This window comes from uncultured Zhongshania sp. (assembly GCF_963975605.1).
Taxonomy (GTDB): Bacteria; Pseudomonadota; Gammaproteobacteria; order Pseudomonadales; family Spongiibacteraceae; genus Spongiibacter; species Spongiibacter aquimaris.
Map to the genome: position 1 here is coordinate 1 of NZ_CAXBHN010000015.1, position 57,671 is coordinate 57,671.

Annotated in this window: 49 protein-coding genes (1 of these 49 running past the window's edge); 26 read left to right on the forward strand and 23 right to left on the reverse strand. The window is 49.0% G+C overall.

Features of this window, described 5'->3' with window-relative positions:
- The first annotated feature begins 150 nt into the window (after positions 1–150).
- Complete coding sequence (locus AAC007_RS12585; protein ID WP_295872054.1) at positions 151–1,956, forward strand: acyl-CoA dehydrogenase; 1,806 nt, start codon at positions 151–153, stop codon at positions 1,954–1,956.
- 40 nt (positions 1,957–1,996) lie between these two features.
- Here the strand turns inward: AAC007_RS12585 and AAC007_RS12590 are convergent, their stop codons facing one another.
- A complete protein-coding gene (locus AAC007_RS12590) occupies positions 1,997–2,368 on the reverse strand; it encodes a nuclear transport factor 2 family protein (RefSeq protein ID WP_295872055.1) in 372 nt (123 codons plus the stop codon).
- A gap of 219 nt (positions 2,369–2,587) precedes the next feature.
- On the opposite strand from AAC007_RS12590, the gene AAC007_RS12595 reads away from it, so the two are divergent.
- Positions 2,588–4,732, forward strand: a complete 2,145-nt coding sequence (locus AAC007_RS12595) for a carboxy terminal-processing peptidase (protein ID WP_295872057.1) — start codon at positions 2,588–2,590, stop codon at positions 4,730–4,732.
- A gap of 91 nt (positions 4,733–4,823) precedes the next feature.
- Here the strand turns inward: AAC007_RS12595 and gorA are convergent, their stop codons facing one another.
- Genes gorA through AAC007_RS12630 form a run of 7 tightly spaced genes read right to left on the reverse strand, consistent with a single transcriptional unit; the run spans position 4,824 to position 13,623 of the window.
- On the reverse strand, positions 4,824–6,176 hold the full coding sequence (gene gorA, locus AAC007_RS12600; RefSeq protein ID WP_295872059.1) for a glutathione-disulfide reductase: 1,353 nt from the start codon (positions 6,174–6,176) through the stop codon (positions 4,824–4,826).
- Positions 6,177–6,214: 38 nt separating this feature from the next.
- Positions 6,215–7,618, reverse strand: a complete 1,404-nt coding sequence (gene cysG, locus AAC007_RS12605) for a siroheme synthase CysG (RefSeq protein WP_295872062.1) — start codon at positions 7,616–7,618, stop codon at positions 6,215–6,217.
- 3 nt (positions 7,619–7,621) lie between these two features.
- Positions 7,622–8,926 carry a serine--tRNA ligase gene (serS, locus tag AAC007_RS12610; RefSeq protein ID WP_295872064.1) on the reverse strand — a complete coding sequence of 435 codons (1,305 nt, stop codon included), beginning with the start codon at positions 8,924–8,926 and terminating at the stop codon, positions 7,622–7,624.
- Positions 8,927–8,964: 38 nt separating this feature from the next.
- Complete coding sequence (crcB, locus tag AAC007_RS12615) at positions 8,965–9,336, reverse strand: fluoride efflux transporter CrcB (protein WP_219043733.1); 372 nt, start codon at positions 9,334–9,336, stop codon at positions 8,965–8,967.
- Between the two features lie 45 nt (positions 9,337–9,381).
- Complete coding sequence (locus tag AAC007_RS12620; protein WP_339677351.1) at positions 9,382–10,644, reverse strand: replication-associated recombination protein A; 1,263 nt, start codon at positions 10,642–10,644, stop codon at positions 9,382–9,384.
- A gap of 35 nt (positions 10,645–10,679) precedes the next feature.
- The gene (lolA, locus tag AAC007_RS12625; protein ID WP_295872070.1) at positions 10,680–11,291 is read right to left on the reverse strand and encodes an outer membrane lipoprotein chaperone LolA; all 612 of its coding nucleotides are present in this window, start codon (positions 11,289–11,291) and stop codon (positions 10,680–10,682) included.
- Between the two features lie 7 nt (positions 11,292–11,298).
- On the reverse strand, positions 11,299–13,623 hold the full coding sequence (locus AAC007_RS12630) for a DNA translocase FtsK 4TM domain-containing protein (protein ID WP_339677283.1): 2,325 nt from the start codon (positions 13,621–13,623) through the stop codon (positions 11,299–11,301).
- Between the two features lie 268 nt (positions 13,624–13,891).
- Here AAC007_RS12630 and trxB point away from each other — a divergent pair, with 268 nt between their 5' ends.
- The 4 genes from trxB to infA all read left to right on the forward strand — a co-directional run bounded on the left by trxB (position 13,892) and on the right by infA (position 16,661).
- A complete protein-coding gene (trxB, locus tag AAC007_RS12635; protein ID WP_295872074.1) occupies positions 13,892–14,842 on the forward strand; it encodes a thioredoxin-disulfide reductase in 951 nt (316 codons plus the stop codon).
- Between the two features lie 18 nt (positions 14,843–14,860).
- Positions 14,861–15,586, forward strand: a complete 726-nt coding sequence (gene aat / locus AAC007_RS12640; protein WP_295872077.1) for a leucyl/phenylalanyl-tRNA--protein transferase — start codon at positions 14,861–14,863, stop codon at positions 15,584–15,586.
- A 2-nt stretch (positions 15,587–15,588) separates the two neighbouring features.
- Positions 15,589–16,293, forward strand: coding sequence for an arginyltransferase (locus AAC007_RS12645; RefSeq protein WP_295872079.1), 705 nt, complete (start codon positions 15,589–15,591; stop codon positions 16,291–16,293).
- Between the two features lie 149 nt (positions 16,294–16,442).
- Positions 16,443–16,661 (forward strand): translation initiation factor IF-1, encoded by a 219-nt coding sequence (gene infA, locus AAC007_RS12650; RefSeq protein ID WP_022957154.1) that lies wholly within the window; start codon positions 16,443–16,445, stop codon positions 16,659–16,661.
- Between the two features lie 11 nt (positions 16,662–16,672).
- Here infA and clpA read toward each other — a convergent pair whose 3' ends face one another.
- Complete coding sequence (clpA, locus tag AAC007_RS12655; RefSeq protein ID WP_295872085.1) at positions 16,673–18,952, reverse strand: ATP-dependent Clp protease ATP-binding subunit ClpA; 2,280 nt, start codon at positions 18,950–18,952, stop codon at positions 16,673–16,675.
- A gap of 31 nt (positions 18,953–18,983) precedes the next feature.
- Positions 18,984–19,331 (reverse strand): ATP-dependent Clp protease adapter ClpS, encoded by a 348-nt coding sequence (gene clpS / locus AAC007_RS12660; protein WP_219044218.1) that lies wholly within the window; start codon positions 19,329–19,331, stop codon positions 18,984–18,986.
- Between the two features lie 193 nt (positions 19,332–19,524).
- Here clpS and AAC007_RS12665 point away from each other — a divergent pair, with 193 nt between their 5' ends.
- Positions 19,525–19,737, forward strand: a complete 213-nt coding sequence (locus AAC007_RS12665) for a cold shock domain-containing protein (RefSeq protein WP_219043740.1) — start codon at positions 19,525–19,527, stop codon at positions 19,735–19,737.
- 59 nt (positions 19,738–19,796) lie between these two features.
- Here the strand turns inward: AAC007_RS12665 and icd are convergent, their stop codons facing one another.
- Positions 19,797–21,053, reverse strand: a complete 1,257-nt coding sequence (gene icd / locus AAC007_RS12670; RefSeq protein WP_295872088.1) for an NADP-dependent isocitrate dehydrogenase — start codon at positions 21,051–21,053, stop codon at positions 19,797–19,799.
- 153 nt (positions 21,054–21,206) lie between these two features.
- Between icd and AAC007_RS12675 the strand changes: the two genes are divergently transcribed.
- The 8 genes from AAC007_RS12675 to fusA all read left to right on the forward strand — a co-directional run bounded on the left by AAC007_RS12675 (position 21,207) and on the right by fusA (position 29,915).
- A complete protein-coding gene (locus tag AAC007_RS12675; RefSeq protein WP_295873089.1) occupies positions 21,207–21,845 on the forward strand; it encodes an rRNA large subunit pseudouridine synthase E in 639 nt (212 codons plus the stop codon).
- Positions 21,846–21,891: 46 nt separating this feature from the next.
- A complete protein-coding gene (locus AAC007_RS12680) occupies positions 21,892–22,329 on the forward strand; it encodes an NUDIX hydrolase (protein WP_295872091.1) in 438 nt (145 codons plus the stop codon).
- 32 nt (positions 22,330–22,361) lie between these two features.
- Entirely contained in the window at positions 22,362–23,468 is a 1,107-nt protein-coding gene (mnmA, locus tag AAC007_RS12685) for a tRNA 2-thiouridine(34) synthase MnmA (protein ID WP_339677285.1), read from the forward strand.
- Positions 23,465–24,130, forward strand: coding sequence for a high frequency lysogenization protein HflD (gene hflD, locus AAC007_RS12690; protein ID WP_339677286.1), 666 nt, complete (start codon positions 23,465–23,467; stop codon positions 24,128–24,130). Before mnmA ends, hflD begins: the two co-directional genes overlap by 4 nt.
- A gap of 59 nt (positions 24,131–24,189) precedes the next feature.
- Positions 24,190–25,554, forward strand: coding sequence for an adenylosuccinate lyase (purB, locus tag AAC007_RS12695; protein WP_339677287.1), 1,365 nt, complete (start codon positions 24,190–24,192; stop codon positions 25,552–25,554).
- 4 nt (positions 25,555–25,558) lie between these two features.
- Positions 25,559–26,689 (forward strand): cupin domain-containing protein, encoded by a 1,131-nt coding sequence (locus tag AAC007_RS12700; RefSeq protein WP_339677288.1) that lies wholly within the window; start codon positions 25,559–25,561, stop codon positions 26,687–26,689.
- Positions 26,673–27,575: a GNAT family N-acetyltransferase gene (locus AAC007_RS12705; protein WP_339677290.1), complete on the forward strand. Its 903-nt coding sequence runs from the start codon at positions 26,673–26,675 to the stop codon at positions 27,573–27,575. Before AAC007_RS12700 ends, AAC007_RS12705 begins: the two co-directional genes overlap by 17 nt.
- 249 nt (positions 27,576–27,824) lie before the next feature.
- On the forward strand, positions 27,825–29,915 hold the full coding sequence (gene fusA, locus AAC007_RS12710; RefSeq protein ID WP_339677292.1) for an elongation factor G: 2,091 nt from the start codon (positions 27,825–27,827) through the stop codon (positions 29,913–29,915).
- An 83-nt stretch (positions 29,916–29,998) separates the two neighbouring features.
- On the opposite strand, the gene AAC007_RS12715 is transcribed toward fusA, so the two are convergent.
- Positions 29,999–30,316: a Rieske (2Fe-2S) protein gene (locus AAC007_RS12715; protein ID WP_339677294.1), complete on the reverse strand. Its 318-nt coding sequence runs from the start codon at positions 30,314–30,316 to the stop codon at positions 29,999–30,001.
- A gap of 247 nt (positions 30,317–30,563) precedes the next feature.
- Here AAC007_RS12715 and AAC007_RS12720 point away from each other — a divergent pair, with 247 nt between their 5' ends.
- The 3 genes from AAC007_RS12720 to AAC007_RS12730 all read left to right on the forward strand — a co-directional run bounded on the left by AAC007_RS12720 (position 30,564) and on the right by AAC007_RS12730 (position 36,055).
- Positions 30,564–32,582, forward strand: coding sequence for a beta-propeller domain-containing protein (locus AAC007_RS12720; RefSeq protein ID WP_339677295.1), 2,019 nt, complete (start codon positions 30,564–30,566; stop codon positions 32,580–32,582).
- A 357-nt stretch (positions 32,583–32,939) separates the two neighbouring features.
- Complete coding sequence (locus tag AAC007_RS12725) at positions 32,940–35,153, forward strand: TonB-dependent receptor (protein ID WP_339677296.1); 2,214 nt, start codon at positions 32,940–32,942, stop codon at positions 35,151–35,153.
- A 152-nt stretch (positions 35,154–35,305) separates the two neighbouring features.
- Complete coding sequence (locus AAC007_RS12730; RefSeq protein WP_339677297.1) at positions 35,306–36,055, forward strand: class I SAM-dependent methyltransferase; 750 nt, start codon at positions 35,306–35,308, stop codon at positions 36,053–36,055.
- A 254-nt stretch (positions 36,056–36,309) separates the two neighbouring features.
- Here the strand turns inward: AAC007_RS12730 and AAC007_RS12735 are convergent, their stop codons facing one another.
- Positions 36,310–36,912, reverse strand: a complete 603-nt coding sequence (locus tag AAC007_RS12735) for a TetR family transcriptional regulator (RefSeq protein ID WP_295872111.1) — start codon at positions 36,910–36,912, stop codon at positions 36,310–36,312.
- A 175-nt stretch (positions 36,913–37,087) separates the two neighbouring features.
- Between AAC007_RS12735 and AAC007_RS12740 the strand changes: the two genes are divergently transcribed.
- The 3 genes from AAC007_RS12740 to AAC007_RS12750 all read left to right on the forward strand — a co-directional run bounded on the left by AAC007_RS12740 (position 37,088) and on the right by AAC007_RS12750 (position 42,245).
- Positions 37,088–38,254: an alkane 1-monooxygenase gene (locus tag AAC007_RS12740; protein WP_339677299.1), complete on the forward strand. Its 1,167-nt coding sequence runs from the start codon at positions 37,088–37,090 to the stop codon at positions 38,252–38,254.
- A gap of 69 nt (positions 38,255–38,323) precedes the next feature.
- Positions 38,324–40,873: a TonB-dependent receptor gene (locus AAC007_RS12745; RefSeq protein ID WP_296435615.1), complete on the forward strand. Its 2,550-nt coding sequence runs from the start codon at positions 38,324–38,326 to the stop codon at positions 40,871–40,873.
- 463 nt (positions 40,874–41,336) lie between these two features.
- Positions 41,337–42,245: a DUF808 domain-containing protein gene (locus AAC007_RS12750; protein WP_339677301.1), complete on the forward strand. Its 909-nt coding sequence runs from the start codon at positions 41,337–41,339 to the stop codon at positions 42,243–42,245.
- Between the two features lie 26 nt (positions 42,246–42,271).
- Here AAC007_RS12750 and AAC007_RS12755 read toward each other — a convergent pair whose 3' ends face one another.
- The 3 genes from AAC007_RS12755 to trxC form a co-directional block, all read right to left on the reverse strand.
- Positions 42,272–42,577: a chaperone modulator CbpM gene (locus AAC007_RS12755; RefSeq protein WP_339677303.1), complete on the reverse strand. Its 306-nt coding sequence runs from the start codon at positions 42,575–42,577 to the stop codon at positions 42,272–42,274.
- Positions 42,574–43,530 carry a DnaJ C-terminal domain-containing protein gene (locus tag AAC007_RS12760; protein ID WP_339677304.1) on the reverse strand — a complete coding sequence of 319 codons (957 nt, stop codon included), beginning with the start codon at positions 43,528–43,530 and terminating at the stop codon, positions 42,574–42,576. The genes AAC007_RS12755 and AAC007_RS12760 overlap by 4 nt, the downstream gene beginning before the upstream one ends.
- Positions 43,531–43,603: 73 nt before the next feature.
- A complete protein-coding gene (trxC, locus tag AAC007_RS12765; protein WP_295872122.1) occupies positions 43,604–44,047 on the reverse strand; it encodes a thioredoxin TrxC in 444 nt (147 codons plus the stop codon).
- Between trxC and AAC007_RS12770 the strand changes: the two genes are divergently transcribed.
- Entirely contained in the window at positions 44,030–44,293 is a 264-nt protein-coding gene (locus AAC007_RS12770) for a hypothetical protein (RefSeq protein ID WP_339677306.1), read from the forward strand. The genes trxC and AAC007_RS12770 overlap by 18 nt on opposite strands.
- 50 nt (positions 44,294–44,343) lie before the next feature.
- Here AAC007_RS12770 and AAC007_RS12775 read toward each other — a convergent pair whose 3' ends face one another.
- On the reverse strand, positions 44,344–44,823 hold the full coding sequence (locus AAC007_RS12775) for a hypothetical protein (protein ID WP_339677308.1): 480 nt from the start codon (positions 44,821–44,823) through the stop codon (positions 44,344–44,346).
- Between the two features lie 433 nt (positions 44,824–45,256).
- On the opposite strand from AAC007_RS12775, the gene lpxD reads away from it, so the two are divergent.
- A complete protein-coding gene (lpxD, locus tag AAC007_RS12780) occupies positions 45,257–46,294 on the forward strand; it encodes a UDP-3-O-(3-hydroxymyristoyl)glucosamine N-acyltransferase (protein WP_339677309.1) in 1,038 nt (345 codons plus the stop codon).
- A 95-nt stretch (positions 46,295–46,389) separates the two neighbouring features.
- On the opposite strand, the gene ppsA is transcribed toward lpxD, so the two are convergent.
- Positions 46,390–48,762, reverse strand: coding sequence for a phosphoenolpyruvate synthase (gene ppsA / locus AAC007_RS12785; RefSeq protein WP_339677310.1), 2,373 nt, complete (start codon positions 48,760–48,762; stop codon positions 46,390–46,392).
- Between the two features lie 131 nt (positions 48,763–48,893).
- Between ppsA and AAC007_RS12790 the strand changes: the two genes are divergently transcribed.
- From AAC007_RS12790 to AAC007_RS12800, 3 genes are read left to right on the forward strand one after another with little or no spacing between them, the layout of a single operon-like run.
- Complete coding sequence (locus AAC007_RS12790; protein WP_295872132.1) at positions 48,894–49,712, forward strand: pyruvate, water dikinase regulatory protein; 819 nt, start codon at positions 48,894–48,896, stop codon at positions 49,710–49,712.
- Between the two features lie 8 nt (positions 49,713–49,720).
- Positions 49,721–50,917: a patatin-like phospholipase family protein gene (locus AAC007_RS12795; RefSeq protein ID WP_339677311.1), complete on the forward strand. Its 1,197-nt coding sequence runs from the start codon at positions 49,721–49,723 to the stop codon at positions 50,915–50,917.
- A gap of 56 nt (positions 50,918–50,973) precedes the next feature.
- Positions 50,974–52,779, forward strand: coding sequence for a DUF255 domain-containing protein (locus AAC007_RS12800; RefSeq protein WP_339677313.1), 1,806 nt, complete (start codon positions 50,974–50,976; stop codon positions 52,777–52,779).
- 5 nt (positions 52,780–52,784) lie between these two features.
- Here the strand turns inward: AAC007_RS12800 and AAC007_RS12805 are convergent, their stop codons facing one another.
- The 5 genes from AAC007_RS12805 to AAC007_RS12825 all read right to left on the reverse strand — a co-directional run.
- Entirely contained in the window at positions 52,785–53,231 is a 447-nt protein-coding gene (locus AAC007_RS12805; RefSeq protein WP_219043764.1) for a YiiD C-terminal domain-containing protein, read from the reverse strand.
- A gap of 3 nt (positions 53,232–53,234) precedes the next feature.
- Positions 53,235–54,206, reverse strand: a complete 972-nt coding sequence (gene meaB, locus AAC007_RS12810) for a methylmalonyl Co-A mutase-associated GTPase MeaB (protein WP_339677315.1) — start codon at positions 54,204–54,206, stop codon at positions 53,235–53,237.
- An 86-nt stretch (positions 54,207–54,292) separates the two neighbouring features.
- A complete protein-coding gene (gene scpA / locus AAC007_RS12815) occupies positions 54,293–56,452 on the reverse strand; it encodes a methylmalonyl-CoA mutase (protein WP_339677317.1) in 2,160 nt (719 codons plus the stop codon).
- 127 nt (positions 56,453–56,579) lie between these two features.
- Positions 56,580–56,993: a methylmalonyl-CoA epimerase gene (gene mce, locus AAC007_RS12820; protein WP_295872145.1), complete on the reverse strand. Its 414-nt coding sequence runs from the start codon at positions 56,991–56,993 to the stop codon at positions 56,580–56,582.
- A 57-nt stretch (positions 56,994–57,050) separates the two neighbouring features.
- Positions 57,051–57,671 carry the 3' end of a biotin/lipoyl-containing protein gene (locus tag AAC007_RS12825; protein ID WP_295872147.1) on the reverse strand. The gene runs 2,274 nt beyond the window's last position, so the window shows 621 of its 2,895 coding nt (coding positions 2,275–2,895); the start codon falls outside the window, past its right edge; the stop codon is at positions 57,051–57,053.

Sequence of the window (57,671 nt, forward strand, 5' to 3'; positions counted from 1 at the left end):
ATAACCTCTTTGTGAGGGTGAGTAACTTACCCCTTTCCTAAATGCACCACGGGTATATAAAATATTAAGGCCGAATGGCATAGCTAGCTGGCCTACGAATAAAAGCGCAGTAAGCGATTTCAAAACCCGATAATAATTTAGGCAAATGCTATGAGTACTACCCTGTTGAACAGTCGCGATCTTGAATTTTTGCTCTATGAGCTGCTTGATACTGAAGCCCTGCTAAATAGACCGCGATATCAAGATCATTCTCGAGAAGTGTTTAACGCGACGCTCGACACCGCAAAAACAATTTCTGAGCGTTACTTTGCCAATCACAACGCGAAGGGTGATGCCAATGAACCGCATTTTGACGGTAAAGACATACACATCATTCCCGAGACCAAAATCGCATGGGACGCATTAGCAGAAGCTGGCTTTTTGTCCGCCCACTACGACGCTGACGAAGATGGCTTGCAACTGCCAGAAATAGTCCTAAGGGCCTCAATGGCGTATTTTAACGCCGGCAATATAGCCAGTTCTGGCTACCCGTTTTTAAGCATTGGCGCAGCGAACCTGATCCACTCCTTTGGTAATGCTGAACAAAAAGCGCTTTTTTTACCCCCTATGCGCGAAGGCCGCTTTGCCGGCACGATGGCGTTAACTGAACCGAATCAGGGCTCGGCACTGGCAGATATTACCACCACGGCAAATCCCTGCGCCGACGGCAGTTATCTAATCAGCGGGCAAAAAATGTATATCTCCGGTGGTGATCAAAACATCACTGAAAATATCGTGCATATGGTTCTCGCGCGCATAGACGGCGCGCCAATGGGAACCAAGGGCATCTCTTTATTTATCTGCCCTAAATTCCTTGTCAACCCCGACGGTTCTCTGGGCGAGCGCAACGACGTTGCCCTCGCCGGTTTGCTACATAAAATGGGCTACCGCAACACCACCTCGACGGTACTGAATTTTGGTGAGAAAGGGGGAGCTAAAGCCTTTCTGGTTGGTGAGCCTCATAAAGGCCTGCAGTATATGTTTCAGATGATGAATGAGGCACGTATCGGTGTGGGCTTAGGCGCCGCTGTGCTGGGCTATCAGGGCTATATTTATTCCTTAAATTACGCAAGAGAGCGGCCACAGGGCCGCCTGCCTTCGAATAAAGACCCTAAATCAGCCCAAATCAATATTATTGAACACGCTGATGTTAGACGAATGCTGCTAGCGCAAAAATCCTATGCTGAAGGCGCGTTGGCCCTCTGCCTGTACGCGACTTCGTTATACGAAGATTCGCGTACCGCCGATACTGAAAATCAACGGCAGCAGGCTTTTTTACTGCTGGATTTGATTACTCCAATTGTAAAATCATGGCCATCTAAATACGGTTTAAAGGCCAATGAATTAGCAATTCAAGTTCTAGGTGGCGCCGGTTATATCCGCGAGTATCCTGTCGAACAGTATTACCGCGACAACCGGTTAAATCCTATACATGAGGGTACTGAGGCGATCCACGGCATTGATATATTGGGCCGCAAGGTATTATTGAATAACAGTGCAGGACTCATATTGTTCAACGAGGCCGTGTCGGCAACCTTATCAGACGCCAGTGCCTATCAAGACCTTAAAGAATTGATTCAGCCGGTAGCTGAGGGCTTACAGACTTTAAACACGGTCACCACAACATTGCTTGGCAATATGGCGGAACACACCGATCTCAGTCTGGCCAACGCGACAATCTATCTTGACCTATTTGGGCGAGTTCTGATGTCGTGGATATGGCTAAAGCAGGCGGTGTGTGCAGCGCGGGGGCTTGAGAATAGCAGCGTCCATGAGGCGGATAAAAACTTCTATATGGGCAAACTCCAAGCCACACGTTTTTATATTCAATGGGAGCTTCCAGAGATTGGCCCCCAAGCGGACTTGCTATGCCGGTTTGACGATGTGCCCTTTAAAATGCAGGCGGATTGGTTTTAACCGCTAAAAAACCGTGCTATTCGACATGGCGGGCAGGCGCCTACGCGGTTGTCATATTCGCCTCGCCCCAAAATGCCTTCATAGCGACAATCTTGTTGTCGTCATTGAAGGTAAATTGGTCGATTACATCGATACGCATTTCACCGTTACCGGGATTCAGTTCAACCACAAACGGAAACACCGCGTGATTAGCGACAAGTCGCACTGGCCCGTCCAAGCGAGCAGATATTCCGGAACTAAATGCGACTTCATAGAATCGTACAATAGCGGCCTTGCCGACAAGCGGGTCTGAACCAACTGGATCTTCAAGGACAGCATCGTCGGCGTATAAATCAGTGATAACCGCCATATCGTGGCTAGATAAGGCGCTGATATATTGTTCAACAGCGGCTAGTTTTGGATTTTTGCTCACGTAATGTGCTCCATATACAAACTTATTGGCGTATATAGCAGTGTAACGCGGGAAAACATCAAGGAATATGTCGATTTGATAAATTATATACGAAGAAAAGCAACAGGGAGTTAGAGCGTGTAACGCCGGACTTCGTTTGAAATGTCCGTCATACCTGCATTTGGCAGGCTGGCGGTGTACCATAGTAACGTCCACCTAGGCTTTGAGATGCGGTATTCAATGTTAACGATAAAATCCTCTCGCAACAGCAAATTCAGCAGCGCGTTAATTGTCTCCCTGCTCCTTTCAATAGTCAGTCTGGCGAGTATTGCCGAAGAGGCTCTCAAGCCCTTGACTGCTGAAAAGACGCACAAGACAGCGATTCACGATATGGTTGATCAGCTTAATAGCCGCCATTACGTAAAACTGACCTTAAACGATGATTTTTCTGGCAAATTACTCGATGCCTTTATTGATGATTTAGATCCAAACCGCCTATTTTTACTCAAAAGTGATATTGATGAATTTCAAAAATATCGCACCCGACTCGACGATGAGCTCAAAAAGTCAGACCTCAGCGCCGGTTTTTATATATTTAATCGCTACCGCGAGCGCATGATTGTGCGCCTTCAATATACTCAGGATTCGTTGGCCAAAAGTGTTCCCGCAATGGATTTCAATGTTAAAGAAGACATTGAACTTGATCGAACCGATGCGGAATGGCCCGCAGACCAAGCAGAAGCAAATGAAATTTGGCGCAAGCAAATTAAAAATCGTGTTTTAGGCTTACGCTTAGCCAAAAAAGATGACAAAGCGATAATCGAATTACTTACAAAGCGGTTTAAGAACCAAATAAAGCGCATGAAGCAGTTGGAGGCCGAAGACGCCTTCCAGATTTACGCCAATGCGTTTGCGTCACTTTACGACCCGCACACCGACTACTTCTCACCGCGTATTTCTGAAAATTTTCAGATTAATATGAGCCTCAAGCTAGAAGGGATTGGTGCGGTGTTACAAATGGAAGACGACTACACCAAAGTCGTGCGCCTGGTACCCGCAGGCCCCGCTGACAAACAGGGACAATTGCAGCCCGCCGATAGAATTATTGGTGTAGCGCAGGGTAAAAAAGGTGAGATGCAGGATGTTATCGGCTGGCGATTAGACGATGTCGTCGATCTTATTCGTGGAACGGCGGGTTCATTTGTACGCTTGGAAGTTATCCCCGCCATCGCTAAGAGCGATGAAACCCATCACGAGATTATTATCGAGCGCAACGAGGTAAAGCTTGAGGATCAAAGCGCTAAAGGTGAAATGATCGACATCACCGACAGTGACGGCGAAGTCCATCAAGTTGGCGTCATCCATGTGCCCACATTTTACCTGGATTTTGAAGCCTATCGAATGGGTGATACTGAATTCCGTAGCACAACCCGTGACGTGCATCGTATTTTAGGCGAACTACTTAGTCAGGGCGCCGAAGGCATTGTTATCGATCTCCGCGACAATGGTGGCGGCTCATTGGCAGAAGCAAATGGCATGGTTGGCTTGTTCATTGAATCTGGCCCTACTGTGCAAATTCGCCAAGCAAATGCCCGAGTTTTACGTGAAGGCAAACGTCGCAGTTCACCCTACTACACCGGCCCCCTGGCGGTACTTATTAACCGCATGAGCGCTTCGGCGTCGGAGATTTTTGCAGGTGCCATTCAGGATTACCAACGCGGTTTAGTGATTGGAACTCAGTCCTTTGGCAAGGGTACTGTGCAGTCGGTAAACGCGCTTGGCCACGGCCAATTGAAGTTAACAGAGTCTAAGTTCTACCGAATTTCAGGTGACAGCACCCAAAACCGAGGGGTTATTCCCGATATAGCCTTTCCTCCCCTCTACAACAAGGAAGACATCGGCGAAAGCGTGCTCGACAATGCGCTGCACTGGGACAGAATTCCGCAGACAAATCACAATTATTATTTTGATTTAAAAGCCGGTATCGACACCTTGCAGCGCAAACACGAGAAGCGCATCGCGAAAGATCCAGATTTCCTTTTCTTGCAAGAGCAGATTTCAATTGTCGAGGGTTTGCGTAACAAAACCCATTTATCTTTGAATATAGATTTGAGGAAAAAGGAGCGCGACACGCAAAAGGTTCAACAGTTGGCAATGGAAAATCGCCGCCGTGTTGCCAAGGGTGAGGAACCGCTTGAGTCTCTCGAAGAAGACTCTGCCGACGAGCTCGCGATGAGTGACGAAGAGGTGGAGGCAAAAGCAGAAACTGATAAAGACGACGAGGACAAGGACAAAGAGCCCGACCCACTAATGACTGAGGCGAGTCACATATTGGTCGATGCACTACCCTATTTTCTACCCGAGCGTTTAGCAAGACGCCCGTAATACGGCTTGCAATCACACCCTGCGGTCTAGGTGTTCAAACGAGGTATGCCGCCAGTAAGACTAGTTAAGTTCTTCTAGCGGCATACCTTATTTAGCGGGTCGCTTCCCTCATCGTCACGAACTCTTCCGCCACTGTTGGGTGTATACCAATAGTGGAATCGAAGTCGGCTTTAGTTGCCCCCGCTTTAATTGCCACTGCCAAGCCTTGAATGATCTCTCCGGCATCGTCTCCCATCATATGGGCCCCAACGACCTTGTCACTTACCTTATCAACAATAAGCTTTAAAAACGTCTTGCTGCTATTGCCGCTCAATGTATGTTTGAGGTGGGTAAAACGCGAAGTAAACACCGCTATCTCGCTATAGCGCTCTCGGGCTTCTTCTTCACTAAAACCGACCGTGGCAAGATTGGGCTGTGAGAAAATAGCGGTGGGGATAAAACGGTAATCGAGAACCGTGTTATCCCCTTTAAACAATCGCTTCGCCAAATTCATACCTTCAGCGAGCGCTACTGGGGTTAATTCCATGCCACCAGTGACATCACCGACGGCGTAAATTGAGGGCTCCGCTGTTTGAAAACCCGTATCCACGTCAATATAACCCTGCTCGTTGAGACTGACCTTGGTATTTTCCAGACCGAGGCCTTCAAGCAAGGGTTTACGTCCCGTCGCATACAAAACCTGATCGGTAAGCAGCGTCGCACCACTTTCTAAACTTAGAAGATATTGACCGCCCTGCTCAGAAATTGCAGTGACATTGTCGTTAAAACGTAGCGCAATGCCTTTTTGCTTCATCTCCATGGCTAACTGCTCGCGTATCTCGGTATCAAAGCCACGTAGAAATAAGTCGCGACGATAGATTTGTTCAACTTCAACACCAAGACCGTGGAGAATACCGGCAAACTCGGTAGCGATATAACCGCCGCCGACAATAACAGCGTGTTTGGGCAATTTGTCTAAATAGAATAATTCATTAGAACTGATTGCGAATTCGCGACCGGGGATATTAGGAATAAATGGCCAACCGCCTACCGCGATCAAAATGTTTTTAGCGGTATATCTAACGCCGTCAACTTCGATTGTATTGGCGTCGACAAAACGGGCGTGGCCATTAATGAGCTCGACCCCGGCATTGCGCAATAAATTGCCATAAATACCGTTAAGACGTTCAATTTCCTTGGTTTTGTTATCCCGTAGACGCGGCCAATCTAAGTCGCTCACAACGCTGTCCCAGCCAAAGCCTCGAGCGTCGGCAAAGTCCTCGCCGTAGTGGGCTGCATAACTAAACAGTTTTTTGGGTACGCAGCCGACGTTTACACAGGTGCCACCCAAATAGCGCGACTCTGCGATGGCGACTTTTGCACCAAATCCCGCTGACATCCTTGCTGCCCTAACCCCTCCGGAACCCGCGCCGATAACGAATAGGTCGTAGATTGTGTCGCTCACGCCTTCTCCTTGCTAATTAGGATTTAAAATATGTACCGCTAAACTGAGGGCGAGGCTAGGTCGTACTTTTCATACCAAGCGAGTTTTTCACGCAGTTTGACCACCTCACCCACAATAATGAGCGTCGGAGCCCGCACCGGCTCTTTTTTTAATGCATCGACCATCGTCGCCAACGTAGCGACCACTACCTTTTGATCTGGTGTCGTTCCCTGTTGCACAACCGCAATTGGGGTGTCTTCCGGCCGTCCAAACTCAATGAGCTTTTCGCAGATGCTCGGTAAGCCAACTAAGCCCATATAAAAGACGACTGTTTGCGACGGCCTTACCAATTCTTCCCAGGGCAAATTAATGCTGTGATCTTTGAGATGGCCGGTGACAAACCGCACCGATTGCGCGTAGTCACGGTGTGTAAGTGGAATACCCGCATAACTTGCGCAACCCGCAGCCGCGGTTATGCCTGGGACAACTTGAAACGGAATTTTGTGCTCAGCGAGCTCTTCAATTTCTTCACCGCCGCGGCCAAATATGAAAGGGTCACCGCCTTTTAAGCGAGCGACTTTTTTGCCCTCTTTCGCGTATTTCACTAATAAGCTATTAATATCATTTTGTGGCACAGCGTGGTCTGCTCGTGCCTTGCCCACATAGACCCGTTCGGCGTCTTTGCGGCACATATCGACAATGGCCGGCGCAACCAAACGATCATATAAAACCACGTCTGCGCGCTGCAGTAAGCGCAGCGCTTTAAATGTCATCAGGTCTGGATCGCCCGGCCCTGCCCCAATTAAATAGACTTCGCCACCCGGGTCGATGGTGCCTTTTTTGATGGCTTCGTCCAGCATACTTGCCGCAGCCTTATCGTTTCCGGCAAATACCATTTCGGCAATCGGTCCCTGCAGGGTTTGCTCCCAAAAATGTCGACGGTCTTCGATATCCTCGAAACGGGCTTTTACTGCGTCGCGGAACTGACCTACCAATTGGGTTAGTCGCCCATAAGACGCGGGAATACTTGCCTCTAATCGCGAGCGCATCATACGGGCAAGTACGGGACTTTTGCCGCCGCTGCTCACTGCGATCATTAAGGGCGAGCGGTCAATGATGGCGGGCAGAATGACGCTGCATAGATCGGGGCTATCAACGACATTTACCGGAATATGGCGTTGATGACAGTCGGCGGAAACCTGGCTATTTAGCGCGTGATCATCGGTAGCGGCAACGACTAAAAAAACATCATCTAATAGATGATCAGCGTAGTCGCCGCGAATACATTCACCACCGGTATTCAGACAGAGGGTGGACAGCTCAGGCAATATATCGTGGGCAACAAGACGTAACTTTGCACCCGCCTTACACAATAGACGGGCTTTTCGCAAAGCAACCTGACCACCACCAATTAACAAACAGGGCTTATTTCGAACATCTGTAAACAGTGGCAGAAATTCCATTACTCAGAGCTCACCGGCTCGCAGCTGCTCTATTCCGCCCATATAAGCTCGCAGCGCCTCAGGTACTGTGACCGAGCCGTCGGCTTGTTGGTAGTTTTCGAGTATGGCCACTAAGGTTCTGCCTACCGCGAGACCAGATCCATTCAACGTGTGTAGTAACTCAGTTTTACCGGTCTCAGGATTGCGCCAGCGCGCTAACATTCTCCGCGCTTGAAAATCGCCGACATTACTGCATGATGAAATCTCTCGATAAGCACTTTGCCCGGGCAGCCACACTTCTAAATCGTATGTTTTCCGCGCTGAGAAACCGAGGTCACCGCCACAGAGAATCACTTTACGATAGGGCAAATTAAGCTTCTGTAGAATTGCTTCGGCGTGACCGGTCAGTTCCTCGAGCGCCGCATCGGACTCATCGGGACGAACAAGTTGCACCAGTTCTACTTTTTCGAATTGATGCTGACGAATCATGCCCCGTGTATCTCGGCCGTAGCTACCGGCTTCGCTTCTAAAGCAAGGCGTATGGCAGGTAAAACGCAATCCTTTTCCTAGTTCCGCAGCTTCGACAATGGTGTCTCGATACAAATTGGTAACGGGAACTTCGGCCGTCGGAATCAAGTAATATTCTGAGTCGCCATTTAGTTTAAACAAGTCGGCTTCAAACTTGGGAAGCTGGCCTGTGCCGCGCAGAGAGTCGGCATTGACCATATAGGGAACATACACTTCTTGATAGCCGTGCTCGCGGGTGTGGGTATCTAGCATCAGCTGTATTAAAGCGCGATGCATGCGAGCCAAGCCGCCGCGCATTACCGCGAACCGGCTGCCAGTTATTTTTGTGGCCGATTCAAAATCCAGACCGCCAAGATTCTCGCCTACATCGACATGATCTTTAATCTCAAAGTCGAAATTTCTAGGCTCGCCCCAACGAAGAACTTCAATATTACTTGATTCGTCTTTGCCTTCTGGCACATCGTCTGCGGGTAGATTTGGCACCGTCATCAGCAACTGGTCGAGGGCATCATTCGCCTCTTTCGCCTCCAGTTTAAGCGCTTCCAGTTCAGCTTCGATTTTCGCTAAGGTGTCGTTCACCTGCGCCTTGGCATCGTCGATATTCAAGCCGGATTTTATTAATTCGCCAATTTGTTTTGAGGCCTTTTTACGCTCAGCCAACAGGTTCTGACTATTGATATCTGCCTGTTTGCGAACGGCATCTAGTGCCTCGAATTGCTCAATATTTAAAACAAAATATTTTTTGTTCAGCGCGCCGGCAACTGCCTGTGGGTCGAGCCGGACCTGCTTAATATCTAACATTAAAATAAATCTCCAACATACTGTATTTAAATATATTTCTACCTGGTCAAGCTCATGCCTAACCAGCAACCTACAACGCAGCTTGTCAGCGTTGCGAGCATATAAAACAATGCCATCGCGATCTTCCCAGCCTCCAGCATCGCGACGGATTCTAAAGAAAAGGTCGAGAATGTGGTGAAGGCTCCCAGAAACCCCACCATAAGAACGTAGCGCCAATCGGCGTGCAAACTCGACTTTTCAGTGATCAGAATATAGAGTGCACCGATTGTAAAAGAGCCGACAATATTGACCGCAAATGTGCCTAATGGCCAGTGCACTTGGGCCAAATAAATATTTACCGCGCGGCCCACACCGTAGCGACTTAAGGCGCCGCAGGCACCCCCTAGGGCAATTAAGAAATAGATCTGCACGAATGTTGTCTCCGAATTGTCGCGCGCTATTCTACCGCATTCGGCTCAACGATAGCGTGTATGAGGTGATGCTGCATCCAGTTGACGCAAATACCTCAGCTTTTCGGCGATTTTTTTCTCTAAACCGCGCTCCACTGGCTGGTAGTAAACTTTGTCCTTAATGGCTTCTGGCAAGTAGTTCTCGCCAGCGGCGTAGGCGTCGTCTTCATCGTGGGCGTAGCGGTAGCCATCGCCAAAGCCCTGCGTCTTCATCATTCCAGTCGGCGCATTGCGCAGGTGCATTGGCACGTCATGGCTTGGCATAGCCGCAATATCGCGACGAATTGCATTATACGCCGTATAAACTGCGTTACTTTTTGGCGCCGCGGCCAAATAACAAACCGCCTGCGCCATGGCTAACTCGCCCTCGGGACTCCCTAAGCGCTCTTGGACATCCCAGGCATCAAGGCAAATCCGCAGCGCACGTGGATCCGCATTACCAATATCTTCACTTGCCATGCGGACTAAACGGCGGGCGATATAAAGTGGCTCACAGCCGCCATCAAGCATGCGCGCAAACCAGTACAGAGCACCATCTGCCGAACTGCCTCGCACAGATTTATGCAGGGCTGATATCTGCTCGTAAAAAAGGTCGCCGCCTTTATCAAAACGGCGGGGCTGACCATAAAGTACCTGGCCGACAATATCTTCGCTAATCACCCTGCCGACTTCGTTGCTGATAACCATATCGCCGGCTAATTCAAGGAGATTTAACGCGCGTCTTGCATCGCCGTCGGCGTGGGCCGCAATGCGGCTGATTTGACTTGCGTCGATCTCCCAGCCTTCGCGTTCAGCAGCATGTTTAATAATGTCGCAAAGGGCGTCGTCAGTGAGAGCTCGCAGTTGGTAAACGCGGGCCCGCGACAAAAGCGCATTATTGATTTCAAATGAGGGGTTTTCAGTGGTGGCGCCTACAAAGATGACGGTGCCATCCTCTACATACGGCAAGAATGCATCTTGCTGAGATTTATTAAAGCGATGCACTTCGTCAATAAACAGAATGGTTTGGCGTTGAAAAAATTGCTGCTTTTTCGCCTCTTCAACAGCCGCCCGAATATCTTTTACACCAGCTAGTACCGCTGAAATACTTATAAAATGGGCATCGCAGAGTTGCGCTATCAATTGTGCAAGGGTGGTTTTACCTACGCCTGGCGGTCCCCAGAAAATCATTGAGTGAAGCTGACCGGAATCTAAGGCCCTGCGCAGTGGCTTGTCTTCTGCTAATAGGTGCTCTTGTCCAAGATAGTATTCCAGTGATTGCGGACGCATCCGCGCTGCCAGTGGTATTGCCGGTAAACCTTCGCTCAAGACTTTCGCGCCTTTTCTTCGTTAAATTCGAATAGTGTAGAGTCAAATTTAACGTTGTACTTGGGCTCTATAAAATCAATTTGCGTGGTTTGCTCCAGGGTATCTGTCAGGCGCATACCAATGAGCTTACCCATATTAAACATCAGACGCATTTCAGTAAAAGCGCCCTGCTGCTTGGGAATTAAGATGAATTCCCGCGTATTGCCACCTTTAATCACGCTAACGTTATAGTCTGCCGCTAGCTGGTCGATGGAGGCGCCGATAATCATGGCCGGCGTCTGCGACAACTCTGAGTCAAAAGGGTCGGTATTTAATTGATCGAGATCAGCGTCATATCGCCAAACGGTTTTGCCATTACTGACGAGCAGATAACGAAAGGGTTCAAGGCTTTCCCAGTGAATATTATTCGGCCGTTTTAATGCAATCGTACCTTTACTTTCCTGCAGCAGCTCGCCGCTTGCATCTTTTACCTGCTGAACGAATTTGGCGCTCAGGCTTTGCGCTCCGGAAAGGTGTAAATGAAGCTGGGCTACATCGCCACCGGCATTAGCAGAAACTTGAATGAATGAAAGGCACAACAAAAGTAACAATCGACGCATAGTAATCATTTTTACTCTAATCACGTGGTGGTGGCGCCAGCACTTCTCGGCTTCCATTGCTGGCCATTTCAGTTACGACACCAGCCGCTTCCATTGTTTCAATTAATCTTGCGGCACGATTATAGCCTATGCGTAATTTCCGCTGAACAGCGGAAATAGAAGCGCGTCGGCTTTGGGTCACATACTGCACCGCCTCGTCATATAAGGCGTCACTTTCGCCATCATCGCCGCCACCCTCTGGTGGCATTCCTGGCATTGCGTCGGTTGTGCTGCCCTCTTCCAAGAGGCCATCAATATATTGGGGCTCGCCACGGCGCTTCCAGTCAGCGACAACGCGATGCACTTCTTCGTCGGACACAAATGCGCCGTGAACCCGCACTGGAATCCCGGCACCTGGCGGCAAATACAGCATGTCGCCGTGACCCAAAAGCTGCTCCGCGCCGCCTTGATCCAAAATGGTTCGCGAGTCAATTTTAGATGAAACCTGAAAACCAATACGCGTCGGCACGTTGGCTTTGATCAGACCCGTAATAACGTCAACCGAGGGGCGCTGGGTGGCGAGCAATAGATGAATCCCCGCCGCCCGCGCTTTCTGTGCGATTCGGGCTATTAATTCTTCTACCTTCTTACCGACGATCATCATCATGTCGGCGAATTCGTCAATAACCACGACGATTGAAGGCAAAACTTCTAAATCTGGCGCCTGAGCTTCTTCTAGCCCCGCTTGATAATGCTCTTCTGGCTTCCAGAGCGGATCTTTAATCGGTTCGCCTGCGAGAATGGCGTCTTTGACCTTGCGGTTAAACCCAGCCAAATTACGAACACCCATTTTCGACATTAATTTATATCGACGCTCCATCTCAGCCACGCACCAGCGCAAGCCGTTGGCGGCATCTTTCATGTCGGTGATAACGGGGGTCAATAAATGCGGAATACCGTCGTATACCGAGAGTTCCAGCATTTTCGGGTCGACCAGCATCAGTCGGACTTCTTCTGGTGTTGATTTGTAAAGGAGGCTTATCAGCATGGCGTTTACCCCAACTGATTTACCCGAACCGGTGGTACCGGCGACCAAAAGATGCGGCATTTTGCCCAGATCAGCACAGACCGGCTCACCAGATATATCGTGACCCAGCGCAAGCGTTAACGGTGATTTGCTGGCATCAAAAACCTCTGATGACAGAACATCGTGGAAGTTAACAATTTCTCGATCTTCATTGGGAATCTCTATCCCCACATAAGGTTTACCAGGAATAACCTCGACAACACGAACGCTAACAACAGCCAAGGAGCGCGCCAGATCTTTCACCAGATTAGAGATTTTACTGACCTTAACACCGGCATCGGGCTCGAGTTCAAAGCGGGTAATAACGGGGCCTGGGAACACGGCTACAACCTTTGCAGACACCCCAAAGTCGAGCAACTTTATCTCAAGTAGACGTGACATCGCGTCGAGCGTTTCTGGAGAAAACCCCCGTTCCGGATTATGAATCGCTTTATCGAGCAAGCTTAACGACGGTAAGGTTCCTGTTACCGGCCCATCGAACAAAGAGGTTTGACGCTCTTTTTCTGGTCGAGATGATTTCGCCACGGGTTTCGGCGGCGGCGCGATTTGCGGCGGAACACGGGTTTTTTGAATCTCGGTCTTGGTGGTGAACGCCTCGTGACGCTCCTTGGCTGCGGTTGCAGCCTTTTTACGCTCTGCTCGCGCTTGCCGATAGCGGTAAATTGCGTCGCTAGCTTTATCAAACAGTCGCAGGGTTAACGCACCCACGGCATCCATCAGTTTTATCCACGATAAATCGGTGAATACCGTTAAGCCAAATAGCAAAATCGCAATTAGCAGTAAGCGACTGCCAAATTCATTGAATGACGCCAAGGTCGCATGGCCAACGGCGTCGCCCAAAACACCACCTGCCCCAAAGGGCAAACCGCTATTGCCAAAATCGCCGTTCGCAGACAAGCCGGTGCTAGATATCATGACCAGTATTAGGCCAATGATACGCAGCGAGAAAATGAGCGAATCAAATGCCGGCGGTCGGTAGCGCGACTTAAACAAACGCCACGCCCTAAACCCCAGCATGCTCGGAAACAAATAAGCCATATAGCCAAACAGCGCAAAAAACACATCTGCTAGCCACGCACCCACCGGCCCGCCGGCATTCATGACGCCATCGCCATTCCCGGTTCTAGACCAGCCGGGGTCATTGCCGCTATAGGTTAAAAGGGATACGAAGATATAAATGCATACGGCGACAAAGCCGATTAACAGGCCCTCTCGCAGCCGTAAATGCAGAATTTGACGGTTATCCGCCGCTGATTTTGTTGTCGGTTTAGGCAAAAGAAATTATTTTCCTTGTTACTTCTCGCTTAAACGGTCACCCCATACAAGCTATGATGCCGTCGCGAGAAAACATAATGGTTTACTAAGGCTGGCAACAAGCCTATTGAATATCGTAATTTGGGCCCAATATTATCACTATGTCAGGGCATTTGTCGCCGCGAAGACATTTTGATGCGGATAACGAATTCCCCTATGATATGCGCCTTATATCAGTCAATTTGGATTGAACTGAGTTCACTCCCCCTGAATGGAATACAGTAAATTTATGAGCGACAGCCAACACCACCGCCTAATTATTCTCGGTTCAGGCCCCGCCGGTTACACCGCCGCAGTGTACGCTGCCCGCGCCAACCTTAAGCCTGTTGTTATTACTGGTATTCAACAAGGTGGTCAGCTAACCACGACAACAGATGTTGATAACTGGCCTGGCGATCAAAACGGTGTGCAAGGGCCAGAGTTAATGCAGCGGATGCAAGAGCATGCCGAACGCTTTGATACCGACGTTATTTTCGATCACATCGAGTCGGTCGACCTCAAAAAGAAACCATTTACACTTACCGGCAGCAAAACCTACACCTGCGATGGCTTAATTATCGCAACAGGTGCGTCGGCACAGTACCTTGGCCTCGCCTCTGAAGAAGCGTTTATGGGTAAAGGTGTTTCTGCTTGTGCGACCTGCGACGGTTTCTTTTATCGCGGCAAAAAAGTTGCCGTTATTGGCGGCGGCAATACCGCTGTTGAAGAGGCGTTATATTTATCGAATATCGCGTCAGAAGTTACCCTGGTTCACCGTCGCGATAGTCTTCGTTCAGAAAAAATTCTGCAAGATAAGCTGCTTGAGCGCGCAGCCAATGGCAACGTGAATATTTTGTGGAATAACACCTTAGATGAGGTCTTGGGCGACGACAGCGGTGTGACAGGCATACGCATAAAAAGCACCAAAGATGGCAGCACACAGCAACTTGATCTTGCCGGTGTGTTTATAGCTATCGGTCACAAACCCAATACCGATATATTTGAAGGCCAACTAGACATGAAAGATGGCTATCTTAAAATTCACAGCGGCACGGAAGGTAATGCCACCCGCACCAGCGTAGAAGGTGTTTTTGCGGCTGGCGATGTTGCCGACCACATCTATCGTCAAGCGGTCACCTCAGCTGGTTTCGGTTGTATGGCGGCGCTCGACGCTGAACGTTATCTCGACGATCTAGCGTAATTAACTGCAGCTTATCAAATGCCGACTATTCCTTGGCTCGACATCGATAAGCTCGATTTCCCTGATATCGATAGCGCCTTAGATGACCCCAACGGCTTGCTAGCCGTTGGTGGTGATCTCAGTACAGATCGTATATTAGCGGCCTACCATCAGGGTATTTTTCCATGGTACGAAGAATCGCAGCCGATTCTTTGGTGGTCCCCAGAACCGCGGACAGTGCTAAATCCGCAAGACGTTTATATTAATCGCAGTTTGCGCAAAGCCTTGCGACGCGAAGATTATTCCGTCAGCTTTGATCGCGCATTTAATGACGTGCTCGATGGCTGTGCAGAACTTAGCCCAAAGCGGCCAGGCACGTGGATCACCGACGACATGCGCACTGCCTATCGAGCCCTTCACCAACAGGGCTGGGCGCACTCGGTAGAGGTTTGGCGGGAAGAACGGTTAATAGGCGGTCTATACGGCATGGGTATTGGCCAGGTGTTTTTTGGCGAATCCATGTTTAGTCGCGAGGCCAATGCCTCTAAAATAGCGCTGGTACATCTCTGCGGCCAAATTCAAGAATGGGGATATCCTCTCATTGATTGTCAGGTAGGAAATGACTACCTTGATAATATGGGCGCACAGGAAATCGCTCGGGAAAAGTTTAGGCAGCACCTTAGCGTATATACCAACCTCCCCGGGCACCCCGTGGCAAACTGGACTATGAATTGGCGTTACGGGCAAAAAACGCTAGCGGAATAGGCATGACCGACTCGAAGGAAATAAAACTTTACGCTACCCACCCTCACCCCTGTAGTTATTTTGGTGACCGCGAAGCGCAGACTATATTCATTGATCCAGATATGTCGCCCTCGCCCCTGCTCTACAGCGAATTGTCACGGCGTGGGTTTAGACGTAGCGGAAATCATATTTATCGACCTGACTGCAAACGCTGTAAAGAGTGTATTGCCAGTCGAGTCCCAGTAATGACATTTAAGGCAAGCCGAAGCCAACGCAGAACAATAAATCGTAACGCAGATTTATCTACAGAGGTTTTACCAGCGCCATCAGCGCAAGCATACCCACTATACGAGCGCTATATAAATGGCCGCCACCGCGATGGTGATATGTTTCCACCCTCACGCGAACAGTTCGACAGCTTTTTAGGCGAAAGTAGCGCAACAACAGCATACGTCCATTTTTATGCTGAGGGGGCCTTAGTCGCCGTTGCGGTAACCGATATACTCGATGATGGCTTATCCGCCATTTATACCTTTTATGACCCCGATCTAAACAAGCGGAGTCTGGGTGTTTACGGTATTCTTTGGCAAATTTCCCACGCGAAATCTTTAAATTTGCCCTATGTTTATCTCGGATATTGGATTCGTGACTGCCAAAAAATGGCTTATAAAACCGACTACCGCCCTATAGAACTGCTAATTAACAGTCGCTGGGTTCGACTCAACTAAGCGCCAAGCGAAACTCTGCTTTATCAATACCCTATGTAAATTGCCAAGCTCGGCAAATTCAGGCAAAATGCGCGCAGTTTTGACAGCCCCCAGTGGCCTCAGTGCTACTCAATCATTAATTCTTAAAGACTTTCGAGGATAGTTGCCGAATGGCGAAAGAAGACCAGATAGAAATGGAAGGCGAAGTCATCGACACATTGCCCAATACAACTTTTCGTGTGCGCTTAGAAAATGGCCACGTTGTGACAGCCCATATCTCAGGCAAAATGCGCAAGCATTACATCCGGATTTTAACGGGTGATAAGGTCAAGGTTGAACTAACTCCCTATGACCTTACCAAAGGCCGCATTACCTTCCGCGGCCGTTAAGGGCGATTAGCTTAATCGCAGGTCTGGCTCTCCTCCTCATCCACCGTTTCTGCGGTTAGAGCTAGACCATCACCTTTGACGGTGATACTCACCACCCCACCACATTTCTCCAGGCTGCCAAACAGAACCATTTCAGCGAGTGGTTTCTTGATGTGCTGCTGAATGATGCGTGCCATTGGCCGCGCCCCCATGGTTTTGTCATAACCATTCTCAACTAACCAGCGGCGTGCAGCATCGTCCACATTTAAGACCACTTTTTTGTCGTCTAACTGCGCCTGCAATTCAACCAAGAACTTGTCGACAACGGTTAAAATAACGTCAGACTGCAGCGGCGCAAAGGAAATAACACTGTCCAAGCGATTGCGGAATTCTGGTGTGAATAAGCGGTTGATCGCCTCGGTAGAGTCGGTTTGATTATCCTGCTCTGTAAAGCCTATTGAACGGCGGCTCATACTTTCAGCGCCAGCATTGGTCGTCATGACAAATATCACATTACGGAAATCTGCCTTGCGGCCATTGTTGTCGGTCAACGAACCATGATCCATGACCTGCAGGAGCAGATTAAACAAATCAGGGTGGGCCTTTTCAATTTCGTCTAACAACACCACAGAGTGGGGATGCTTGGTGACGGAATCGGTTAGCAAGCCGCCTTGATCAAAACCAACATAACCCGGGGGCGCACCGATGAGACGAGATACGGTATGGCGCTCCATATACTCCGACATATCGAAACGAATCAGCTCTAAGCCAAGCAGTTTGGCAAGCTGTCGGCAAATCTCAGTCTTACCAACACCAGTTGGGCCGGCTAGCAAGAAGCTCCCTATTGGCTTCTCTGCTGACTTCAAACCTGCGCGCGCAAGTTTAATGGATGCACTGAGTTCCGATACCGCCTGATCCTGACCGAAGACCACCATTTTGAGATTGTCTTCGAGCTTGGCCAATGACGCTTTATCGTCTGACGACACGCTTTTAGGTGGTATACGCGCAATCTTAGCGACAATCGCCTCTACTTCTGCGATATCAATTTTTTCCACTCTGTTTTCTGGTTTTTGCAGCCGCTGGTAGGCACCCGCTTCGTCGATCACATCAATTGCCTTATCAGGCAAAAAGCGATCATTGATATAGCGTGCCGACAACTCTGCCGCTGAGCGCAATGCGCCATCGGTATACTTGAGGTCGTGATGACTTTCAAAGCGCGAGCGCAGACCTTTCAATATTAAGAAGGTATCTTCCACTGACGGCTCGTTTACATCGACTTTTTGGAAGCGACGGCTCAACGCGCGGTCCTTATCAAAAATACCGCGATACTCTTGGAAGGTAGTCGAACCGATACACCGCATCTGTCCAGAGCTGAGCAGCGGTTTCAAAAGATTGGACGCATCCATCACACCACCGGACGCCGCGCCGGCACCAATGATAGTGTGAATCTCATCTATGAACAAAATGGCGCCTTCACGCTTCTTAAGATCGGCGAGTAAGCCTTTTAAGCGTTTTTCAAAATCACCGCGGTATTTTGTACCGGCAAGCAATGCGCCCATATCTAATGAGTAAACCACACTGCCGATAAGGACATCGGGTACTTCGCCATCGACTATACGCTTTGCCAAGCCCTCCGCGATCGCGGTTTTACCAACGCCGGACTCACCAACGAGTAGAGGGTTGTTTTTGCGTCGGCGGGTAAGGATCTGCGCAACGCGCTCGACTTCTTCAGCACGCCCAATCAGCGGGTCAATCCGCCCCGCCTTGGCCTCTTCATTTAAGTTAGTGGCAAAATTCTCAAGTGGGCGCTGCTCAGGATCGCCATTTTCACCTTCTTGATCTTGCTGTTGATCGTGCTCAAGCCCCTCGGCGCCAGATACTTTTGAGATGCCGTGGGTAATATAATTCACCACGTCTAGACGATTAACATTTTGGGACTTTAAAAAGTAAACAGCTTGGCTTTCCTGCTCACTAAAAATGGCAACCAGCACATTTGCGCCGGTGACCTCTTGCTTACCGGAGGACTGCACATGGAATACCGCTCGCTGAAGCACGCGCTGAAAGCCCAGTGTGGGCTGCGTATCGCGCTCTGCGTCGTCTTCGGGAATGCGCGGCGTGGTGGCCTCAACAAACTCTTTTAGCTCGCCCTTGAGCTGAGTTAAATCAGCACCGCAGGCTAGCAGCACCTTAACGGCAGCCTCATTGTCTGCTAAAGCCAGTAGCAGGTGCTCAACCGTCATAAACTCATGTCGACGACTACGAGCCGATTTAAATGCCTGGCTCAATGTTGTTTCGAGATCTTTGCTCAACATAGACTACGTCCGCCCTTTGACATTACAAACTTCAATCATCGCTTTCTTCTATCTCAGCAAGTAGCGGATGGCCATTATCTCTTGCGTACTGGTTTACCTGTGCCGCTTTGGTTTCCGCGATATCTTTGGTAAACACGCCGCACACCCCTTTACCTTTGGTGTGTACTGCAAGCATTACTTGGGTGGCGCGCTGCCGATCCAAATAAAAGAAGTCCTCTAAAATTTCGACAACAAACTCCATCGGAGTGTAATCATCGTTCAACAAGATCACCGCATACATGCGTGGCTTCTTCAATTCAGGCTTTGCCTCTTGAATTGCTAAGCCATTACCGTGATCTTCGTCGGCTTTATTACCTGAGTTTTGTATATCAATGTTCATTTTCACTGGCTTTACCTGAGCTTATCACCACTATAACCCCACGCAATAGGGAAATTAACCAACTTAACGACTTACATCTTCTTCACTTGACGAAGAGGCCGGACTGTTTTAAAAATGGGGGCTAAGTCGCAAAATACAAGGTGGTTTGCGTAAATATGACAATAACTATAACGACAATTAAGGATAAAAAGCTATGCAGCAGGGTGTTGTAAAGTGGTTCAATAACGCCAAGGGCTACGGTTTCATTGTTTCAGAAAATAGTGAAGATGAGGTTTTTGCGCACTATTCGGCTATTACGATGGAAGGCTACAAAACCTTAAAAGCGGGACAAAGCGTGAAGTTTAGCGCGGAGCCAGGCCCCAAAGGACTTCATGCGACCAACATTCAGGCATCAGACGAAGAGTAAAAGAAGAAAATTTCCAATTTAGAGATTTTGCCACCGGCAGCGCCGGTGGCAAAATGGCTTTACGCCATGTGCTTAACGATAGCATCACCGAATTCAGAACATTTCAGCAAGGTTGCACCTTCCATCAAACGCTCAAAATCGTAGGTTACCGTCTTAGCTTGGATTGCGCCGTTCATACCGTCGATAATCAGGTCAGCAGCTTCATTCCAACCCATGTGACGCAGCATCATTTCAGCAGACAGGATCAAGGAACCTGGGTTTACCTTGTCCAGGCCTGTGTACTTAGGTGCAGTACCGTGGGTAGCTTCAAACAACGCAATGTTATCGCTCAAGTTTGCACCCGGTGCGATACCAATACCACCAACCTGGGCTGCAAGTGCATCAGACAAGTAGTCACCATTCAAATTAAGCGTAGCAATGACGCTGTATTCGTCTGGACGTAGTAAAACCTGTTGCAGCATGGCGTCAGCAATAACATCTTTAACGACGATTTCTTTGCCAGTATTAGGGTTGTTAAACTTAACCCATGGGCCGCCATCAATCAGCTCTGCACCAAACTCGCTGACCGCTAGCTCGTATGCCCAATTCTTGAACGCACCTTCGGTGAACTTCATGATATTGCCTTTGTGCACAATGGTCAGTGACGGCAAATCTTGATCGATGGTGTATTGCAATGCCTTACGTACTAGGCGCTCGGTACCTTCTTTAGATACCGGCTTGATACCGATACCACATTCTTGCGGGAAGCGGATTTTAGTAACGCCCATCTCTTCCTGTAAGAATTCGATGACTTTATCAGCTTCTGGTGTGCCCGCTTTCCACTCGATACCCGCATAAATGTCTTCTGAGTTTTCGCGGAAAATAACCATATTGGTTTTGCCCGGTTCTTTAACCGGAGAAGGTACGCCTTCAAACCAACGCACTGGACGCTGACATACATAAAGATCTAGTTCTTGGCGCAACGCGACGTTCAATGAACGGAAGCCGCCGCCGACGGGCGTAGTCAAAGGACCTTTTATGCCTACGACATAGTCTTTAATTGCATCTAGAGTTTCTGCCGGGAACCAGTCACCGTCGTACAACTCTGCTGCTTTTTCGCCAGTGTAGATTTCCATCCAGCTGATTTTCTTGGCGCCTGAGTAGGCTTTTTCAACGGCTGCATCAACTACGTTGATCATCACCGGAGTAATGTCGGCCCCGATGCCATCACCTTCGATAAAAGGAATAATTGGCCGATCGGGTACATTGAGGGAAAGATCCGCATTAACGGTGATTTTCTCGCCCGCAGTAGGTACCTTGATATGTTGGTATCCCATTTTTGACTCCATGGTTTATGAGTTAGTATCTGTGCTAGTGCTCGCTCAAATAATGAAAACAGCTACATATTGCTACAATGCAGCTTCTGCAAAAAGCGCGGCATTATAACACTTTATACCCAGATTTCTTCTATGAATGAGCCTATTTTTATCGTGAGTGATATTTTTCTTTTTAACAAGCCCTACCAAGTGATGAGTCAATTCACCGACTCAGATGGGCGAGCCAACCTGTCTGATTACATCAGGATACCGGCCATATATCCAGCGGGAAGGCTCGATTATGACTCAGAAGGCTTGATGATTTTAACAGGCGACGGTGAACTTCAGCACCAGATAAGCCATCCGCGTCACAAGCTCCCAAAAACCTACTGGGTGCAGGTCGATGGCGACATTAACGAAGAGGCATTAAAACAACTGCGAGCCGGCGTGGGCCTCAATGACGGCCCAACCCTGCCGGCAATTGCAGACAAAATTGTTGAGCCAGCGTCACTCTGGCCCCGCACTCCTCCGGTGCGATTTCGCGCCAACATCCCCACCAGTTGGATAAGCCTTACCATTAGCGAGGGTCGCAATAGACAGGTTCGGCGCATGACGGCTGCCGTGGGCTTCCCGACTCTGCGCCTGATCCGGGCTAGCATTGGCAATTGGAACATAGAAGGCTTGGCGCCAGGCGAGCACACCTCGGCCACCCTGGGACCGGAATTTATTCGCTACAAGCCACAAAACACCCACAAGCCAAAACCTAACTACCGCAAATCCACTAAACCATCACGGCGCAAGCGTAGTCCTTAAACCTCTGCTCCTGTTACAATCCGCACTTTAAAGGCCGGGTTCATTTATGGAATGGCATCCACATGTCACTGTTGCAACATTGGTTGAGAATGACGGTAAGTTTTTATTTGTCGAAGAAATTAAGCATGGCCGCAAAGTCTTAAACCAGCCAGCCGGCCATCTTGAAGAAAACGAGAGCTTAATAGAGGCTGCACTCAGAGAAACACTAGAAGAGACACAGTGGCGAGTAGAGATCTTAGGCGTGGTTGGCGTAGGCCTCTACAAAGCACCCGCCAATGGCGTGACCTACCATCGAACCAGTTTTTTCGCTCGTCCCATCGCGTTTTGCCCTGAGCAAAAACTCGACATCGATATTGAGCAGGCCATTTGGTTAACGCCCGATGAGCTAAGAGAGCGCCGCGGGCAACTTCGCAGCCCCTTAGTTCTGGAGTGTTTAGAAAGGTATTTACAGGGTCAGCGCCACCCACTATCAATGATTTACTAGCGCAGCGAACTCACCGCGTAACGGATACATGAATGATTCAGAAAGACCCCAGTGACACTAAAGTTATCGTCGGTATGTCCGGCGGTGTCGACTCCTCGGTATCTGCCCTACTCTTGATTCAACAAGGCTTTCAGGTTGAAGGCTTGTTCATGAAAAACTGGGACGAAGATGACGGCACGGAATACTGTACTGCCAAAGACGACCTAGCAGACGCCAGCGCAGTTTGCGATAAACTGGGCATACACCTTCACACCGCAAATTTCGCCGCCGAATACTGGGACAATGTGTTCGAGCACTTTCTTGAAGAATACAAAGCCGGCCGGACACCCAACCCAGATATCCTGTGCAATCGCGAAATTAAGTTTAAAGCTTTTCTTGAGTACGCCATTGTCTTGGGGGCAGATTACATCGCGACCGGCCACTATACGCGGCGACGCGACATTGACGGGACAAGCCAGCTGTTAAAAGGCCTAGATCCGAATAAGGATCAAAGCTATTTTCTGCACGCCGTAGGCAGCGAACAATTGGCCAAAACCTTATTTCCGGTGGGTGAAATTGAAAAACCCGAAGTGCGGTCCCTAGCAGAAAAACACGAACTGATCACCCACGACAAAAAGGACAGCACCGGCATCTGCTTTATCGGCGAGCGACGCTTTAAAGATTTCCTCCAGCAGTATTTGCCAGCCAAACCGGGCAGAATTAAAACCCTTGATGGTATCGATATGGGCCAGCATAGCGGCTTGATGTACCACACCATCGGTCAGCGCCAAGGCCTTGGCATTGGCGGCGTAAAAGGCGGCGGCGAAGAGCCCTGGTACGTTATCGATAAAGACCTTGAGCGCAATGTGTTATTAGTAGCACAGGGTAGTCAACACCCCGCCTTGTTCAAGCAGGCGTTACAGGTAAGCGACATTCACTGGATTAGCGGGCAAGCGCCAATATTCCCGCATAATTGCACAGCCAAGACCCGCTACCGCCAAGCCGATCAGCAGTGCGAAATACGTCCTACTGACACCGGCTTTGACGTGCATTTCAGCGAAGCACAGCGCGCCATCACACCCGGCCAATCAGTCGTATTCTACGACGGCGACGTGTGTCTTGGCGGCGGTATTATCGAAGCGGGATATCAGTATCAATGAGTGACGACAAACAAATCACGCCGACAGACAAAGACATCCAGGCTAGGCAGCAAATCTTGGCTCTCGCCGCAATTGTGCAGGCAGCGGTTCTGGTCGATCAAATAGCGCGTACCGGCCAAGCCGAGCCGCAAGCGGTAGAGGCAACCATAGAAAGCCTATTTGCCTTTTCTGCCAATACCACCGAAGAAGCCTATGGCAGCATAGAGAATTTGGAAATTGGCGTGCGGGGACTGCGGGATTTACTCAGTGGCAATGACTACGGCGAGCGCAAAAGTGTTATGCGCTATTGTCTAGGCGTGCTGCACCTATACAAAAAATTGCGGGGTGACGCAGATACGAGCGCAATATTGCGCAGCCGCCTGCAGCATACCGCCAAGCAAAAATCTTTTAATGGAAATGATATCAACACCTTATCGAATTCTCTTTCAGCTATTTATCAAGATACAATTTCCAAGTACAACTTTAGAATCCAAATCACTGGCAGCGCGCAAGAGTTGCAAAACGCCAATAATGCGGCTCGAATTCGCACGCTTTTGTTAGCCGCGATTCGAGCGGCCTATCTGTGGCATCAAGCCGGCGGCAGTCGCTGGAAACTGGTGCTGCAACGAAATCGAATTTTCGCCCAAACCAAACAACTGTTAGCGACTGAAATCCGACGTTAATTCATGTATTATTGCGCGCTTTCCGCACTGCCCGCCCCGATTTAGAAAAGGTATTTACTATGGACTTATCCGCGCTTTCTGCCATCTCCCCCGTCGATGGCCGCTACGGCAACAAAACCGCTAGCTTGCGCCCTGTTTTCAGCGAATTCGGTCTGATCAAGTATCGCCTTATCGTTGAAGTGCGCTGGCTCCAGCAACTTGCTGCCAACCCAGCCATCGGTGAAGTACGAGCTCTTAGCAGTGACGCGAACGCCGTCTTAGAAGCGCTAATTAGTAATTTTGATGAAGTGGGCGCGCAAAAGGTAAAAGACATCGAAGCCACCACCAACCACGACGTAAAAGCAATTGAGTACTTTATAAAAGATGCTATTAGCGGCAACACAGAACTGGCTGCAGTATCCGAATTCGTGCACTTTGCCTGCACATCAGAAGACATCAATAATCTGTCTCACGCTCTCATGCTGAAAGAAGGTCGTGAAATACTGCTGAGCGAATGCGATGCCATCATCGACAAGCTCACCACCCAAGCCCATGAATTTGCCGAAATTCCCATGCTGTCTCGCACCCACGGCCAAACCGCCAGCCCAACCACCATGGGCAAAGAATTTGCCAATGTGGTTGCGCGTCTGCGGCGTCAGCGCCAGGTCATAGCAAGCATTGAACTGCTAGGTAAAATTAACGGCGCGGTAGGCAACTACAATGCGCACCTGTCGGCCTACCCAGACATTGATTGGGAGGCAAACGCAGACGACTTTATTAGTAAGCTCGGTATTACCTGGAATCGCTATACCACCCAAATTGAACCCCACGATTACATCGCCGAATTATTTGATGCCATTGCCCGCTTCAACACCATCTTAATTGACCTTGATCGCGACATTTGGGGCTATATCTCGCTGGGCTACTTTAAACAGCGCACAATTGCCGGCGAAGTGGGCTCGTCAACCATGCCGCACAAAGTGAATCCCATTGATTTTGAAAACTCGGAAGGCAACCTCGGAATAGCCAATGCGGTTCTTCACCACCTGGCCGTCAAGTTGCCCATCTCACGCTGGCAGCGCGATCTGACCGACTCCACTGTGCTGCGCAATATGGGCGTGGGCATTGCCTACAGCACGATGGCGTATCAGGCCACTATGAAGGGCTTGAGCAAGCTGGAGATTAACGTTGCGCGAATAGCCGCGGATCTTGATGACAGCTGGGAAGTACTTGCCGAACCTATTCAAACGGTTATGCGTCGCTACGGCATTGAAGAGCCGTACGAAAAATTGAAAGCACTTACCCGCGGCCAGCGTATTACGGCAGATATATTAAAAGCCTTTGTCGACACCCTTGAAATGCCTGACGCGGCGAAGGCCGAATTGCGGGAACTAACGCCAGCAAGCTATATCGGCAACGCCGTTGCCCAAGCTAAACGGATTTAACATAATGGCGCTGCAACACTTTGATCCACAAACATTTTTAGATCAAGTTTGGCAGCGCAATGCCCTGCTTATAAAAAATGCGATACCCAATTATGACTGCCCATTAGATGGCAATGACCTTGCGGGTCTAGCCTGTGAAGACGATGTCGACAGCCGAATTATCATTGAAAAAGATGGCGGCTGGGAGCTGCGCAACGGCCCGTTTAAAGAGGACGATTTCGGCACCCTTCCCGAATCGAAGTGGACCTTATTGGTTCAAAGTGTCGATCACTATCTACCCGAATTAGCCGAACTGCTGGCACACTTCCGCTTTATTCCTCGCTGGCGAACAGAAGACGTCATGGTGAGTTACGCCTGCGACGGTGGCAATGTCGGCCCGCATTACGACCAATACGATGTCTTTTTAGTGCAAGGCAGCGGACGCCGACGCTGGAAAATCGGTGGCCACTGCACGCCGAGCAATGCCCTATCAAACACATCTGGACTGCGTTTGTTAAAGGATTTCAGCGCAGAACAGGAATACCTACTGGAAGCGGGTGATGTCCTTTATGTGCCGCCTGGAGTGGCGCATTGGGGAGTTGCTGAAGGCGACGACTGCATCACCCTTTCCGTTGGTTTTCGAGCCCCATCGGAAGCCGCGCTGCTCAGCGACTTTAGCGACGATATTGCCAGCTACCTCGACGAATCTTTACGTTATCAAGATCCGCAGCTCAGCGCTGATGCACACCCCGCCGAGATTTCTGCGCAGGTGCGCCAGCATGTTAAATCGCTGATACAGCGCCACATCGACGATGACCAGCACCTTGCGCGCTGGTTCGGCGAGATGATGACTCGTATCCCTGATCAAGAAAGCATGGTAGACGACTCCCTGAGCCCAGAAGCATTTCTTTTGGAGCTTGCCGAGGGCGCGGTGCTGCAATTGCGGTTGGGAGCCCGGCTTGCCTTCGACGATCAGTATTTATTTGCGGATGGCCTCGCGTTTCCCTATCCAGCCGAGCAGCGCGGCGATGTTAGAGCGCTGTGCGAAATCGAGTGTGGCGTCACGATAGATACAGCGCACCGCCTAAGTCCTGACATGATTTATGCCCTTTTCTGTAACGGCACCCTGTGTTTTTACGATGATACGCAAGACTGATTGGCACACCAGTGAAGCTGAACTTGTGGCCATTCGTCGCGAGGTTTTCATCGACGAACAGCATGTTCCCATCGAACTAGAAATCGACGATCACGATCCCCACTGCCATCACTGGCTCGCCTATATCAATAACGAGGCTGTTAGCACCGTTAGAATGCTCGATAACGGCGGAATTGGGCGCATGGCGGTGCGTAAACCCTTTCGCAAACAAGGGGTGGGCAAAGCGCTACTGCAAGCTGCAATTGAATATGCCAAAGAGCAAGACTGGCGCTCGCTAACGCTGTCTGCCCAGGATCACGCCATCAACTTTTATGTCGCACAAGGCTTTATAGCCTTCGGCGATATGTTTATGGACGCGGGAATTCCCCATCAATCAATGCAGCTGCTACTGCGCGAGTCCCGCAAGCTAGGCCAAGACAGCGCAATATTCTTGCCCAGTGATAATGCCGCTACCGCCCTGGATTTATGTCAGCAGGCGCGCCGAACACTGCGCATATTTAGCCGCTCACTTGACCCTGCGGTATACGCAAGGGAAGATATTGTTAGCGCTTTATCCGCACTAGCCAGGCGCCATCGCCAGAGTGAAATAAGACTATTGATATGCGATGAATCGCCATTGCGAGAGCAGCGTCACCCATTGATTGAGCTATGTCAGCGACTGCCCTCCTCCATACCCCTGCGAGTTCTGCCTTTCGATTCACAAGCTGAATTAAATGAATTTTTTGTACTTGCCGACCGCAGCGGTATCTTCGTGCATTCAGAAAGCGCACCTGAGACAAGCTGGTGTAGCTATTTTCTTCCTCCCAAGGTCAGTGACTACCAGGAGCGCTTTGACCGAATGTGGGCCCGAGGAGAGCAACTCAGGTATTTGCGCAGACTCTATTAGGCTTTCAATTCACGACTTAATAAGCTAAAAACTGCTAAAATCTAGCGCGCCGCTCAAAACATCAAGCTGCTGAAAACATGACATATTCCTGACAAATTTATGACGAAAGCCGTATTTTCGCGCCATCCCGACATTTTTACATAAAAAAAGCCAAGCAAAGTCCCCCTTCTTTACTTTTACACGAGCAAAATTGACTAATTTGCTGTACATTACCCGCCTATTTTCAACCCAGCTTATCTAGAGAGCGCTATGACTGATCTATCCCTTTACAGAAATATTGGTATTTTCGCCCACGTTGATGCCGGTAAAACCACGACTACCGAGCGTATCCTCAAGCTGACCGGTAAAATCCATAAAATCGGTGAAGTTCATGAAGGCGAGTCAACCACCGACTTCATGGAACAAGAAGCTGAGCGCGGGATTACCATTCAGTCAGCAGCGGTAAGCTGTTTTTGGAAAGGCCATCGCTTTAACGTAATCGACACACCAGGCCACGTTGACTTCACAGTTGAAGTGTATCGCTCGCTGAAAGTACTCGATGGCGGTATCGGCGTATTCTGTGGTTCTGGCGGCGTTGAGCCTCAGTCAGAAACCAACTGGCGCTACGCGAATGACTCAAAAGTATCACGTCTTATCTTTGTTAATAAACTTGACCGTATCGGCGCTGACTTCATCCGCGTAACTGATCAAGTAACTAAAGTACTTGGCGCCAAGCCATTAATCATGACTCTGCCTATCGGTCGCGAAGACACCTTCAAAGGTGTTGTCGACCTGTTAAGCCGTAAAGCTTACATTTGGGATGAAACTGGACAGCCAGAAAACTACACCATAGAAGACGTGCCAGCCGATATGGTTGATGACGTTGAGATGTACCGCGAGCAACTGATCGAAAACGCAGTTGAAATGGACGACGACGTTATGATGGCGTATATGGAAGGTGAGCAACCTTCTGATGACGACATCAAGCGTTGCATCCGCAAAGGTACTTTGGAGCTCGCGTTCTTCCCAACTTACTGTGGTTCTGCCTTCAAAAACAAAGGCATGCAGTTGTTACTTGATGCGGTTGTTGACTACTTGCCAACGCCAACTGAAGTTAACCCGCAACCACTAACTGACGAAGAAGGTAATCCAAACGGCAAGTACGCTATCGTTGCCGATGACGAACCCTTCCGTGCACTAGCATTCAAAATCATGGACGACCGTTTCGGCGCCCTAACCTTCGTACGTATTTACTCAGGTAAATTGAACAAAGGCGACACCGTCCTTAACTCGTTCACAGGTAAATCTGAGCGTGTTGGCCGTATGGTTGAGATGCAAGCTGACGAGCGCAACGAATTAAGCTTCGCGCAGGCCGGTGACATTATCGCAATCGTGGGTATGAAGAACGTGCAAACCGGTCACACTCTATGTGACCCTAAATTCCCTTGCACACTTGAAGCCATGGTCTTCCCAGAGCCTGTAATCTCGATCTCTGTTACACCAAAAGACAAAGGCTCTACCGAGAAAATGGGTATCGCCATCGGCAAAATGGTTGCCGAAGATCCAACCTTCCGCGTTGAAACTGACATTGACTCGGGCGAAACCATTCTTAGAGGGATGGGCGAGCTTCACCTTGATATTAAAGTGGACATCCTTAGACGTACTTACGGCGTTGATCTAGTAGTTGGCCAACCGCAGGTTGCCTACCGCGAAACCATCTCCATGCCTATCGAAGACAGCTACACGCACAAGAAGCAGTCTGGTGGTTCAGGTCAATACGGTAAAATCGACTACAAAATCAAGCCGGGCGAAGCAAACACAGGCTTCACCTTCAAGTCGTCTGTTGTTGGCGGTAACGTTCCTAAGGAATTCTTCCCCGCTATCGAGAAAGGCTTTAGATCTATGATGGGTATTGGTCCATTAGCGGGCTTCCCAGTACTAGACGTAGAAGTTGAGCTAGTAGACGGTGGATACCACGCGGTCGACTCCTCGGCTATCGCTTTCGAAATCGCAGCAAAAGGCGCATTCCGTCAGTCTATGCCTAAGGCCGGCCCACAGCTTCTTGAGCCCATCATGAAAGTCGATGTTTACAGCCCCGAAGATCACGTTGGTGATGTTATCGGTGACTTGAACCGTCGTCGCGGCATGATCTCTGGCCAGGAGCCAAACACCACGGGCGTTCGTATTAAGTCAGATGTACCTCTTTCAGAAATGTTTGGCTACATCAGTACTCTGCGTACGATGACTTCTGGTCGCGGTCAATTCTCTATGGAGTTCTCGCACTATTCAGCATGCCCAATGAACGTATCTGAAGCGGTTATTGCTAAAGAGAAAGAAAAGAAAGCAGCTGCAGCTAAGTAATTAGCTCAGCCAAACAAAAAGCCCTGTCAGTTTTCACTGGCAGGGCTTTTTTTATGCTTTCAAATTTTGGTAAGCCAATATAGTTAGTAGTCCAGCATCACACCAACCTCATTGTCCCGATCAATAACCTCATAGCAACGCAAATTCCGGCACGGCTCTTCGCTAAAATGCGTTAATTCGCCATTTCGAATATCAAAACGATATGCGTGTTGAGGGCAAATTAGCTCCATACCCGACACGTCAGAGCTACTTAGCGGATACTCCCGATGGGGGCAATTGCTTTCAATCAGATAGCGAGCGCCATCTAATTGCAGCAGCATCAGGTTGTGACTATCTATCTTGAAAACCTTACGATAGCCGTCAAACAAGTTAATGTACTTTTCTAGACTGTAGTAACGCATAAGCAATATTTTGAAGAGTTTCGCAAAGCTTACCGCAAAGCCCGATTTGACGGTAAAGATTTCATCCCTAGTCTCAAAATGACATTAAAACCTTAGCTGATCATCTTACGTGCAACTACCCATTTACTTTAGAAAGCGCAGGTCTAAACTGCTTAGTAGACAAAAATCAGAACAATAATAGCGAAAGATCGCAATCTTTTGACAGGCCAAGAAAGCCCCGAGCATGGAATATGAAGGGAGTATCGCAATGGATATCGAAAAAGGCACAATCCGTAAAATAACAACCGCCCTATTCTGCGCAGTGCTTTCGGCCTGTGGTGGTGGATCTGGTGGTAGTGGCGCTGCACCAAGTGTTGAAGACTCTTCGAATAGCCTTTTGCGTTCTGTTAGTAGCGACGAAGAGTTCGTCGCGCGTTTTAAATCTGCCTACACTCAAACAAACGGGAATCGACAAGATCAACAACCGCCGCTAGCCGCAGAGGGCGCCGCCACTGACAATAGTGCATCGCCGAGTGGTTATTCGAGCACTTATAGCTTAGAAGACAATGTCGATGAATTTGATGTACTCAAATACGACGGAGATTACCTTTACATCGTACCGACCATCCAGCAGACCTGCTGCTTTATTAGCCAAGGCAACGCCGCCTTCGCTAGCGATGCTCTCGTTGCGCCACAGAACCCTCAAAACCCAGGCAGCATTCGGATTTTAAGTACCAACCCTGACGATGCCAGCGCACAAGAAGTGACCACAATTCCGCTGGCTGACGGTGAATATGTGCAGGGATTGTATGTGCAAAATAATCGACTCATCAGTATTGGCACGACTCAGTTTTATGGCAGCTACGGTGACGCATGGCAACAAATAGCGCCGTGGGGACAACAGTCAGTGGCGGTAAAAATTTACGACACTAGCAACATCGACAATATTTCCCAGCCTTGGAACATCAGTATCGAAGGTGGTTTTGTAGACAGTCGTCGCATTGGCGACACTCTCTATCTCATCAGTCGCCACACGCCGTACTGGGATAATATTTACTACTATCCTGCTAGTCAGCAAGAAGCTAATGCCAACAAGCAAACTCTCGCGGGCACAACATCGGCAGATATCATTCCTAACATCACGATCAATGAACAAACAAAGCCATTATTTACAGCAGAGGACTGCTTAATCACCCGGAACGATCAAGCTGACGAATACGCTTATCCGGTTATTACCAGCATTACCGCAATTCCACTCAACAACCCAAACAGTACCCAAACCACCTGCTATGACGAAGACGCCAATGGTATTTACATGTCCGCTAACGCCTTGTATTTGAGCCAAGCGCGTAACGGAAGTAGCGAAGGTCAAACGCGGGTGCACAAATTTTCACTCGGTGCGGGCAAACCGGACTATCGAGTCTCAGCTGATATAGCGGGTAGTTTATGGAATCGCGGCCAAGTCGATTTCAGAATGTCTGAAAAAGGCAATCAATTGCGCGTAGTCACTACACGTTACACCGGCGATAGCGAAGATCTGCGTGACCATCAATTAACTATATTGCAAGAAGCCAGCGATGATTTGCGCCTGGATCAGGTGTCCGCACTGCCAAATAGCAGCAGACCCGCAGAAATCGGCAAGCCAAATGAGTCGCTCTATGGCGTGCGCTTTTTGGACGATCGCTTATATCTCGTTAGCTTTGAACAGATAGACCCGCTGTACGTCCTGGACCTGAGTAATCCCGCCGACCCTTACATTGCCGGCGAACTTGAAATACCCGGCTTCTCTGATTTTTTGCATCCAGTAAATGACAGCTTATTACTTGGACTAGGCCAATCCGCACAGAGTCAGGGCTTGGTAAAACTCAGTCTGTTCAATGTGGCAAATATTGCCAACCCCACCGAGTTAGCTACCGCTCTGCTTGGCAAAGAAGGTGGCTGGAATTATTCCGAAGCACAATACAACCGCCACGCCTTTACGTATTTGGCGCAAGCAGACGGCACTGATCGCTTAACGGTACCGGTTCAGACTTCTTACAACACCGATCAAGGTGCCTATATAAACGAGAATCGTTTATATCTATTGGAAATAAATGGGAAAGCAAACCCTGCTGCCGCCAGTTTAGATTTGATTGGCGATATCATCGCCAGCCCAGCGCCAAATGAAAACTGGTATGGAGCTCAGAATCGCTCAGTCATTCACGAAGACGCTGTGTATTTTCTGTCTGGCGACTATATTTGGTCTGCACTGTGGACAGATCCAGGCCAGCAAACTGGCCCGCAATAATTTAGCACTCTTTCCTCATTATGGTGGATAGCCGCTGCTATCCACTCGTTTTTCAACGCCCCTCCCTAGCTACTCTGCCACTTGTGCTGCAGCTCTAAAATCATCCCGCCACTGCTCAAACAACAATTTTAATCGCCGTGTCAGCCAGCAAATACATTTGCTTTCTTAAGAATATAAATTTAAGATTTTAAATCAACACTGTTGTTCAATATAGGTGGGCGCGCCCGTGAGGCCGACGCACAGTTATACCGACAGAATAAATTTCATGAACAGAAAAATAATCAGTTATGACACACAACCTACTTTTGAGTGCAGCAAAACTCAACTAACACACTATAAAATAAATAAGGAAACGCTATGAAGAATTCTCGTCCACGCCGAGCTTCTATATGCCCTACAGTTAAACGTTGCTCTCAGTACCTGAGTTTTATGGCCGCACTCTCTGCAATCCACCCTGTATTAGCACAAGACACCAGCCGGGCTAGCAAAGCGGCTTCCGGTACCGGTGTGATTGAAGAAGTGAGAGTGACTGCGCAGCGCCGCACAGAGCGCTCTTTGGATGTACCGATTGCGATTACTGCCATCGGCAGCGAACAATTAGGCCAGGGTGACGTACAACAACTCAGCGATATCATGAAACTGACCCCGGGCCTGCGCTTTGACAATACCGGTGGTTTTGCGCAACCCACCATACGTGGCGTTGGCACTGCAGTTGTGGTCGCTGGCAGCAGCTCGAATGTCGGGATATACGCCGACGGATTTTACTCTTCCAATCCTTTTGTCGCGGATTCTGAACTACTCAGCGTAGAAAGTGTACAGGTTCTCAAAGGCCCTCAAGGTACCTTGTTCGGCCGCAACTCGACTGGCGGCGCCATACTCATCACCACCAGCGAACCAAGCATAGAAGAAAGTCTGGAACTACAAGCTTCATACGGCAGCTACAATACCCAGCGCTACCAGGCCTATGCAACCGGCGGTGCCAATGTGCTCGCCTTTGACATTGCCGGATTATTGCGTTCAAGCGACGGCTTTGTAGACAATATTGCGACGGGGTCCGACACCGATGGCGAATACGAAAATTCCGCCATACGCTTGGGGGCCATGTTTGAACCCTCGGACACGCTGTCAATATTACTGCGTTACGCCTATGCAGATACCGAAGACAATTCGTCTGTTGCAGCTAACGCCTATGAGAAAGACGGCAGAACCTACGCCTCGGCAGAATCCTTTGGCACCCCCGTCGCAACCCGTCCCGATCAAGTGTCCAATGATTTTCTACCGATATTTCAATCTGAAGCCGAAGCTGTTCAGCTGACAATTAAAGCGGATTTGGATTTCGCAACGCTAAGCTCCTACACCCAATACCGGGAAGAAACTGCCACGCACCACGAAGACTTCGATATGTCCGAGCAGCTGATTTACCATTTTATTTTCAATAACAGAGATAAAGTATTTAGCCAGGAGTTCTTGCTATCGTCATCGGGGGATGGTCCATTGCAGTGGACGACCGGCCTGTTCTACTTCAATAACACCTCGGTCTTTGATGATAACCGCGGCGCCTCTCCTGCGACTGGCGGCGCTTTTGTACGCAATGGCGGATCCGGGGTGGAGGTGAATTCGCTGGCGCTATTCGGCGATATGACCTATGAATTACGATCTGACCTATACCTCACATTGGGACTTCGTTACAGCCAGGACGACATCGAGGGTTACCTCGTCAGCAGCACCCTAGTTCGCACCGAGGCGCCCAGCCTCGATGATTCACAGCTATCGCCGCGAATTGCGCTACGCTATGAATTAGGTGAAAACGCCAGCACCTACGTGTCTTATACCGAAGGCTACAAATCCGCCATTCTCAACGTCGGGGGCGACAGTTTAAATGGTGTAGAGGTTGAACCGGAAGAAATCAAAGCCTATGAGATCGGTTATAAATATAATTCAGGCCAAATGGCGTTTGATTTAGCCGCATACTATTACGACTATCAAAATCTGCAGGTTGCCAGTTATATCGGCGCTTCGAGCGTAGTCGAAAACGCAGCGGACTCCAGCATTTTTGGCATTGAAGGCCAAATTCGCTACGCGCTGACTGAAGAACTGGAAGTTAACGCGGGTGCCAATTATCTAAATACAGAATACGATGACTTTGCTCGCTCGCAAGTCTGGACTCAATGTACTGATCCCGTGGCATGTGGTGCTTCTACGGGAATATTTGTGCCCAGCTATGAAGACGCATCAGGGAATAATTTGGCTCGTTCACCTGAGTTGACCGCCAATATCGGCGCCAGCTACACACAAGTTATTGCCGAAGGTGAATTTAACCTCACGGCAACATGGTATTACAGCTCTGATTTTTACTTCGACTCTTCACAGGCGTATGAGCAAGATGCCTATAGCTTGCTGAGTTTGCGCGCAGCATGGACCGACCCCTCCGACACCTACACGGTAGCATTGTTTGGTGACAACTTGACGGATGAAGAATACAGAAATCAGGTGTTACCACAGTTCTATGGCGCGCTATCAACATGGGGAGCACCACAGACATTCGGTGTTTCCATCGCACTGCGCTATTAATATTAGCGGTCTACGTAGCGGCAAGCAGTCAATCTCACTGACTGCCGCTAAATAAAAATGGTGTGATATTTTGTAATATCACACCATTTTTATTTCCAAAACACCGCCAGTTGCTATACTTCGCCACCTTAAAAATTCGCCGCACCTTGCCCATGTCAGATAATCTTCTCTATACCGATCTGTCGACTTACTACGACATTATGTGCGCCGATATCGACTATCAGGCCCAAAGCGACACAGCCCACAGACTATGGCAAATTTTTGGCAACGAGGGCAAAAATCATCTTGATTTAGCCTGCGGCACCGGCCCACACATCCGGCACTTAATCGACCGTGGTTACCACGGTAGCGGACTGGACATAAATCAGCCGATGCTGGATATCGCGCAACATCACTGCCCCGAGGCACAGTTCAGCCAGCAAGACATGTGTGATTTCCGTTTGGATGTCCCCGTCGATTTAATCACCTGCTTTTTATACTCCATTCACTACAACAGCAGCGTAATCAAGCTTCAAAAGTGTATTCGCCATGCCCATAAAGCCTTAAGCACCGGCGGCGTATTTTGCTTTAATGCGGTAGATAAAAATAAAATCGACAACAATTCATTTACCAGCCATACCGTAGAACAAGACGGTAATCAGTTTGTTTTCAGCTCGAGGTGGTATTACTGCGGTAATGGCGAACAACAAGCTCTAAAGCTTAGCATTCACAAAACGACCTTAAATGTCACGGAAAACTGGCAAGACGAGCACTGCATGGTGGCAGTAAGCTTCGAGGAATTGTTAGCCCTACTCAGCCCTTACTTTGAAGTCCATGTTTTTGAGCACGACTTCGAAAAACTTGTTCCGTTTGCGGGCTCTACCGGTAACGCCCTTTTTACCTGCGTAAAAATCGCCGCGTAAATTCGATGATCACTCATTTTATGGGTTCGCTCTATTTCAGCAATCGTTCAATGAAATACGGATATTTTACTTGCCCGCTATTCACAACGAGGTAGATCGCACCGCGGCATGGACTACTATCACTTATTAGTCCCGGAAGACGTGCTCATACCCCTAGGTACTCCAGCGTGGGGACGGTATTAGCTGATCGCTTTAGGGTTTCATCTGGGCAAACTGCGTCATGGCCATGCAGATTAGCTAGAGTATTGTATTTATCATGACAATATAAACTGCACTTGATACTCAAATTGCGACAAGAGAGCGTCACCTTCAGCTGATGAGTCCCGCGACAAATCAAGCAAATCTGGGATCAGTGCAAGACCTAATGAAACTACTGCCGCCACGGCAGCTTTTTTTTCTGGCAAAGTAAAGCGTTCAAATAAGCCCCGTTCATGAAAGTCACTCGCCATCTCCTCTACGATCTGCCGAACCTCATTGCGAATCGCAGCACGAATTAGAGCCGAGCTCCCTGCTCTCTCTCTTGCAATTAGAATAAATAAGGATTCATTACCACGAATATATGAAAATGCCGCATCGACGGAAGCTGCAACAACAGATGCTTCTGTATCTGCGTCTCGAACACCTTTTAGCAAGGCTCTCAGCGTTGCCCCGACATCACTTACCAGCGCCAAACCCAACTCCTCCATTGACGCAAAGTGGCTATAAAATGCTGGCGGGCTTAAATCACAGGCCTTTGTAATACGGCGTAAACTAATACCCGACAAGCCACTTTGATCTTCTGCAAGTAGGACTAGGGCCGCACTCATTAACTTCTCACGATTGCCCTTTCGACTTTGTTTAGGCTTCCCAGAACTCATACCTTCCTCAATTTCAAACCAAGCTTAGTGCGTTATGCAGTATGGAGAGGCAGCGATACTACCGCAAACCTTATTGCCCGACCCGAACAAAAATCAAAGCTTTAACTTGACACCCGTTAAGTTAAAGCATAATTTACAACTTTACACTTGTAAATATAATAAAAGGAGATCCCAGATGAATACAAACGGCGAAGCACGATGGCATGACCCTAAACGCTACCTATGGTCGTTGGGACTCCTGGTTCCACTATTTCCTATTTTTGGCGCGATTGTATTTATGCAGACTGGACAAATATGGGGGTGGTGGCTAACACCGGTCATCGTCTATTTCATTATTCCAGCGCTAGATTTCTTTATTGGAACCGATCACTCCAATCCACCTGAATCAGCCGTCAACCAGCTTGAAGCCGATAATTACTATCGCTATATCGTATACGCCTACATCCCACTCCAGTACGCTGGCACCATAATTACCGTTTGGTTCGCCTGCACGGAGCTTGGCCCCTTAGGCATTATTGCCGGCTTATTCAGCTGCGCTTATGTAAATGGGATCGGCATAAATACAGGCCATGAGTTGGGCCATAAGCGCGATCCACTTAGCCAATTCCTCGCAAAGCTGGCGCTAGCGCCTGTTGCCTATGGCCATTTTTATGTAGAACACAATTTTGGTCATCACCGCAGAGTAGCAACACCTGAAGACCCCGCAAGCTCCAAAATGGGTGAAAGTTTTTGGCGATTTCTACCGCGCACCGTGATCGGCAGTTTGCGCTCAGCGTGTGAGATTGAAAGTAAGCGCCTTAGTCGCAAAGGCTTGGGATTTTGGCATTGGCGCAATGATGTTCTGCAAGCGTGGGCAATGACGGTTGTTCTTTTCGGTACATGCACGCTTTTCCTAGGTTGGCCGGCACTCGCGTTTCTCGTAATTCAAGCCATACTTGGTGCGTCTCTATTGGAAGTTATTAACTACGTTGAGCACTACGGCCTTCTTCGCCAACAGGGCGACAATGGCGAGTATGAACGCTGCCTACCAAAACATTCATGGAACAGTAACCATATCGTTACCAACTTAGTGCTGTATCAACTGCAACGTCATTCAGACCATCATGCACACCCCAATCGCGCCTTCCAAGCACTGCGGCATTTTGATGACAGCCCGCAACTGCCTTCAGGTTATGCATCGATGATGATGCTGGCTTACTTTCCACCGCTTTGGTTCAAAGTCATGAACCCTCGAGTGGTCGCACACCATCGTGGAGATTTTAGTAAGGCTAATATTCATCCGCGCAAAGCCGAAACATTAAGAACGTATTTCAACGGTTTTGATAACAGCGCCAGAGTCTAGATAAACGCGCCATCAAGCTAATAATTAGATTAAAGTGTTCGCGATATGCGGCATCACAGAGGTTTCATAATGATAAAAAAAGCGTCGTTAGCAAGTGTTATTTGCGCCAGCACACTCCACAGCGTCGCCGTTTACGGCGCACAACTTGAGGAAGTGATTGTTACCGCCCAAATAAGGGCTCAAAGCCTTCAAGATGTGCCGGTATCGGTAAGCGCCATTAGTGGTGAGAAAATGATGGAGGCGGGTCTTTCTAAAATTGAAGACCTACAAGCTTACGTGCCAAACTTTACAATGACCGAATCGAGTATCGGAACAGACATCTATATTCGTGGTATTGGCTCAGGTGAAAATCAGGGCTTTGAGCAGTCGGTCGGTATGTATGTTGACGGAATTTACTATGGCCGTGCCCAGTTAGCTCGCGCACCTTTTCTCGATTTAGAGCGTGTTGAAATATTACGTGGTCCGCAAAATATTCTCTTGGGTAAAAACAGTATTGCTGGTGCCATTAATATAAGTAGCGCGTCCCCCACTCATGAGCCGGAATTTCTAGTATCCGGCACTTACGAGCCAGATCTAAACGAGCAAGTAATCGATTTTGTAGCATCCGGTCCAATTAATGACGACCTCACTGCTCGGTTTGCTATGCGCCAAAGACACACTGATGGTTTCGTTAAAAACCAAGTATTAAATCGGGATGAGGCTGAGCGAAACGAAGCAACCTACCGCATAAAATTCGCGTGGGACGCAGGTAATGACTTTGACGCCAAATTAAAACTGGAAATGGGCAGTTTCGATGTCGTTGGCAGACAGTCAGAAATTCTTACCGATAATCCCTCGGATTCCGATATATTTCTTTTCACGGGGCGCACCTACGGTGAAATCCTAAACGACACCGTTTTTCCTGATTTTGGTGCCCTGGGAAATATCCTCGGGTCTTTACCTGCCGGTGTCCGCAACCTAATACAGCTGCAACCCAACGGCTCTATATTGAACATGCAAGCCGATGACTCGGTATTGGATGTTAAAGCTGACCGCAAGCGTTCCTCCAACGGTGATTTCAGCAACAACGACACTCAAAATATCACCCTCAACATGAACTGGTATTCTAACGGCAATACCTTCACATCGATTACTGGCTTTATGGCCTACCAGTACGATGAAGAATGTGACTGTGACTTCACCGGCGCGCCATTATTCCAGGTTGTATTTGAAGAAGAATACGAGCAATACAGCCAAGAGTTTCGCTGGGTATCAGCACCGGGAGAAAACTTCGATCTTATCGCCGGCGCTTATTTTCAATATAACGAACTGTACTTTTTTGATTCGATCGTACTGCCATCAACACTTATCCCTCAGCTGATAAACGCAGCAGACATCTTAGAAGGTGGAGCGCGTGGCGATATCGATCCCGGCGCGAATGGCAGCACCGGATTTGAGTTATTGGGTATCGGCGATGCCGGCAACTCACTCATCGATATACGATCACCGCGAGACTTTAAAAGTGATTCAATTATCGCGTCTACATTTGTTCAAGGCACATGGATAATGACGGACACGTTGAGGTTAACTCTGGGCGGGCGCTACACCTACGAAAAGAAAAGTGGTAGTCGCAAACTTGAATTCGGACTACCCGATGGCTCGATTTTACCGATCGGTGAAACTGACACAGCCGCAGCGGTTACCTTCGCCGCGGAACGCCACGATTTGGCAGGAAAACGCACCGAGTCTCAATTTGCACCGCTGCTAAACCTTCAGTGGGACGTCACCGACGAGGCGATGGCCTATTTTTCCGCGCGGCGCGGGTTTAAGTCTGGAGGTTACGATGCTAGATCGAACGCATCACCTAGTGCAGACCCCACACCCACAAACCCGACCGCAACATCCGCCAATCCCCGCGTGTTAATAGGTAGCTTTGAATTCGAAGAAGAGCGCGCGACCTCCTATGAGATTGGCTTAAAAACATCGCTGTTCGATGGCGTCGCTGAGCTGAACTCTGCCCTTTTCTATACCCAATTTGATAATCTACAGGTCAGTGTTTTTGATGGCACTCTAGGTTTCAACGTAGGTAATGCCGCAGGTGCCGTTACTCAAGGTGTAGAGTTTGATGGTCGTATCGCCCTGAGCGAGCACATCATTCTTGGTGCTGGGCTGGCATTTTTGGACTTCGAGTTTCAAGACCATAAGTTTGGCACCTGTATTCAGGACCAACTACCGGATAATCCAAACGGTATAAACTGCGATTACAGTGGCAAAACGAATCAGTATGCCGCTGACTACTCCGGCAACATATTACTTGGTTACGAGCGTGAAATTAGCGATTCACTCATAGTTCGGGCTAACCTCGACGCCATATTCAGTGACGAGTATCACCCCTCGCCCAACCTTGACGACCGAGTAAAACAAGACGCGTTCATTCAATATAATGGCCGAATTTCACTGTCGTCTAATGACGGGGAGTGGGAATTAGCACTTATAGGTAAAAATTTAACTGACGAACTAATCGTTCTTTACGCCATAGATACGCCGGTCGCCAAGAAAGTTATTGCTGGCACCACCACCCACCATGGCTTTACTAATCCCCCTAGAACCTTTGCATTGCAGGGAACCTATCGCTGGTAAGAACACAAATGAAATCTGCTTGCCGATTTTGAGCCTGGACTCTCAAAATCGGCTTTTTTATGTTTTTACTATCTAGAGATGTAATGAAATCACTCGTCATGACACCCTGCCCTCCGCGCAATTAATTTTAACTACTCGCCAATGCCAAAGGCGTCTGATTGCTTTCATTATTCGTGGACGTTTGAAAGGCCGCCAAAGTAACTTAGCGCCTACTTGTGTACCTAAATAAGATGAGCATTATCCTTGAGTGAATATATGCGCAAGCTACTAACACCTACTAGATGCAGTACTTTTTATGCAATCTTGGTTCCTAGGAACATTCACTTTCAGATTTGCTTATGGGTACAAACACCGCCTAGATACCTGCCACAGGCCAATGACTCAAGAGAAGGTTCAGCTTATAGATGTAGTATGCTTTACTCATATTTATCAGCCCTACTCTATTTACATAAGGTGATGTTCAATGGCCGCAGGCTCTCTTTTAGCCCTTTTCGATGATATTGCCACTCTATTGGATGATATTTCGGTGTTGTCGAAAGTGGCGGTTAAAAAGACGGCTGGCGTTTTAGGCGATGATTTAGCTGTTAATGCAGAGCAAGTCGGCAATGTCCGCGCTGAACGTGAATTGCCAGTGGTATGGGCAGTAGCAAAAGGCTCCTTAGTAAATAAAGTCATTATCGTTCCGCTTGTGTTATTGTCCAGCCTATTTATTCCCTGGTTAGTTACACCTGTATTGATGATTGGCGGTATGTATTTATGCTACGAGGGTGCCGAGAAAGTCTGGCACGTCATTGCCCACCGTCAACCCAAAGATCATTCCCAAGCTAGAGCGCTCGCAAACGACAGTGAGGCAGATTTACTTGCACTCGAAAAGGGTCGAGTCAAAGGCGCAATACGTACTGATTTCATATTGAGCTTAGAAATTATTGTAATTGCTCTAAGTACCGTACAAGAAGCACCTTTCGCCACGCAAGTAATGGTCCTGTCTGTTGTCGCGGTGGGTATTACCTTGGCGGTTTACGGTTTAGTCGCGTTGATCGTGAAGATAGATGACCTGGGGCTTTACATGTTGAAATCTGCAAATACAGCGGCACAGTCTGTCGGTAACTTTTTACTGTGGTTGGCACCTGCTTTAATGAAAAGCTTAACTGTTGTAGGCACCTTAGCTATGTTTTTAGTAGGTGGTGGCATTTTAAGCCACGGCTTTGATCACTATGTGGAGCTTAGTTTTGCGCTTTCTCACATCCATATTTTCAGCAACGCCTTTGCCAATGGTCTTAGCCAAAATTTGTTCAACGGCGTTATCGGTCTATTCGCCGGCGCTGTCATCGTTGCTGTTGCGTCCTTGTTTCATCGTGAGCAGCATCAATGAGTGCAGTAGCTTATCCATAAAGTGACTCAGCATGCAGTGAAGCGATTTAATCGCTGTTTCAATTGATGATTTTCTGCGCGCAGTTGCTCTAGGTCATCGAGTAAGCTTATTGCCAAAGCAATACCCGGCCAGTCTATATCCAGATCTTGGTGCAATCGAACGGCCTTTTTGGTGATGGATACCATCTGAGTCGTGAATACCCATTGGTCGGGGGAATCACCATCTGGCTCAACAATACCCTGCTCCACAATTTCCAGCACGTAATGTTCCGGCAGTTCCGCCACACGACATAGCTCATCAAACTTCATTATATGCAGTTGGGTGTTATTCATAATTTGTCACTCCACTCAGAGCGTGGATCAAAGGTAGTCTGATCAGCCAGTTCTTGCCATTTTTTCTTAATGTCATCGTTTGTCGTTTTTGGCATCACTACTTTTAATACCGCAAATAAATCACCCCGTTCACCCACAGGGAGTTTTTTCACCAGTCCCTTACCACGTATTCGCAGTCTCTGCCCGGTTTGGCTGTTTGGTGGTATCGACATGGTTATTTTGCCATCGAGGGTAGGAATTGCTAGTTTGCAGCCCAGCGCAGCTTCCCATGGCGCTAGCGGAACAGTAATGATCAAGTTGTGCCCTTCAACATCGAATAGTGGATGGGGCACCAGCCTGATACGTAGATACAAGTCGCCGTCGACGCCATTTGGCCCGCCAGGCTCGCCCTGCCCCTTAAGACGGATACGCTCCCCAGCTTCCACACCAGCCGGTATCTTGACGCTCAGGTTCTTGGTGATTTCAGTAACACGACCATCCGCAGTGTATTGCGGGATTGTGTATGAAATGGTTTTAGATTCAGCGGACAGGGTATCTTCCAGAAAAATAGGTAGATCGGTCTCTATATCCCGGCCTTTGGGCGCTTGCCGACGGCGGCTACCAAAATCTGATTGCTGACCACCGTGACCGAACATTGACGAAAAGAAGTCAGAGAAATCGCTATTGATCGAAAAATCTTCCTGACGTTCTGCGCCCGGTCGCCATCCCGGCGGTGGCCTAAATCCGCCGTCATTGCTGCCGTATTGCCGAACTTCATCGTACTCTGCACGTTTCTTTTCGTCGTATAAGACTTCGTAAGCTTCTGTGACTTCCTTAAACTTTTCTTCGGCGTCTTTATGCTCACTTACATCCGGGTGATATTTCCTGGCAAGTTTACGGTAGGCGACTTTTATCGCCTTTTTATCTGCACTGGCGTCAACACCCAGAATTTTGTAGTAGTCTTTAAATTCCATTATTTGCGATTTCCACGCTGTGCGATGATTCTGCTCTGAATCGATAAGTTCTGAACGTTATCGCTCCCGTCTACTAAATTCGTTCGCTGGCACTCTGCGCCCACCGTACAATTGAGGCTGTATCCATCGCGCCGTTTTGACGCGCCACCTCTTTACCCTGATAAAAACATGCCATGGTAGGAATACTCTGAATATTAAAACGATTGGCGATGGCTTGCTCAGAGTCAATATTGATTTTTGCCAAGCGAATGTTCGGCTCCAATACCTTGGCCGCTTGCTCGAATGCAGGAGCCATCGATTTGCAAGGGCCGCACCATGGCGCCCAAAAATCGATAATGACGGGTATTTCATTGCGCTCAATCATTGCCTGAAAACTCGGCGCCGTCAGAGTTGCCACCTGACCAGTAAATAATGGCTTTTTGCATTTTCCGCAGCTTGGTGAACTACCCAGGCGGTCGCTGGGTAGCCGGTTGTTAGCAAAGCAGTGGGGACAAACAATATGGCTAACATCGCTCATCTAGACACCCCTCATGTCGAACATGCCGTCGACTCCTTCAAATTGATGTTGCCTGCTGGACGCCTGTCAGGCACCCCCAAAGGGGTTTATCAAACCCAACATGGTGGGATGCTCTACCACTGCTTGTTGGGTATGACTCGGCGCATCCGCGCCTCGGCCTCACGGCCAGCAGAGCTGCCCAAATTTGCTTCATACAAATTTGTCGCTACCGCGCAACCCAACCTACAGAGTCACACGTCATTTTAAAATTGCAGAAGTACTAAGACTGTACTCTACTATTAGCGAAGTGGTATGACTTAAATCAAAGATCTGTATTTCGGTTCTATCAATACAGCGCAAAATAGTGAAGTCAATTCATTGCAGCGATGCCTTAGTCCAGACTCCGCGATATGTGGTACCCGCCAGGACTGGCAAGGCGATTTAAAAACCCAGGGCTTATTTCTCATGTTGGGCGCACGCGATGCACTTGCGGCTGGTCGGGGCAATGTGCAGACGCTTTTCACCGATCGGTTCATCGCACTCACAGCAAAGCCCAAAACTCCCCTCTTCACAGCGACGTAGCGCAGCTTTAATTTCCGCATGAGATCAGTATTGCGCTGGGTGGCTTGCGCCATGGCCTGTTGTTGCAGGGCATCCATGCGCGACAAACGCCCGACCCTGGACTGATCAAGCTCTACGGTTTGCTGTGACGCGCGCCGGGCATCGTTAAGAGCCAGAGTTTCCTGGCGCCTTGCCAATAACAGCGCACGGAAAAAATCGATATCCAGATCTGCCATGTTTAATAGCCTTATCAGGCTAGCGCAAAATCAAAACCGGCACCGTGCTCGCCGCCAGTATTTTGGTGGTGTTACTGCCCACGATAAACTCCCTAATTCGTTCGTGCCCCGGCTATCTTACGATGTAAATTAGTCCACGAAATCATATATTCAGCGATGAGCAGAGGCGCAATAAGGAACAAAATCGGTTTCATATTGCCCTACATCCAAGTCGACCGTACACACTGACTAAAACTTCCACCAAATAGTTTAGTACAAATACACTGTGCTACGCGTAAAATGCTACCAAGGTTGTCCAATCGTCGGTTAACGCGTTTTTCCTAATGGATTCGATGCCCTAATTGCACGCAGTTACTACTGCGATTTAGGCCTGCAGTCCCCCAACCTAAAAACTAAATCTAATTAATAATTTAGGAATCGACGGAGAAATAATATGGGCAATACACCGAGAAGTTTGTCTGAGCTAGCGGTATACCTTGATGCGGAGTTAGTCGGCAATGCAGATCATATGATCTCCGGCATTGCGGACTTACAATGCGCGACCTCGACGGAACTCTCGTTTATCAATCAAGAATCTTACACGCAACATTTGGCGACATCAGCCACAGGGGCAGTTATTCTCAACGCTGATTTTGCTGAGCAATACCAAGGCAATAAACTTGTCGTTAACAATACCTACTTAGCGTACGCGAAAGTATCCGCCTTGTTTGAATCTTTATCGACACTGGCCGTAGGTATCCACCCTTCAGCTGTTGTCTCTGAAAGCGCAGAAATTGATCCCTCTGCCGCCATCGGCGCTAATTGCGTCATTGGTGAGTGCGTGCGCATCGGCAGCGGCGTTCGTGTTTATTCGGGAGTATCAGTGGGTGATCGCACCAGCATTGGCGAAAACACCTTGATTCATGCTAATGCAGTGCTATATCACGGCGTAACTGTGGGTAGCGGCTGTATTATTCACAGCGGTACAGTTATTGGTTCTGATGGTTTTGGTTTTGCACCTAGCCGCGACGGGTGGCGGAAAATCCACCAATTGGGCGGTGTCATAATCGGCAACAATGTTGAAATTGGCTCTAACTGCTCAATTGACCGCGGCGCGCTGGGCGATACCATTATTCAAGACGGCGTCATCATCGACAATCTCGTCCACATTGCCCACAACGTCAAAATCGGTAAGCGCTCGGCGATCGCTGGGTGCGTCGGAATTGCAGGTAGCGCCATCATCGGTGAAAACTGCACTGTTGCCGGCGCTGTCGCTATCAATGGTCACATCAGCATTGCCGATAATAGCCATTTCCATGGCGGCACAATTGTCACCAAAGGCAATACCGAAGCCGGTGTTTTTGCGTCTACTCCACCGATGCAGGACGTCAAAAAATGGCGCAGGAACTCAGTTCGCTACACTCAGCTAGATGAAATGTCGAATCGAATTAAGCAATTAGAAAAACAATTAAAAACACTATTACCAGCATAAACCGGTGAGCCGTCAGAGGAAAAAAAGGCCGCAAAGCGGCCTTTTTTATTCACCCAAATCAGTGCTGGAGTGATATTTACGCTAAAACTTAAACATTAGGTTTTTAGCTTTTCCGCCAAGAATAACCACGTCTCTAATACCGAGTCTGGATTTAGCGACACGCTATCTATGCCCTGTTCCATTAACCACTGCGCAAAATCAGGGTGATCTGACGGGCCTTGTCCACAAATACCAATATATTTGCCGTGCTTTTTACAGGCATCAATGGCCATTTTAAGCAGGGCTTTTACGGCGTCATTACGCTCATCAAAAAGATGCGCAATCAGACCTGAATCCCTATCAAGACCTAGAGTAAGCTGGGTTAAATCGTTTGAGCCGATAGAAAAACCATCAAAGTATTGTAGGAACTGTTCCGCTAATAATGCATTTGCTGGCAATTCACACATCATTACCACACGCAGGCCATTCTCGCCGCGCTTCAAGCCATTGGCTTCCAATAACTCGATAACTTGCTTAGCTTCGCCGACAGTGCGCACGAATGGCACCATGATTTCCACATTGGTGAGGTCCATATCATTGCGGACTTTCTTAAGTGCGCGGCATTCCAGTTCAAAGCACTCACGGAAGGAATCGGAAATGTAACGGGACGCACCGCGGAAACCCAGCATAGGGTTTTCTTCCGATGGCTCATACAAGCTGCCACCGATAAGGTGGGCGTATTCATTGGATTTAAAATCCGACATCCGCACTATAACGCGCTTGGGGTAAAACGCACTGGCGACGGTCGAAATACCTTCAACTAATTTTTCTACGTAAAACTCTACCGGACTCGAGTAACCAGCGATACGGCGCTTTACGGCCGCCTGCACATCTCGGGGAATGTCATCGTAGTTAATTAACGCTTTGGGATGCACGCCAATCATACGGTTAATAATAAATTCCAAACGTGCTAAACCGACACCGGCATTTGGGTAGCCCTGGAAGTCAAAAGCGCGGTCCGGGTTGCCGACGTTCATCATCACTTTAAAGGGCAGTTCTGGCATCGCATCCAGTTTGTTGCGATTAATATCAAAGTCCAGAATACCTTCGTACACCATGCCAGTGTCGCCTTCGGCGCAAGATACCGTCACTGGGGTTCCGTCTTTCAATAATTCCGTCGCGTCGCCACAGCCAACGACTGCGGGAATACCTAGTTCACGGGCAATGATAGCTGCGTGACAAGTACGACCGCCGCGATTTGTGACAATCGCAGAAGCGCGCTTCATGACCGGTTCCCAGTCGGGGTCAGTCATATCAGTAACCAGAACATCGCCCTGCTGTACCTGATCCATTTCGCTGATGTCGCCAATCACACGCACCGGACCAGCACCAATACGCTGACCAATCGAGCGCCCTTCACACAACACTGCGCCCTTTTCTTTTAAGAGGTAACGCTCCATCAAGGTCGTCGATTCACGACTCTTAACCGTCTCTGGACGCGCCTGAACGATATACAATTTGCCGTCGTCGCCATCTTTGGCCCACTCGATGTCCATGGGACGGCCATAGTGTTTTTCGATGGTCATCGCCTGTTTGGCAAGACCGAGCACTTCTTCATCATTCAAGCAAAAACGATTGCGATCGTCTTCGCTGACATCTACTGTTTCGACGGATTTGCCGGCACTGGCATCGCTGCCGTAAACCATTTTGATCATCTTGCTACCGAGATTGCGGCGCAACACAGCGGGACGATCTTTTTCTAACGTTGCTTTGTGGACGTAAAACTCATCTGGATTAACTGCACCCTGTACAACAGTCTCACCCAAGCCATAAGACGCGGTGATGAATACTACCCCGTCGAAGCCAGATTCAGTATCCATAGAGAACATGACGCCTGCAGCGCCAGTATCTGAGCGCACCATGCGCTGGATACCCGCTGACAGAGCGACATCAGCGTGCTCAAAACCTTGGTGTACACGGTAGGCAATCGCGCGGTCATTGTACAAAGACGCGAAGACTTCCTTGATCGCGATCATGATATTGTCGAGGCCGCGAATATTTAGGAAGGTTTCTTGCTGTCCGGCAAATGAGGCATCTGGCAAGTCTTCAGCGGTTGCCGACGAGCGCACCGCAAATGACATGGCATCATTGCCATCAACCAGTTTGGCGTAGGCATCGACTACAGCAGCATTTAATGCTGCGGGAAAAGGCGTTTCTACTATCCACTGACGGATTTTTTTACCAACGACAGCGAGATTTTTAACGTCATCGATATCAAACCCATCTAATTCCGCGATAATACGGTCATTCAAGCCGCTTTGCTGGAGAAAATCCCGAAAGGCGTCTGCAGTGGTGGCAAAGCCGCCAGGTACTGTCACGCCGACTTGCGAAAGCTGGCTAATCATTTCGCCCAAGGACGCATTTTTGCCGCCAACACGGTCGACATCATTCATTCCAAGGTCGTTAAACCAGATTACGTATTCAGACACGTTCAATCTCCCATTTTACAAAGCGGCCGCATAACGGTTATAAGGGTGCAAGAAATTAACACGGGCTATACTAAAGTAAGTACCTTGGAAATTCCCGTCGAAAAACTCAGTGCTTTAGGTAAAAAAACTACATGATTCGTCCGGCCTTTTTTATATCTGACAGTACCGGCATTACCGCCGAGACCCTAGGTAGCAGCGTTTTAGCGCAATTCGAAAACCAGCAGTTTGAACACATCATCGTTCCCTACGTCGATAATCCCGACAAAGCGCGCTCTGCAGTGGAGAAAATCAACCGTGCCGCCGACGACTGTGGCGTTCAGCCTATCGTCTTCGATACCTTGGTGGATGAAAATCTACGCGCCATTATAGCCACCAGCAAGGGCTTTATTGTCGATGTGCTTGGCACCTTCGTCAGCCAACTTGAAACGGCCTTTGGTGAAAAGCCATCGCGTACGGTCGGCCGCGTTCAAAATGCTGATAAAGACCGTCTGTATAAACACCGAATAGATGCGGTTAACTACGCACTAGACAATGACGATGGCGCGCGGCTTAATCGTTACGATCAGGCTGAAGTGATCTTGATTGGTGTATCTCGCAGCGGCAAAACGCCCACCTGCTTATACCTCGCCATGCAGTCAGGGATCTTTGTGGCCAATTACCCAATAACCGATGAAGATATGGAAAGCGACCGTTTACCAAAGGCCTTACTCGATCATCGCAGTCGCCTGTTTGGCCTAACCATTGAGGCGGATCGTCTATCTGCCATCCGCAGTGAACGCCGACCAGATACCCGCTACGCCTCGCTTCGGCAATGTGAAGATGAGCTGCGACAAGCAGAAGCCATGTTTAAGCGTTTTGGCATTCCCTATCTCGATATTACTCACGCGTCAGTCGAAGAGATTGCCACGCGAGTACTACTTGACACGGGTTTGCGCGGGCACAAGCGCTAGTGAGTAAAATGGAAATCAATGACACTGTGAATACCGACAACGCTGACATTGAATATAGTTATCGCTCAAATACCGCTATGGTTTTGCCCGGCGGTGGCGCACGCGCCGCTTATCAGGTTGGGGTACTAAAAGCGCTGGCTGAGATACACGGCAAGCGCCCTGGCAACCCCTTCCCGATTCTTGCTGGAACGTCAGCTGGCGGTATTAATGCTGTCTCATTAGCTGCCGGTGCCCACCATTTCGCAGGCACCGTTGAAAAGCTTGAATTACTATGGCGAGGTTTGTCGACAGACAAAATCTATCGCGCTGATTTTTTTGGAGTACTGCGAAACGCTATACGACTTGCCATCTCTCTATTTAGTGGGGGTTCATCAGCTAGCAAACCTGTTGCCTTGCTAGATAACAGTCCTCTTCGGGAAATCCTGGAACAACATCTCAGCTTTGAGAATATTGGCCGCAATATTTTAAATGGCGATTTGGACGCCTTGTGCCTCACTGCCATGAATTACACCCAGGGCATGTCTGAGACCTTTTTCCAAGGTGGGCCTCAATACGCTGGTTGGCAGCGCTGGCGGCGACAAGGGCTAGCAACACCAATACAGCTACAACACTTGATGGCATCAACCGCTATTCCCACCATATTCCCCCCTGCAAAACTAGGTCGTAACTACTACGGTGACGGCGCGCTGAGGCAATTAACCCCTATTAGCCCTGTTATCCATCTCGGGGCGAACCGAGTCTTGGTGATTCCAGCGAATGGTCATAAACGGCAATATCCGAAATTGCCACAGGAAATTAAGTCCCCGGGGTTCGGCCAAATTATTGGCCATCTACTAAACAGCGCGTTTATTGATAGCATAGAAACCGATATCGAGCGGCTAGAGCGAATTAATGAGCTAGTTAGAATTATTCCAGACGAAGACCGCGGCATGATGGGTAAAGAACTGCTCCCTATCGACTGCTTGGTTATTAGCCCCAGTGAAGATATCGACAGAATTGCCGACGAACATGTGAATGAACTCCCCCGCTCACTGCGAATGTTTCTGCGTCGCACCGGCAGCACTGGCAATAGTGGCGGCGGCGTGAGTATCGCCTCCTACCTGCTGTTCACCCCCGAGTACTGCGGCAAACTTATCGATCTTGGCTATCGAGATGGCATCGCCCAGCGAGCAGAACTAGAGGCATTTTTATACCGCAGCAAATAGAACACATCTGTCGCGTCCTTCTTCCCGTACAAGCTCCATAGACACTGGAGCTTCGTATGTTGTACACCTACAAAATCCCGAGCTTGATCCTTCTGGCAATGCTGAATTTTGCCAACCCGGTATACGCAGCAGACAACGCCATCATTTCATGGCGAGACTGGAGCCCGCAGGTTTTTAGCGAAGCAAAGAAAAGCGGCAAGCATATTATTTTGAATGTAGAAGCCGTGTGGTGCCATTGGTGTCACGTCATGGATCAAAAGACCTACGCCAGCCCTGCTGTTGCCGCCGCAATCGCTAAAAACTACATTGCGATAAAAGTTGATCACGACGCCAACCCGGAAATTGCTGCACGCTACCGGGCCTGGGGATGGCCCGCCACCATTTTTTACAATAGCGACGGCGTCGAAATAGTTAAACGCGCCGGCTATATCCCGCCCGAATCAATGACCGCACTGCTTTCAGCCATTGTCCGCGACCCATCGCCAGAGAGAGTCGTCGGTGCGATTAGCATTACAAATCCGCGCAGCAGTTTAACGGTCGATGACAAAGCTCGGCTAATCGAGATGCACAAAAGTAGCTTTGACGCTAAGCATGGCAGTCTTGCTATCGCCATGAAGTTTATCGACCCCGACTCGGTTGAGTACGCCCTTTTGAGTGGGATGGCCGGAGATAATAGCGAGTTGGCCCGAGCCAATAAAACCTTAACCGCAGCGCTAAAGCTAGAAGACCCGGAATGGTTTGGTTTTTATCAATACTCTACCCACGGGGATTGGGATCACCCGCATTATGAGAAAATTATGCGCACCCAAACCCGCCATATTAGGCTTTATGCCCAAGCTTACGCAGCTACCCAAAACCAAGCTTATAGAACCGCTGCAGAAAACACCCTTATCTATCTGAATCGATTTTTAAAGGCACCAAATGGTGGCTATTACACCAGCCAGGATGCCGATTTAATTCCGGGGCAAAAGAGCGCAGATTACTTTGCACTGAAAGACAAACAACGCCTTGCCTTGGGTATTCCACGTGTCGACGAACATCGCTACACTAAGGAAAATGCGAGTTTGATTTCATCGCTAACGCGGCTTTACAGCGCCACAAACAATATAGCTATCAAAACCGAAGCACTGGCTGTTGGCGAATGGTTGTTAGCGAGTCGCCAACGCAAAGACGGGGGCTTCAACCATGGCAATAGTGACAACAATAGCCACGCTGACAGTAAATTATTCCTGGCTGATAATATTAGTGCAGTCGCTGCATTGACTGATTTATATGAGATAAGCGCAGACAGAAAATGGCTTAAACAGGCCATCGCCACGGCGGACACTATCCGTGAAAATATATTCTCCCGAGAGCTCGCCGGTCTCGCTGCCGCCAGCATCGACAAAAGCGATCCTTTGGCGCCCTATGTAGACTTGGAAGAAAATATTTTAGCGGCCCGTGTACTCAATACACTGCATCACTACAGCGGTCGTGCAGTAGATAAAACTCTAGCCGACAAGGCCATGGCTTATTTAACTAGCAGCGCGGTGATTACCAGTCGGTATACCGAAGCGGGAATTTTACTAGCTGATGCGGAGCTAAATCGGGATCCTCTTCACCTCGTCATCGTTGGCCCAAAATCCGATACTAACGCGGCCGCACTATTCAGTGCCGCGCTCGCGAACTATCAAAGCTACCGACGTATTGAATGGTGGGATCGCAGCGAGGGCGAATTGATTAACCACGATGTAGAGTATCCAGACTTGGCTAAGTCAGCCGCATTTGTATGTAATGACCAACGCTGTTCAACGCCAATCTACACACCAAAAGAAATACCCGAAGTCATCGAGTTGATAGAGGGGATAAAGGCGAACCGCTAAATGAGTTACTTCACGCCGACAATGGCGTAAAGCCCTTTAAAGCGAACAGCAACCTCGCCATCGACGATGATTTCGGACTGAAGATCTATTTTCGCTTTACCGCGCTCATCAAAGCGATCGAAAAAATGTTCCCAATGCTTTTCATCTGTCGCAATTGAGCTGGCGACAATGTCGCCGGTCACCGGACGAAGGTACTCAATGGAGGCCTCAGCAACGACGATGTCAGGATCAAGCCCGTAATCCACGCAGCGCATATAGACCATGCCCCAGCACGCCATTACTGCCACCACATAAATGCTGCCGCCAAAGGCAGTGAGTTTGTCATTAATGCTGGGCGCCAATGGCGCGTGTAATCGCAGACTACTGCCGTCGTAGTTCTCAACACGAATTTGCATGTGTTGAGCAGTTGGCAGGTATTTAGCAATAAAATCGTCTAGCGCCTTACCACTCATTTATCAGGCTTCCGGCTTAAACAAAAGATTAATCAATTGTGTTGCCGCGAGATACGGTGTGGTTTCACCTTCCGTCACCTTTTTATTAAGTTCAGGTAGCAGCACTTTGACGTCGGGATTCTGCTTGAGCTTCATATCAAGCATTTCATGTAGCAGTTTGTTCATCCACTCACGGGCCTGGCGCGAGCGTTTTTCCTGCAGTGATCCATTCTTAGTGGCGTCAATTTTAAAGCTACTAATCATGCCCCATATCGCTTCAATATTTTCGTTCTTCAAGGCCGAACAACTCATTACCTGCGGCGTCCAGAAACTATTCTGCCGCAGGAGATGCAAGGCATTTTCGTAGTGACGTCGAGTTTGCTGAGCGAGATTAATACTTTCGCCGTCAGCCTTGTTAATAACCAACGCATCCGCAAGCTCGATAATGCCCTTTTTAATACCCTGCAACTCATCACCGGCATTAGGCAACATCAGTACCATAAAGAAATCGACCATGCTGGCGACTTCATATTCAGACTGTCCGACCCCTACGGTTTCCACCAAAATCACGTCATAACCTGCCGCTTCACAAAGCAGCATGGTTTCACGGGTTTTTTGCGCAACACCGCCAAGCGAACCCTCCGATGGCGACGGGCGAATAAACGCGTCCTTACTGCGCGACAATAACTCCATTCGGGTTTTATCACCCAAAATAGAACCACCTGCGATGGGAGAGCTCGGGTCAACCGCCAACACCGCAACACGCTTGCCCTGGCTTAATAAATACAAACCAAAGGCTTCTATAAACGTGGACTTACCTACCCCAGGGATGCCGGTAATGCCAATACGAATACTATTCCCGGTAGCGGGAAGAAGTTGTTCCAAGAGTAATTGCGCTTCGCTGCGGTGTTCCACGCGTTTACTCTCGACTAAGGTGATTGCCTTGGCGAGAGCGCGGGAGTTACCGGCTTGGAGCGCTTGGATGTCTATAGCCATAATTACAACGCTAGAGGTCGGATGTCTGACGTCAAAAGTAAAAGTCGCACGTCCGACTTCAGACCTCTGACGTCAAGCTCGCAAACTTAGCCCTTATACGCCTCATTCACAGCATCCAACACACCCCGTGCGGCTAGTGGGATTTTGGTACCAGGACCAAAAATACCTTTCACACCAGCTTGGGTTAAGAAGTCATAGTCTTGACGTGGAATAACCCCGCCCGCGATAACGATGATGTCATCTGCGCCGACTTTCTTAAGCTCTGCGATTAATTCTGGAATCAGGGTTTTATGACCGGCGGCCTGAGAGGATACGCCAACTACGTGCACGTCGTTTTCTACCGCTTGCTTGGCTACTTCTTCGGGTGTTGAGAACATCGGCGATAAGTCGATATCAAACCCGACATCAGCAAAGGCGGTTGCAATGACTTTGGCGCCGCGGTCGTGACCGTCTTGGCCCATTTTACAAACCAACATGCGTGGGCGACGGCCGTGCTTTTCACTAAACTCTTCGATGTCTTTGGTAATGCCCTGCCAGTTTTCGTCATCTTGGTAAGCGCTGCCGTAAACGCCAGACACCGTTTGTGCCTGTGCATTAAAGCGGCCGAATTCACGTTCCATAGCAAAGGAAATCTCCCCAACAGTTGCGCGCAAACGGGTAGCCTTAACAGCCAGATCCAATAAGTTACCCTCTCCGCCACAGGCGCATTGGTAAATCGCTTCCAAGGCATATTCAACCGCAGCTTCGTCACGCTCTGCACGAATCCGCGCTAGCGCCGCGACTTGCGATTCACGCACCGCATTGTTGTCGATGTCTAAAACCTCGACGTCGTCTTCTTCGGCCAAGGTGTATTTGTTCACACCGACGATCACGTCTTCGCCACGGTCAATACGAGCTTGCTTGCGGGCCGCAGACTCTTCGATACGCAGCTTAGGCAAACCGGTTTCGATCGCCTTGGCCATGCCGCCCTTTTCTTCCACTTCTTGGATCAGTTCCCAAGCGCGGTCGGCGATGTCTTTAGTGAGCGATTCCATCATGTACGAACCACCCCAAGGATCAACAACCTTGGTGATGCCGGTTTCTTCTTGAATGATCAACTGAGTATTACGTGCAATACGTGAAGAGAACTGGGTTGGCAGCGCTATCGCCTCGTCCAATGCGTTGGTGTGTAGTGACTGAGTACCGCCAAATACCGCGGCCATCGCTTCAATCGTGGTACGAACGATGTTGTTGTAGGGGTCTTGTTCGGTCAGCGACCAGCCCGAGGTTTGGCTGTGGGTACGCAGCATTTTTGAGCGCGAGTTTTTAGGCTCAAACTCACTCACAATTTTCGACCACAACAAACGCGCGGCACGCATTTTGGCAATTTCCATATAGAAATTCATGCCAATGCCCCAGAAGAAAGACAGGCGGCCCGCGAACTTGTCGATATCCAAGCCGGCAGCAATCGCCGTGCGGATATACTCTTTACCGTCAGCGAGCGTATACGCCAGCTCAAGCGCGGCATCGGCGCCGGCTTCTTGAATGTGGTAGCCCGAAATCGAAATAGTGTTGAATTTCGGCATATTGTCAGAGGCGTAGGCAATGATATCGCCGATAATTTTCATTGAGGGCAGCGGTGGGTAAATATAGGTATTCCGCACCATGAATTCTTTCAGGATATCGTTTTGAATCGTGCCTGACAGCTGATCCTGACCCACGCCCTGCTCTTCTGCGGCTACGATATACCCAGCTAGAACCGGTAACACAGCGCCGTTCATGGTCATAGAAACAGAGACCTTATCCAGCGGAATTTCGTTGAATAGCACTTTCATGTCTTCAACAGAGTCGATCGCCACACCGGCCTTACCGACGTCGCCAGTAACACGCGGATGGTCTGAGTCGTAGCCCCGGTGAGTTGCCAAGTCAAACGCAACTGACACGCCCTGGCCGCCTGCCGCTAGCGCCTTCCGATAGAACGCATTTGATTCTTCTGCGGTCGAGAAACCCGCGTACTGACGGATCGTCCAAGGACGGCCAGCATACATGGTAGGTTGCGGGCCGCGAATAAAGGGCTCTACACCAGGCAAAGTATTTGTATATGGCAGATCCTGGATATCTTCCTTGGTGTACAACGGCTTGACGTCAATGCCTTCGGGAGTGTGCCACACTAGATCATCGAGGGTCTGCTTGCCTTTGGCGAGGGTTTTGTTCGCCATTGCCTTCCACTCGTCTACGGAAGTCTCGGGAGCTTTGTAATCAGCCATACTTGTACCTGTCAGTTTTCAATGAGAGTCAGTGTTTCGGGAAGCGTTTTCATTCAACACTTCGCAGTTAAAACGCGATCGTGCCGCTTATATGCATCACCACCTGATGCGCGGCATCTATCTAAAATTAGTGGTGATCATCTCCCGGCTGGCTTAACTCGATGAGCACGCCATCACAAGATTTAGGATGAATAAATATCACTTGGCAATTGTGCGCGCCAAGGGAAGGCGCTTCGCTAAGGAATTGATAGCCAAGTGCCTTTAAGCGCGCCACATCAGCCACAATATCGTCAGTACTAAAACACAGATGATGTAGACCACCGGGTTTTTTCTCAAGATACTTTGCTATCGGGCCTTCGCCCCGCAATGGGCTAACTAACTCAATGCTGGTAGATTTAAGAGGGAAAAATGCGGTTGAGGTTTTCGCCGTTTCAACGTCTTCGGTGCCCTCGTATGTCAGGCCGAAATCTTCTAAAAAGCGCTTGATGGCTTTGTCTAAATCGGGAACCGCGACGGCAATATGATCAAGTCCAGTAATCATCTGAATACTCCTAATTGTCTGAGTAGCCGGCAGCGCAATGCAGCCGGCTCATGGCATTTACTTAAGGGTCGCTAAAAACTCGATTGTTTTAGCGCGACGGGCCTCAGCAATTTCCTCAGGGGTTTCCATAACAATCTTTTCGTCTGGAATAATTTTGAACAAAGGCTGACCTTTCTTAATGATCACGCCGTCACCTTCAATCAAGACCTTATCGATAGTGCCTGCGAAGGGAGCGATTACTTTGTTGAACATTTTCATCACTTCAACAATGTATAGCGTATCGCCGGCTTCAAAGTGGTCTCCAGCATTCACAAACACGTCCATGCCCGGTGCTTCGCGGGGATAGAACATGCCGCCACTGGCCGCCAAGACTTCGTCAGACTTCGCCGCTGGTGGTGGTACCAGAATTTTAGCCATACGTTTTTGCAGGGCTTCGTCAGTCAAACGATCTGGAATAGTAATACTCAGATCAGCATTGACACTCAGCTCGCAGAAACCGGTTTTATCAGCGATATACGCCAAGACTGACATAACTTCGCTGCCCGCAAAGTAGCCGGCATGTGCGCCGCGCACCGCTGCCCACTCGTCGGCACTAAAACCTTTTGGTGCTTTATCAGACGCCAGCAGCGCTTCTAGCGCGGGGAAATCTGCCGCAGTCACTTTCTCGTTCAGCGTTTT

Excerpts from the sequence above, each read along its gene's own strand:
- mce (WP_295872145.1), bottom strand. The coding sequence starts at position 56,993 with ATGATTACTGGACTTGATCATATTGCCGTCGCGGTTCCCGATTTAGAC.
- AAC007_RS12745 (WP_296435615.1), top strand. The coding sequence starts at position 38,324 with ATGATAAAAAAAGCGTCGTTAGCAAGTGTTATTTGCGCCAGCACACTC.
- clpA (WP_295872085.1), bottom strand. The coding sequence starts at position 18,952 with ATGTTGAGCAAAGATCTCGAAACAACATTGAGCCAGGCATTTAAATCG.
- AAC007_RS12665 (WP_219043740.1), top strand. The coding sequence starts at position 19,525 with ATGCAGCAGGGTGTTGTAAAGTGGTTCAATAACGCCAAGGGCTACGGT.
- AAC007_RS12730 (WP_339677297.1), top strand. The coding sequence starts at position 35,306 with ATGTCAGATAATCTTCTCTATACCGATCTGTCGACTTACTACGACATT.
- AAC007_RS12725 (WP_339677296.1), top strand. The coding sequence starts at position 32,940 with ATGAAGAATTCTCGTCCACGCCGAGCTTCTATATGCCCTACAGTTAAA.
- AAC007_RS12620 (WP_339677351.1), bottom strand. The coding sequence starts at position 10,644 with ATGCGTCCGCAATCACTGGAATACTATCTTGGACAAGAGCACCTATTA.
- lolA (WP_295872070.1), bottom strand. The coding sequence starts at position 11,291 with ATGATTACTATGCGTCGATTGTTACTTTTGTTGTGCCTTTCATTCATT.
- AAC007_RS12805 (WP_219043764.1), bottom strand. The coding sequence starts at position 53,231 with ATGAGTGGTAAGGCGCTAGACGATTTTATTGCTAAATACCTGCCAACT.
- fusA (WP_339677292.1), top strand. The coding sequence starts at position 27,825 with ATGACTGATCTATCCCTTTACAGAAATATTGGTATTTTCGCCCACGTT.
- AAC007_RS12760 (WP_339677304.1), bottom strand. The coding sequence starts at position 43,530 with ATGGAATTTAAAGACTACTACAAAATTCTGGGTGTTGACGCCAGTGCA.
- AAC007_RS12705 (WP_339677290.1), top strand. The coding sequence starts at position 26,673 with ATGATACGCAAGACTGATTGGCACACCAGTGAAGCTGAACTTGTGGCC.
- AAC007_RS12595 (WP_295872057.1), top strand. The coding sequence starts at position 2,588 with ATGTTAACGATAAAATCCTCTCGCAACAGCAAATTCAGCAGCGCGTTA.
- AAC007_RS12770 (WP_339677306.1), top strand. The coding sequence starts at position 44,030 with ATGGCTAACATCGCTCATCTAGACACCCCTCATGTCGAACATGCCGTC.
- hflD (WP_339677286.1), top strand. The coding sequence starts at position 23,465 with ATGAGTGACGACAAACAAATCACGCCGACAGACAAAGACATCCAGGCT.
- AAC007_RS12720 (WP_339677295.1), top strand. The coding sequence starts at position 30,564 with ATGGATATCGAAAAAGGCACAATCCGTAAAATAACAACCGCCCTATTC.
- cysG (WP_295872062.1), bottom strand. The coding sequence starts at position 7,618 with ATGGAATTTCTGCCACTGTTTACAGATGTTCGAAATAAGCCCTGTTTG.
- aat (WP_295872077.1), top strand. The coding sequence starts at position 14,861 with ATGCCGACTATTCCTTGGCTCGACATCGATAAGCTCGATTTCCCTGAT.
- lpxD (WP_339677309.1), top strand. The coding sequence starts at position 45,257 with ATGGGCAATACACCGAGAAGTTTGTCTGAGCTAGCGGTATACCTTGAT.
- AAC007_RS12755 (WP_339677303.1), bottom strand. The coding sequence starts at position 42,577 with ATGAATAACACCCAACTGCATATAATGAAGTTTGATGAGCTATGTCGT.
- meaB (WP_339677315.1), bottom strand. The coding sequence starts at position 54,206 with ATGGCTATAGACATCCAAGCGCTCCAAGCCGGTAACTCCCGCGCTCTC.
- AAC007_RS12790 (WP_295872132.1), top strand. The coding sequence starts at position 48,894 with ATGATTCGTCCGGCCTTTTTTATATCTGACAGTACCGGCATTACCGCC.
- purB (WP_339677287.1), top strand. The coding sequence starts at position 24,190 with ATGGACTTATCCGCGCTTTCTGCCATCTCCCCCGTCGATGGCCGCTAC.
- trxB (WP_295872074.1), top strand. The coding sequence starts at position 13,892 with ATGAGCGACAGCCAACACCACCGCCTAATTATTCTCGGTTCAGGCCCC.
- infA (WP_022957154.1), top strand. The coding sequence starts at position 16,443 with ATGGCGAAAGAAGACCAGATAGAAATGGAAGGCGAAGTCATCGACACA.
- AAC007_RS12775 (WP_339677308.1), bottom strand. The coding sequence starts at position 44,823 with ATGGCAGATCTGGATATCGATTTTTTCCGTGCGCTGTTATTGGCAAGG.
- trxC (WP_295872122.1), bottom strand. The coding sequence starts at position 44,047 with ATGAGCGATGTTAGCCATATTGTTTGTCCCCACTGCTTTGCTAACAAC.
- AAC007_RS12645 (WP_295872079.1), top strand. The coding sequence starts at position 15,589 with ATGACCGACTCGAAGGAAATAAAACTTTACGCTACCCACCCTCACCCC.
- AAC007_RS12800 (WP_339677313.1), top strand. The coding sequence starts at position 50,974 with ATGTTGTACACCTACAAAATCCCGAGCTTGATCCTTCTGGCAATGCTG.
- icd (WP_295872088.1), bottom strand. The coding sequence starts at position 21,053 with ATGGGATACCAACATATCAAGGTACCTACTGCGGGCGAGAAAATCACC.
- AAC007_RS12735 (WP_295872111.1), bottom strand. The coding sequence starts at position 36,912 with ATGAGTTCTGGGAAGCCTAAACAAAGTCGAAAGGGCAATCGTGAGAAG.
- AAC007_RS12700 (WP_339677288.1), top strand. The coding sequence starts at position 25,559 with ATGGCGCTGCAACACTTTGATCCACAAACATTTTTAGATCAAGTTTGG.
- AAC007_RS12750 (WP_339677301.1), top strand. The coding sequence starts at position 41,337 with ATGGCCGCAGGCTCTCTTTTAGCCCTTTTCGATGATATTGCCACTCTA.
- scpA (WP_339677317.1), bottom strand. The coding sequence starts at position 56,452 with ATGGCTGATTACAAAGCTCCCGAGACTTCCGTAGACGAGTGGAAGGCA.
- serS (WP_295872064.1), bottom strand. The coding sequence starts at position 8,926 with ATGTTAGATATTAAGCAGGTCCGGCTCGACCCACAGGCAGTTGCCGGC.
- AAC007_RS12585 (WP_295872054.1), top strand. The coding sequence starts at position 151 with ATGAGTACTACCCTGTTGAACAGTCGCGATCTTGAATTTTTGCTCTAT.
- AAC007_RS12715 (WP_339677294.1), bottom strand. The coding sequence starts at position 30,316 with ATGCGTTACTACAGTCTAGAAAAGTACATTAACTTGTTTGACGGCTAT.
- AAC007_RS12680 (WP_295872091.1), top strand. The coding sequence starts at position 21,892 with ATGGAATGGCATCCACATGTCACTGTTGCAACATTGGTTGAGAATGAC.
- mnmA (WP_339677285.1), top strand. The coding sequence starts at position 22,362 with ATGATTCAGAAAGACCCCAGTGACACTAAAGTTATCGTCGGTATGTCC.
- clpS (WP_219044218.1), bottom strand. The coding sequence starts at position 19,331 with ATGAACATTGATATACAAAACTCAGGTAATAAAGCCGACGAAGATCAC.
- AAC007_RS12795 (WP_339677311.1), top strand. The coding sequence starts at position 49,721 with ATGGAAATCAATGACACTGTGAATACCGACAACGCTGACATTGAATAT.
- AAC007_RS12740 (WP_339677299.1), top strand. The coding sequence starts at position 37,088 with ATGAATACAAACGGCGAAGCACGATGGCATGACCCTAAACGCTACCTA.